A 57,252-nucleotide genomic window follows, 5' to 3' on the forward strand; every position below is an offset into this window, starting at 1 on the left:
CAACGAGTCCGGATGGTGGCGGAAGATCTCGACCGGTTTTTCGGCGCCCCCGGCACGGTCGTTCAGCCCGAACACGTCGACGTCCGAGCCGAGCGTTACCCCGGGCAGGCCGGTCGCCGCCAGCGTGTCGGCGAGTGCGGGCTGGCTCGCGATCCGCACCTCGTGTCCCGCAGTGACGAACGCCCACGCCAACGGCACGAAGTTGTACAGGTGGGCCGACGCCGCCCAGGTGGTGAACAGGACACGCAAGTGCTTCCTCCGGGTGTTTCGTTCCGCGAGTGATCAACCCAGTCCGGCCATGCCGCGCACGCACGCGAGCAGGCTGCGCGCCTGCACGTTCACGTAATGGCTGTGCCGGATGAGAATGCCGAGCTGTTGCAGGGACATCCACCGGTAGTCCTCGTGTTCGGGCAGCGGGTCGTCGTCGCCCACCTCGACGACCAGGTACCGGTTGCGGGCGTGGTAAAAACGCCCGCCTTCTTCGGAATGGATCACGTCGAAGCGGATCCGGTCTTCCGGCACGGACAACAAGAGGTCCATGTACGGCGGTCGTGCCGTAGCCGACAGCCAGGAGTAGTTGTCCGGCGTGCACTGCACGGTCGGGGCCAGTTCGACCACGTCGACGAACCCCGCCTCCACCCTGGCGTGCATGTAGGCGTGCAGTACCCCGTTGATCCGTTTCACCAGCAGGCCGTTGAGGCCGAGCGAAGGCGCTTCGAGCATCGGCTGGGACCAGTGGGCGACCTCCCGGCGTCCCGCCCACACCTCGAACCCGGCGACCCGGAAGAAGCAGCCGGACTCGTGCTCGATCGCGCCGTCCCGCATGGTCCACAGGCTCGCCTCGCGTAACGGGATCAGCCGCGCCTCCACGTCATTGCGGCACCGGACCTCGGTGATCCAGCTCAACACCTCGGCCATCGGCAGCGCGGCCGCCCCTTCCGCGCTCAACGAACGGATCACCGACCGGGCGAGCGCCGTTTCGGCGGTCTCGTGGCCGGACAACGCGGTCGCGGCGTCCGCGGAGAACGGCAGGCAGGCGAGCACACTGCGGGCGGCCCAGTTCATCAGGTCAGGCACCGCGAGGAGCTCGTGCAGCTGCCGGACGGTGAGCCAGCAGAACCCGTCGAGCACCTCGACGGGTTCGGTCACGTGGACGATCTGGTAGCGGTTGTGCTTGCGGTAGCACCACGCGCCTTGTTCCGATTGGCGCACGTCGCAGACAACGCGGCGCCGGGCGCCGGCCTGGAAGTAGGAAACGTAGGGCACCGCGCGGCCGCCGTGCACACCCGTGTAGTTGCTGCGGGTCGCCTGCACGGTGGGGGAAAGCTGCACGCCCCCGAAGTTGCCCGGTTCCACCTTGGCCTGCATCAGGCAGTGCAGGACGCCGTCGAACTCCTTGACCAGCAATCCCTGGATACCCACCTCGGGCTGGTTGATGATGGGCTGTTCCCAGTGCTGGATCGGCCCGTGGTGGTTGTCGACCTCGACGCCCTCGACGGTGAAGAACCGTCCGCTGGCATGGCCGATGGTCCCCGTGTCCGGGTCCACCGACCAGGCCTCCAGTTCGTCCAGCGCGCGACGTTCGACCCGGATGGTCTGGTCCGCTCGACAGGCGTCCAGCCAGTCGTCGAACTCGGGCTGCGACGTCATCCCTTCGCCGCGTGCCAGTGCCGACCGGGCGACCTGGCCTCCGACGAACTCGTCCTCGTTCCCGTTCGACGGGTGGCCGGACAGGGTCCGGACGTCGCCGGTTCCGGAGTGGCTCACGAGACCTCCAAGGGAGTGGGGGATGGTTGGGGGAAGCCGAGGCCGGCCGGCCTCGCCGCCCGCGCCCGGATGGCCTCGAGCAGACGCGCGCCGCGCAACGCGGTCTCGGTCTCCCGCTGGTGGCCGAGCCCGCCGCGGACGGCCGTCGCGAACGCCGTCACGAACGCACCGAACTGGTCCTGCGGCGGCAGGTCGAGGAGTTCGGTTCGGCCACCTCGATCGAGCGTGACCCGCGGAACGAAGTCGGGCGGCGGGGTGAAGGCGCGTTCGACCACCAGCCGGCCCTCGCTGCCCCAGAGTTCGTAGTAGGAACGATACGAGTGCCGGAAACCGAACGTGAGCTGTGCGACCACACCGGCGTCGTCCGTGAGCAGCGCGGCACCACCGATGTCCACACCACCCGGTGCGGGGCCGTGGGACAGGGTGCTGCCCACGACGTCGGTGTGTTCGCGGAGGAACGGCAATGCCCCGTGTACCGCATAGAAGCCGACATCGAGCAGGGCTCCTCCACCCAGCTCGGGGGAGTATCGGAAGTCCCCCGAATCGGGTGGGGGGATCGCCATCGCGCTGTGCACCACCCGCAGTTCGCCGATTGCGCCCTTCGCGACCAGCCGGCGTACCCGGTCGTGCTGTCCGTGATGGGCGAACATGCGGTTCTCCCAGAGCTGCAGCCCGGTGGCCGCGGCGCGTGCGGTGAGCGCCTTGGCGGCGGCGTATTCGGCCGCCATCGGCTTTTCCACCAGGACGTGCCGTCCGGAGTCGAGCGCACGCAGCGACCAGTCGGCGTGCAGTCCGGTCGGCAGACAGATGTACACCGCGTCGAGGTCGGCACGAGCCAGCAGCGCGCCGTAACCTTCGACCGCCGCTGGTGCGGGATCGACCGTCGCGGCCAGGTCCCTGGCCCGGCCGGAGTCCCGGCTGGCGACCGCGACGACCCGGATGGCGGGGTTGGCGACCAGCCGGGGCAGGAACCGCCGGGCGATCGCGCCGCAGCCGAGCACGCCGAGCCGGACCGTGCTGCCGGCCGTCACTACACCGCACCCGGTTCGGTCGTTTCTCCCCGCGTCACCGGCAGCTCGGCCAAGCCGCGGAACACGAAACCACCGGGCAGGTACCGGACGCTGAAACCCGGTGCGAGCGCCAGGTCGGGCAGTTGCTCGGTCAGCGTCTCGAAGGCGATGCGCGCCTCCAGCCGGGCCAGGTGCGACCCGACGCAGAAATGCGGTCCGTGGCCGAAGCCGAAATGCCGTGGACGATCCGTGCGGTCCAGCCGGAAGACGTCCGGGTCGGTCACCGTCGCCGGGTCACGCCCGGCCGCCGCCGTCATCGCGTGCACCTTGGCACCCGCGGGAATCCGCACCCCACCGAGCTGTACTTCCTCGGTGGTGTCCCGCGACGTCCCCTGCACCGAACACTCGTAGCGCAGCCCTTCTTCGATGGCCGCGGGGACAAGGGTGTGGTCCGCGACCAGCCTGTTCCACAGTGGACGGTCGCGCAGCAGCTGGTGTGCGATGTTCGCGATCAGGTTCGTGGTGGTCTCGTGCCCGGCGGCGAGGATCACGCGCAGCGCCGCGACCACTGCGCCGTCGGTGAGTTCGGTCTCGGACTCGACGTCTCCGACACTTGCCTTGGCCAGCAACGACAACAGGTCGTCCTGGGGGTCCTGGCGTCGTTGCGAGAGCAGGTCGAAGTAGTACGCCTCGTAGTCGAGTACTCCCTTGGCGAACTCCAGCTGCTGTGCCGGCTCCAACGGCAGCACCTGCAGCGCGAGCCAGGCGTCGTTCCACGCTTTGACCTTCAGGTGGTCCTCGCGGGGAACGCCGAGGATCTCGCAGATCACCGTCATCGGCAGCGGGTAGGCGAAGTCCTTCAACAGGTCGAACTCCCGGCGCCCACGCAGGTCCCGCACGAGCGATTCGGCCAGTGCGCGGATCGAGTTTTCCCGCAGGCGCAGGGAACGCGGCGAGAAGAACTCGTGGATCAGCGCGCGGAACCGGCTGTGTTCGGGCGGGTCGGCGTTCACCGGCGGCACCTTGGCGAACAGCGAATCGGCCAGCAGGGCCTGGCATTCGCCGGTCAGCGGGAAGTTGCCGTCCAGGATCCGCTTGCTGGTGAAGACGATCGGGTCGCTGAGCATGGCGGAGACCTCGTCGCGTCCGGTCACCACCCACCGGTTGCCGCCGACGTTGACCACCGGGCACGATTGCCGGGCGACGCGGTAGTGCTCGTAGGGCTGCTCGGTGAAGTGCGGTGACTCCACGTCGTACAGCCGCTCCCCGTCGGGGCCGGCAATGTCGGCTGCGCTCTGCGTCATGGGGTTTCTTCTCCTCGATGCGATGACTGGTTCACGACGACCTCACCGTCGCCGCCGCGGCGAGTTCCAGCAGCGCGGTGCGCACGCGCGAGTCGACCGGCATCCGCTCCACCTCTGCCAGGGCTGTCGCGTACCGCTGTTGGATCATCGTCTCGACCGTCTTCAGCGCGCCGGTCGAATGGATGATCCAGCGCAGTGTCGCCGCGCCTTCGTCGTCGAGGTCGCTGCCGTGGAGCTGGTCCATCAGCCGGGCCTGCTCGGTCCCGGCCCGCTTCCTGGCCAGCGCGATCAACGCGGTCGGCTTGCCTTCGCGCAGGTCGTCCACGGTCGGCTTGCCGGTCTCCGCGGCGTCGCCGAAGACGCCGAGCACGTCGTCGCGCAGCTGGAACGCCTCCCCGAGCGGAATGGCGAAGCGGGAGTAGGCCGCCAACAGTTCCGGGCCGCCGCCGGCCAGCGCGGCGCCGATCTGGAGCGGACGTTCGACGGTGTACTTGGCCGCCTTGAGCCGAATGATCCGCAGCGCGCCGGCCAGCGAACCGCCACGGGCCTGGTCGAGCAGTTCCAGGTTCTGGCCGATCATCACTTCCGAGCGCATCTGGTTGATCAGTCGCTGTGCCGCCAGCAGCCGCGCCGCCGGAATGCCGCAGTCCAGCATCAGCTCGTCGGAGTAACACAGACACAGATCACCGCAGAGGATGGCGACGCTGACCCCGAACCGATCGCTGTCCCCGCGCCACGTGTGGCCGTCGTGCAGGTTGGCCAGTGCGCGGTGCATGGCGGGGCGGCCCCGGCGCAGTTCGCTGCCGTCCATGATGTCGTCGTGGATCAGCGCGAACGCCTGGAACAGCTCGAGTGCCGCACTCGGCCGGATGATGTCGTCGCAGTCCTCACCCCCGGCGCCACGCCAGCCCCAGTAGCAGAACAGCGGGCGGAGCCGTTTCCCGCTCGACAGTACGAAGTCGCGCAACAGCTCGAAGACGTGGTGCAGTTCGGGCGGGTCGGTGAAGTCCGCCTCGCTGCGGTCGAAGAACGCGGCCAGCTCGTCGTGCAGCCGCGCGCGGAAGTCGAAGCCGCGCGTGCTCGCGCGGGAGGGCTCATCGGAGATCGCCGGCAGGGACATTCTTGTCACCTCCATCGCGGCCCGGGGCTCGTCGCCCCCGTCGCCGGCTCCGCGGAAGCGCGGGAGCACGGCGGCGAAGACCGCCCGGGTGTGTCAGGTTGTGCGTCCGCGGCAACGACGAACGGCTGTCATCGGGAGAAACCCGGTTCGCTCAGCCGTAGTCGCCGGCCGGTTATCATCCGACCCGGTGGCAGCCAAGCCGCTATTAGTGGTATAGACCTCGACCATGGCGACCAGGTGGTGCGCCGCGCCGAGCTCGACCGGAGCCGGGTTCTGCGCCAGTGCCGAATGTGGCTGGTCCGATGAAATGTCGTGAATTACGTTCGCATTGGCGAAAGTGACATTGTGATCCCCAGGTTTGGTTGTATCCGACCGGCGTGGACATGTGGTTGCGAACGGTCGACGACGCGTCCGGCTCGGTCCGGTCAGGAGCGGCTCGCGGCCGCCTCCAGTGATGTAATCCGACCCGTCGGGCGTATGTCAAGTACTCACCGGTTGGCAAGCAGGGAACGGAATTTTTGACAGCGCCGGGCCGGGTGTCTAGCATGATCCGGAGGTTCAGAACGTCCATGGCTCACCCTGGGGGGTCTGCATGAAAACGACTGTGCTGGGACGGATGCGGACCTTCGAAACGTTTGACTACCCCATGTGTTGAATATTGAACGGCTTTTTCCTGGCCGTTCTCGTGGTACCGCTTGGTGTCGATCCGGAACTGTTGGGCACCAAGCGGTTCGTGCCGTAACGCGGCCGGGAACATCGCAGACGCGCAACTACGCCGAGGAGGCGTCTTTCGTGACCGTCGTGGCAGAGCATCCGACAATCCCCAAGGTGCCCGGCAGTCTGCCGATCGTTGGGCACACCCTTCGCATGGTGCGCAATCCCCTGAAGTTCGCCAGCGAGGCCGCCGCGCTCGGGCCGATCGCGCGGATATACCTCGGGCCGAAAATGGCCTATATGGTCAGCAACCACGAGCTGCTCTACGAGATCCTCGTGCGTCAGGCCAAGAGCTTCGAGAAGGGCAGACACTTCGAGCGGGCCCGCCCGCTGCTGGGCAACGGGATCCTGTTGTCCTCCGGCAGCTTCCACCGCCGGCAGCGGCTGATCATGAACCCGGCGTTCACAAAGGACAACATCGCGTCCTATCTGGACATCATGCGTTCCGCGGCCGACGACATCTTCACCACCTGGGAAGACGGCCAGGTAGTCCAGATGTACCACATGTTCTACGAGCTGGCCGTGCGCATCGTGATCAAGTCGATGTTCACCACCGACATGGCCGAACAGGACATCGCCGAGGTCTACCGCTCGATGCCGACCGTGATCTCCGGGTTCGAGCGCCGGGCCGCGATTCCGCCCGCCTTGCTGGACCTGTTCCCGACCAAGTCGGGCAAGGAGTTCTACGCCGCGGTGGAACGGCTGCGGGTGATCGGCCACCGCATCGTGGCCGACTACCGGGCCCGGGGTGAACTGCCCAAGAACGACCTGATGGCGCTGCTGCTCAACTCGGCCGCCGAGGGCGACAAGCTGATGACGGACAAACAGATCCACGACGAGTTCATGACGCTGCTGACCGCGGGGTCGGAGACCGCGCCCAGTGCGATGGGCTGGAGCTGCTACCTCCTCGGCAAGTACCCCGAGGTTCAGGAGCGCATCCAGGCGGAGGTCGACGAGGTCTTCGACGGCCGCCCGGTCACCGCGAAGGGGCTGGAACGGCTGGAGTACACCCGCCGTGTGGTGAAGGAGTCGTTGCGGCTCTACCCACCGGTGTGGGCGATCAGCCGATGCACCAAGGAGAACGTGACGATCTGCGGGTACGACCTGGCGGCCAACACCCAGGTCTTCTACTCGATCCACTCGGTCCAGCGCGATCCCGGCGTCTACGAGGACCCGGACGAGTTCCACCCGGAGCGGTGGGAAGGCGAGAAGGGCAAGCGGCTGCCCCGATCGGCGTTCGTCCCGTTCGGCGCCGGCAGCCGCAACTGCATCGGGGAGAACTTCGCGTGGACCGAGATCCAGGCGGTGCTCGCCACGCTGTTGCAGCGGTGGACGATCAACCCGGTGGACAACGCTCCGGTCCCACCCGTCGCGATGGGCGCGCTGGTGCCAGGGCCGTTGCCGATGACGGTCACCCGCAGAAAGAAGTGAGTACCGGGGGTTTCGTCCACCGCGCCTCTCGGCCGGTGGACGAACCCTCTCGCCGGCAAGCCGATCTCGAGGAGCCTTACCGATGCCCGCGATACCCGCGCCCTTCACTGCGGGAGACCAGTTCTTCCTTCCCGAATTCCCCTACCTGTTGCCGGCTTACACTCATCCGGCCAGCCAGCGGATCGCGCGTGACTGCGAGAGCTGGATCAGGACGAAGATGCGGTTCGCCCTGCCTGACGACGGCGAAATCGAGCGCCTGATCGAGGAACGCGCCTCGTTGTGGACCTGCTACGTGCTCCCCACGGCGATGGAGGAGCGGCTGTCCACCCTGTGCAAGTACACCGAGTACCTCTCCGTCTTCGACAACGCGATGGTCGACCGGGAGAAGATCGGCAAGGACGTGGAGGCGGCGAAGGAACTGTTCCACCGTGTGGTGAACATCCTCGGTAACAACGCTGCTGGCGCGGACTTCGAGTGGGGACGCACGCTGCACGAGCTGTGGACGGCGATGAGGCCGGATTTCCCGGACCGCCAGTGGGACCGGTTCATGGCCGAGGTACAGCGATTTCTCGCCGGATGCATCCACGAGATCACGTCCCGGTCCGAGGAAAAGGTGTTCGACTACGACACCTATCTTCAGGTGCGGCGGGACAGCGTCGGGATGGGGATGTACTTCGTGCTGGGCGAGTATGGCCTCGGCATCGACCTGACCGACCATCTGAAGAACCACGCCGCGCTGCGCGACATCATCGACATCGCGCTCGAGCACATCATGCTCACCAACGACCTCTTCTCGTTCCGCGCCGAGTGCGTGATGGACGACTATGTCAACGCGTTGAGCGTGCTGCGAGTCAACAACGGCCTCAGTCTGCAGGACGGGGTGGACGAGCTGTTTTCGGTCATCGAGGAAAGGCGGGTCGCGTTCATGCGCGCCCGCCGAGCCATCGAGAAAAGCTCGCTCGGCGAGGATCCGGACGTGCTGTCCTATTTGGATGCGCTGTGGCACATGATGGCCGGGAACCTGCAGTGGTCGTACGAAACCGCGCGGTACAACGGAGTCGGCCACCGGTGGAACGGCCACCGTCGCGGCGTGGTCACATTGCACGCCGACCGCACCGAGTTCGGTGACCGGCCGTACTGGAGTCTGGCGCGGTGAGCGTCGAGCCGATTTGCACCTTCTCCCGCATCCTCCCGGACGTGACAACAGTACGCCGGCGTTGACTACCGACAGGAAGAACACCGATGTCCGAACAGAACGTTACCGTCGCTTCCGCCGTGATCGACCCGCAGAGCGCCGAGTTCGTCGAGAATCCCTACGACGCATACGCGCGGGCGCGGACGGCAACACCGGTGATACGGGTGAGCGACGGCGTCTACGCGGTCATCGGCCGTGAGGAGATGAAGGCCGTCCTGCGCGACCACGCCCGCTTCAGCAGCCGGCGCAACCTTGGCGGAGTTTTCCCGCTGACCGCCGAAACGCAGGAAGTACTGAAGGAGACGCTTTTCTTCCACACCGCACTGTTCAATATGGAGCCGCCGCGCCAGACCGAGTTCCGAAACCTGGTCGGCGAAGCGTTCACCCCGCGCAACCTGCGCAAGCTGGAACCTGCCGTGCGCTCCGTGGCGGAGGAACTGATCCGCGGGTTCGCCACGGACGGCGCGGACCTGCTCACCCAGTACGCCTACCCGCTGCCGATGCGGGTCATCTGCGACATCATCGGTGTGCCGCGCGCGGACCACGCGATGGTCAAGGAGTGGAACAACGCGTGGATGGCGCTGCAGGTGCTCCCGCTCGAACCCGCGCAGCAACTTGCCATGGCACGTACGGTGGTGGACTACGAGAACTACTTCCGCGACCTGATCGCCGAGCGCCGGCGCGACCCGGCCGACGACCTGGTCTCCCACCTGGCGGCCACCGCGCAGGCCGGCGGGCCCTGCACGGTCGAGGACGTCATCGTCGCGATGCGCGTGATGCTGGCGGCCGGCCACGAGACCGCCACCAATCTGATCGGCAACACCGCCGCCCACCTGCTCACCGACCGGTCCCGGTGGGAGGCGATCGTCGGTGATGAGTCGCTGATCCCGGCCGTCGTCGAGGAGGGCCTGCGGTTCGACTCCTCCGTCCAGGGCGTCCCGCGGACCGTCATGGAGGACGTGACCATCGCCGGGGTGGACATCCCGGCGGGCTCCCAGCTGCAGGTCGTGCTCGCCGCCGCCGGCCGGGACCCGGCATGGGTGGACGACCCGGACACCTTCCGCCTCGATCGCGACGGACCGCCCCGCCACCATGGCTTCGGCCACGGCGTCCACTTCTGCATCGGAGCGCCACTGGCCCGGCTGGAGGCGAAGGTGGCGTTCGAAACGCTGGTGCGCGAGCTGCCCGGCCTGGTCATCAAGCCCGGTCACCAACTCGCGCACCTGCCGGGCGGCTTCACCTTCCGCGGCCTGACCGAGCTGCCGGTCACCTGGTCTCCGTAGGGCGCCGGATGGAGTCCGCCCCAGCCCGTCCCGAACATCAACGAGCTCATGGAGACCCGATGACCCAAGACATCGCACCAACGGAAGCCGCACCGATCCGGCTGCCGATCGAACGGGAGACCGTCCTCGACCCGCCCCCGAAACTGGCCGAGCTGCGCGCCGAATGCCCGGTGTCCAGGCTCACCTACGCCGACGGCCACATCGGTTGGCTGGTGACGAGTTTCGAGATGGCCCGCGCCGTTCTGCAGGACGCCCGGTTCAGCTCTCGACCGGACCTCCGTCACTCCGCGGTCCACCAGGTCCTCGGTGATGGCCAGCCGCCGGAGGAGGATGTGCCCGGCATGTTCGTCGGCATGGACCCGCCGGAGCACACCCGATACCGCAAGCTGATCACGGGTGAGCTGAACGTACGGCGAATGCGCCTGCTGGAGCCGAAGATCGAGCAGACGGCATTGAAGCTGATCGAAGAAATGCGTGCCGGTGGCAACACCGCGGATCTGGTCTCGGCGTACGCCTCACCGCTGCCTTCGCTGGTGATCTGCGAGCTGCTCGGGGTGTCCTACCAGGGCTGGCTCAAGATCCGGCCGGTTTCGGAGAAGATGCTGCGCACCGACTCCAGTGCGGAGGAAGTCAAGCAGTGCTTCGCCGACATCTTCGCCTACCTGGCCGAGGTGGTGGCGGCCAAGCACATCGAGCCCGCGGACGACCTGATCTCCGGGCTGGTCGCGCTCGACGAGCTGAGCGATGTGGAGATCACCGCGATCGCGTTCCAGCTTTTCACGGCCGGGCACGAGACCACGATGAACATGTTGTCGCTGGGCACCTATACGCTGCTGACCGACCCCCAACAGCTGGCCGCGCTGCGTGCGGACTTTTCGTTGCTGGACGGCGCGCTGGAGGAACTGCTGCGGTTCCTCACGGTTATCCAGTTCGGTATTTCCCGGGCCGCGCTGGAGGACGTCGACCTGGGTGGCGTCACCGTCCGGGCGGGCGAGTCGGTCACCATCTCGCTGCCGGCGGCCAACCGCGATCCCGCCCGGTTCCCCGATCCGGACCGGCTCGACCTCATGCGGCCTGCCTCCAGCAACGTGGCCTTCGGTTTCGGCGTGCACCAGTGCGTCGCCCAGCAGTTGGCCAGGGCGGAGATGCGGATCGGGTTCCGCACGCTACTGCAGCAGTTTCCCGCGTTGCGGCTGGCAATTCCGCGCGACGAAGTGGAGATGCGCGACGGCGCCATCGTGTACGGCGCCAAGAGTCTGCCCGTGGCCTGGTGAGACATGCGCACCCTGGTGATCGAGGCGGATACCAGCCGATGCGTTGGTGCCGGGATGTGCGCGCTGGTGGCGCCCGGCCTGTTCGACCAGACCGACGAGGACGGGAGCGTGGTCGTGGTCCACCGGGTCGTTTCCGGCGAGGCGGTCGAGCAGGCGTTGGAGTGCGAGTACAACTGTCCCAGTGGTGCGATCCGGACCAGGGTGGCGGAGCGTAGCTCGGGCAACCACACCTGACGTCATGTCGCGACACGGTGTCGCATGGCCCACCACGTCGCTTCCGTCGCCGCGTCGGAGCGCAAGCCGCGGGGCAGTGCGTAACGTGCCGGGCGGGCTTCGCGCCGGCGGGCTTCGTGCCGGTGCGGGCCGACGACCGCCGAGGAGGCGACATGACGGCTGCCGCACGACTGCTCGAGACCTTGGCGGAGTGGGGAATCGGGCACGTCTTCTGCTGCCCCGGTACGAGTGAGATCCCGGTGCTCGACGCCATCGCGGAGGCGGAGGCGCAGCGGCGGTCCGGCCTGCCCGAGTTCGTGCTGACCACGCACGAGGCGATCTCGGTGTCGATGGCCGACGGCTACGCGCGCGCCTCCGGGCGGATCGGCGTGGCGTACCTCCACACGAACGTCGGGGTCGCGAACGGGCTGGCCCACCTCTACGCGGCGCAGGTCGCCCGCAGCAGCGTCGCGATCCTGGCCGGTGTGAAGGGGAGGGCGACACTTCCGCACCGAGCGCTGACGACGTCGCCGCGACTGCTCGAGACGGCTGCGCCCTATGTGGGCCACGCCTGGCAGAACCTGCGAGCCGAAGACCTGCTCGACGACGTGGCTCGTGCCCTGTGGCGCACCACTGTCGTCCCGGAGCAGCCGGCGATCCTCACGATCCCACAGGACCACCTGGCCGCTGACCCGGAAGCACTCTCCGTCCCGGTCGTCCGCCGCGGTGTGCGCCAGGGTCCGGACGCCGAGGCCGTGCGACGGGCGATCGCGCTGCTGCTTGCGGCGCGGCGACCCGTGGTGGTCGCCGGATCGGATGTCGCCCGACGCGGGGCCGAGGCTCCTCTGGAGCGCCTCGCCGAGCGGCTCGGGGCCCCTGTCTTCGTCGAGTCCCGGCGCGACCTCGAGCGGTGGGCCTTCCGCACGGATCATCCCTCCTACGCCGGTCTGTTCGAGCCCGGTGCACCGCTGATGGCGGAATGCGATCTGCTGGTGCTGGCCGGAATGCCGACGCCGCTGGAATTCTCGGCGGAGGTCGCGGCGTTGCCCGCCGGCGTGCCGATCCTCCACCTTTCCGAGGATCCTGCCGAACCCGGGCGCCGGTACATCCCAGTCGGCGCAGTGGTGGGCGACACCGCCGCGATACTGGGCGAACTGGCCGAAGGCGTTATCGAGGACTGCGCCGCCGGCGCGCTCGATGCCCGTCGTGACTGGCTTGCCCGCGTCCGGCAGGACGGGGAGGACCGCCGTGCCCGCTGGTTCGCCGGCGTTACGGCGGACGCGGAGCACGACGAGTTCAGCGCGGCAGTGGCGATGCGGAACGTCGCCGACGTCGTGGGCGGCGATCGCCTGCTGGTCCTTGACGGAGTTACTTCGACGCTCCCCCTGCTGCGGTTCCTGCAGCGCACGCGTGCCGACTCGCTGTTCACCACCGCGAGCGGATCGCTCGGCTGGGGAATGGGCGCCGCCGCGGGTGTCGCCATGGCCCGTCGTGAGCGTGTCCTCGCGATCGTGGGCGATGGCGTGGTCCAGTTCGGGGTGCCCGCGTTGTGGACGGCGGTGCGCTATCGCTTGCCGGTCACGTATCTCGTCGTGAACAACGGGCGGTACCAGGCCGTTGTCGCCGGGCTTTCGAAGAGCAAGGGTGCGGCCTCCGCGCGCGGGCAGTACCCGCTCACCGACATCAGCGGCGTCGATATTTCCACACTGGCAAGGGCTTTCGGCGTGGCGGCCACGACCGTCGACGGATCTGCCGGGCTGCGCGCCGCGCTCGGCGATGACCTCGCGCTCGGTCCGGCGGACGGCCCTCGGCTGATCGAGGCGCGCGTGAACGACCAGCTGTGGCAGTGACCGGCGTTCCGACACGGTGTCCAGTCGCCGGTGCGGGATTTGCGTCGCCGAGGCGATGAAGCGAGGTCCGGCCACGACCTAGCATCGCGGCGATCTTCGCAACCGCAACCGGATTGGCAGGGACGACGATGGCCCGGTGGGACCTGGACGAGGCAGACGGGCACATCTACTCCGGCGGCTGGCTGGCCGGCGGCGGAGGCACGCTGCCGGTCGTGTCGCCTGGAGACGGCGGCCAGGTGGGGCTGGCCGGTATTGCCGACGAGCACGACGTCGAGCGCGCTGGGGCGCACGCCGCGCAGGCGCAGGTCGAGTGGAGCCGGGCGTCGTACCGGACGCGCGCGGACGTCCTCATGCGTGCCGCGGAAACATTGTGCGACATCCGCGCCGACGTCGAGAACGTGCTCGTACGCGAGAGCGGCTCGCTGCCCGCGAAGGCAAAGCACGAGGTCGACAAGGCCATCGACGAACTGATCGCCGCCGCCGGGCTGGTCACGATGTCGCAGGGCGATCTCCTCCCGGTGGAAGACCCGGCGACGCTGGGCATGGCCCGGCGGATCCCGGTCGGTGTCGTCGGCGTGATCGCCCCCTGGAACGCACCCCTGATGCTGGCCATGCGCTCGGTCGCCCCGGCGATCGCGCTCGGCAACGCCGTGCTCGTCAAGCCGGACGTGAAGACCGCCTTCTCCGGCGGCGCGGTGATCGCCCACATCTTCGAGCGCGCCGGCCTGCCCGCGGGCGTGCTGCACGTGCTGCCCGGCGGCGCCGAGACCGGAGAGGCTGTGGTGCGTTCGCCGCACACGAACGCGATCTCGTTCACCGGGTCGTCCGCCGCGGGTAAGCGGGTCGGCGAAGTCGCGGGCGGCCTGCTCAAGCGGGTGGTGCTCGAACTCGGCGGGAACAACGCGTTCATCGTGCTGGCGGACGCCGACCTCGACCGCGCGGTGGCCGGCGGCGTCGGCGGAACTTTTCGGCACCAAGGGCAGATCTGCATGGCTACCGGACGACATCTCGTGCACGAGAGCATCGCCGACGAATACGTCGAGCGACTCCGTGTCGCTGCCGAGGGACTGCGCCTCGGCGATCCTCGGACACCCGGTACGACGCTCGGTCCGTTGATCACGACCGCGCAGGCCGAGCGTGTGCACGGCATTGTCGAGGAAGCGATCGCCGGGGGAGCGCGGGTCGTGCACGGGGCCGCGCACGACGGCGCGTTCTACCAACCGACCGTGCTGGACGGCGTCACCGCCGACAATGCCGCCTTCCGGAACGAGATCTTCGGTCCGGTCGCCCCGGTCACCCGCTTCTCGACGGAAGAGGAAGCGCTCGCGCTGGCCAACGCGACCGAATACGGCCTGTCCGCGGCGATCCACAGCCGCGACATCGCGCGTGCGCTCGGCTTCGCTGCCCGGTTGCGCGCCGGGATGGTCGCGCTCAACGGCCAGACCATTTACGACGCCGCGCACATCCCGATGGGCGGGCTCGGCGCTTCCGGCAACGGCGGCCGCCACGGCGGGCACTGGAACCTGGACGAGTTCACCTATTGGCAGTGGGTGACGGTGCCGACGATCCAGCGCTGAGCCAAGCGTTTCCGACACCGCGTCGCGGCTTCCTACACCGTGTCGGACGAGCGCGGCGGAGATTCCCGCAGCGGACCGATTCCCCGGCGGGATGGTTTCCGTAGCTTCGAATCGTCGCCCGGTGCGGGGCCGTCAAGACAGACGAAGGAGTCGGAGTACATGGACATTTCCGGTGCCACCGGGGCGCTTACCGGCGAGCAGTACAAACGGAGCCTCAACGACGGGCGCGAAGTCTGGCTCGACGGGAAGCGCATCGAGAACGTCGCGGAACACCCGGCGCTGCAACCGACCGTGGACGAATTCGCCCGCTTGCTCGACCTGCGTTTCGCCACCCCCGAAGCGCGGGCGGCGACGCTGTTCAAGTCCGCGGAGACCGGCAACGAGATCAGCTACGCCTTTTCGCTGCCGAAGACCAGGGAGGAACTGCGCGCCAAGTTCGCCGCTTCGGAATGGTGGATGCGCGAAAGCCTCGGGCAGCTCGGCCGTTCCCCCGACTTCATGTCGAACGTGGTCGCGGGGCTCGCCGATTACGCGGACGAACTCGAGCAGAACCGCGAAGGCTTCGGTGAAAATGCGCGGAACTACCGCCGTTTCGCGATGGAGAACGACCTCGTGCTGACGCACGCCCTCGGCGATCCGCAGATCGACCGCAGCGCCAGCCCGCTCGACGACCCGGATCTCGCCCTGCGCGTCGTGGAAGAGCGCGAGGACGGCGTGGTCTTGCGCGGCGCCAAGCAACTCGCCACGCTCGCCCCGTTCTCCCACGAAGTCCTCGTCTACCTCAACGGCGTCACGGCCGCGCGCGGCGCGGAGGACTTCGTGATCTGGTTCGCCCTTCCGATGAACACGCCGGGCTTGAAGATCCTGCTGCGCGAACCCCTCGGCGCACCGCAGAGCGGACACTCGCACCCGCTCGGGAACCGGTACGACGAGCAGGACGCGATGCTCTTCTTCGACGACGTCTTCCTGCCGCGCGAGCGCATCTTCCTCCTCGGCGATTCCCTGCGCGCGCTAAAAGGGCTGAGCCGCATCAACGTCTGGAGCCTGCAGAGCACGCACATCCGTTTCCTCGCGCGGATGAAGTTCTTCACCTCGGTCGCGAAGAAACTCGCCCACTCCATCGGCGTGGACGCGTTCCGGGGAATCCAGGAACAGCTGGGCGAGCTGATCTCCTACGTCCAGACCCTCGAACTGGCGATCAAGGGCGCCGAGGCCGATGCCGTCGTAACGCCGGGCGGCCACCTGGCTCCGACGAACAGCAACGGCGTGGGCTTCTGGTCGGCCGACCTCTCGGCGCGGATGGTGCAGATCCTGCGCCAGATCGCTGCCTCCGGCCTCATCATGCAGCCCACGGAGGCCGACCTCGCCAACCCCGAGCTGCGCCCGTTCCTGGACCTCTACATGCGCGGCCATGAGATCGGCGCCGCCGAGAAGGCCCGGCTGTTCCGGCTCGGCTGGGAACTCGCCGGATCGAGTTTCGGGATGCGTCAGGAACTCTACGAGTACCTGCACCGGGGCGACCCGGGCGCGGGCCGCACGCGGCTGCTGCGGTTCTACGACACATCGGCGACGGACGCGCGCGTCGACGAGCTCATCGGCAAGCCGCTCACCTGAGACATCCGAACGAGACGCGAAGGAGCTCCACGTGATCATCGACGTTCACGGCCACATGTCCGCGCCGGACGCCTACTACGCCTGGAAGGCCTCGCTGCTCTCGCACCGCGGCGCGCACGGCGGCAAACCCCCGGCGATCTCCGACGACGCGCTCGCCGCCTCCTACCAACACCCGCATCCGAGCTTCGGCAACACCTCGCATCTGGCGCATATCGACGACGCCGGGATCGACCTGCAGCTGATCTCGCCCCGCCCGTTCCAGATGATGCACAGCGAGCGGCCGGCCAAGCTCGTGCAGTGGTTCACCGAGGAGACCAACAACCTCATCCACCGCGCGACCGAGCTGTTCCCCGGCCGGTTCAAGGGCGTCGCGGGACTCCCGCAGAGCCCCGACCTGACGCCCCGGGAGTGGACCGGGGAGCTGCGTCGCACGGTGACCGAACTCGGTTTCGTCGGTGCGATGCTCAACACCGATCCGCACGAGGGCACCGAAACCCCGCCGGCGCTCGGCGATCGGTACTGGTACCCGGTGTATGAGACCCTGTGCGAACTCGACGTGCCGGTCCTGCTGCACGCGGCCGGGTGCAAGCCGCCCGCCCGGGAGCCCTACAGCCTGCACTTCATCCAGGAAGAGACCGTGGCGGTGTGGAGCCTGGTGAACTCGGGCGTGCTGAAGGACTTCCCCGATCTGAAGATCATCGTGTCGCACGGCGGTGGTGCGATCCCGTACCAGGTGGGCCGGTTCCTGCCGTCCGTCGTGCGGACCGGAGTGTCCTATCTGGACAAGCTGCGCCGGCTGCACTTCGATTCCTGCCTGTACACGCGGGACAGCCTGGAGCTGCTCATGAAGGTCGTCGGCACCGACCGTGTGCTGTTCGGGTCCGAGAAACCGGGGACCGGTTCCCAGATCGACCCGGAGACCGGCCGCTGGTTCGACGACATCCACCTGCTCATCGACGACATCGAATGGCTCGGCGACGAGCGCCGTGCCGATGTCCTCGAGAACAACGCACGCGCGCTCTTCCGCTTGTGAGCAGCGGGAGGAAGGACCGATCATGACCGAGATCGTCGCCGGGTTCGGCACCTCGCACGGACCGCAGCTCAAGGCGCCGCCGCCGGAGGCCTGGGAGGCCAGGGGGAAGGCCGACCGCGCCGGCTTGGGGCTCAAGTTCCGCGGCGGGACCTACACCTACGAGGAACTGCGCGAGCTGCGCGAGGACTTCTCGCACGAGATCACCCCCGAGGCGATGCGGCGTCGCTGGGACAGCTGCCAGCGATCGATGGACCGGCTTGCGGACTTCATCCGCGCGCAGGATGTCGATGTCCTCGTCATCGTCTCCAGCGACCACAAGGAGACCTACGGCGACGAGTGGCTCGCCCCGTTCTCGGTGTACTGGGGCGACGAGGTCGCGCACGTGCCGTTCACGCAGGCGCAACTCGACGCGATGGCTCCCGGTCTCGCCGAGGCGGCGACGGGCGACGTCCCGGACCGTACGATCATGCGGCCCACGCACCGCGAACTCGGCAAGCACATCATCCAGTCCACGCAGGCCGAGGACTTCGACACGGGTGCCACCGAGGTCATCCCGGCGGGCCGGTACGGCAACCACACGATCCCGCACGGGTTCGGCTTCATCTACCAGCGGTTCCTGGGCCAGGAATCGACGGTGCCGATGGTGCCGATCTTCATCAACACCTTCTGGGAGCCGAACCCGCCGGGGGCCAAGCGCTGCTACGACTTCGGGCGCGCGGTCGGCCGGGCGATCCGGTCCTTCCCTTCGGAGCTGCGCGTGGGTGTCGTCGCTTCGGGCGGGCTCAGCCACTTCGTGCTCGACGAGAAGCTCGACCAGGAGTTCATCCAGGCGATGCGGGACCACGACGCCGGCTACCTCTCGACGGTCCCGGCCGCCGAAATGCGGTCCGGAGCGTCGGAGCTGCGCAACTGGATCGCGGTGGCCGGGATCGCCGAGGAAGCCGGCCTCGCCGTGACGAACGTTGACTACATACCTTGCTACCGCACGGAAGCCGGCACCGGCAACGCAATGTGCTTTCTTACCTGGGAACAGAGGTGACCATGTCTCCCGACGAGATCATCGCCGCATTGCGCGGACTGGACAGCTGCGCGGTTTCCGACGCGCTGGACACCCTGGGGCTGCCCGGCGCGGTCACCGCACTGGCGCCGATGTGGCCCGCGGGCACGGTGCTGGCCGGCCGCGTGCGCACGGTCACCGCCGCGCCCAAGGCGACGGCCGGACCGGCCACCCACATCGCCACGCCGCTCGTGGCCATCGCTGAGCCCGGCGACGTCGTCGTGATCGACAACCACGGACGCACGGACGTCTCCTGCTGGGGCGGTCTGCTCGCCGAGGCGGCGAGAAGGCGCGGCGTGGCCGGTGTCATCGTCGACGGCGCCTGCCGCGACGTGCAGGAGAGCGAAGCGCTCGCGTTACCGGTTTTCGCTCGCGCGGCCGTTCCGGTCAGCGCGCGCGGACGCATTGTGCAGGAAGCCATGGACGAGCGGATCCAGGTGGACGGCGTTTCGGTCGCCGCACACGACTACGTGATCGCCGACGTCAACGGAGTCGTCTTCGTTGCCGCCGGTGACGCCGAACGCGTCGTCGGCCTCGCGCAGCGCATCGCGGACCGCGAAGCCCGCATGGCGGAGGCCGTCCGCGCCGGGCGCGACGTGCAAGAGGTCATGCACGATTCCCAATTCCCCACAGTCACCGCGGAGCAGCGCTGATGTCAGATCAACTCCTCGACCGGTTCGCGGTGCTCGGCACCGCGACGGTTTCCGACGCCCTCGACAAGCTCAAGCGCCCGGGCAGCCTGCTCGGCCTGGCCCCGCTGGCGGACGGGCAGCGCATGGTGGGCCGGGCCTTCACCGTGCGCTACGTGAGCGCCCAGGTCCCGGCCGGCACCGTCGGCGACTTCATCGACCAGGTCGAGCCGGGTCAGGTGGTCGTGCTGGACAACGACGGCCGGCTCGATTGCACCGTGTGGGGCGACATCCTCACGGCCGTGGCGCACCAGCGCGGTATCTCGGGCACGGTGATCGAAGGGGTTTGCCGGGACACGCACCGGGCGCTGTCCATCGGCTACCCGATCTACAGCCGCGGGCGTTTCATGCGCACCGGCAAGGACCGCGTCGAGGTAGCCGAGGAACAGGGACCGGTGACCATCGGCGGCGTGACCGTGCGCCCCGGCGACATCCTGCTCGGCGACTCCGACGGCGTCGTGGCGATCCCGCGCGACTGCGAGGAGCAGGTGCTCGAGATCGCGGAGACGATCCATGCCCGCGAGGAGTCGATCCTCGCGGCCGCCCTCGGCGGCGCGACGATCGCCGAGGCGCGTGCGAAGTACGGCTACCACGACTTGCAGCGAGCAGACGCATGACACCGCTTATGTCAGTCGACGACACGATCGCGGTCGCGCGCAAACTCACGAAGGGGCGAGCATGAGCATTCCGGACCAGGACACGCAAGAGTTGCTGACGCTCGGAACGGCCACGCTGTACGAGGCGTCGGGGCTCGACTGCTTCCTCGATGCCGCCTTCCGCCCGGCGTGGGACGGCGCGCAGGTGGTCGGCCGCGCGGTCCCGGTATCGGCGCAGATCGGCGACAATCTCGCGCTGCACCACGGGATCGAGGCGGCCGGGCCCGGTGATGTGCTCGTCGTCGACGGCGGGGGCGCTCCGTTCGGGTACTGGGGTGAGGTGATGGGGGTCGCGGCGCAGGCGCGCGGCATCCGCGGCCTGGTCATCGACGGCGGCGTCCGGGATACCCAGCAGCTTGCGGCACTCGGCTTCCCGGTGTTCAGCACCGCGATCTCGATCCGCGGCACGATCAAGCAGTGGCCGGGAACGGTGGGCCTGGCGATCACCCTGCGCGGGCGGGTCGTCCGCCGCGGCGACATCGTCGTGGCCGACCGCGACGGGATCGTCGTGCTGCCCGCGGCGGAGTACGACCGCATCCTCGATGCGTCCCGCAGTCGCGCGGAGAAGGAAGAGTCCTTCATGGACCGTCTTCGCTCCGGCGAGACCACACTCGACGTCTACGACTTCCGCCCGCTCGGATCCCCGATCCGCGACCCCGCGAGGTGAAGCCATGAGTAGCGACCACGACCAGCAGCGGATCGACAGCTTCCGGCAGGCCGCCGGGAGGTTCGCCTCGGGCGTCACCGTCGTGACGACCGTGCTGGACGGACACCTCTACGGGATCACGGCGACGTCTTTCGTTTCCCTGTCGCTGAACCCGCTTTTGGTGACGGTCTCCATCAACCTGCACAGCCCGATCCTCGACGAGATCCGGGCGAGCGGGGTCTTCGCGATCAACGTGCTCGGCCGCGACCAGCAGGCGGTGTCCGCGTGCTTCGCCCGCCGGGGACGCGGTCGGAGCAAGGAGCGGTTCGACGAGGTCGAGACGCACGTCGAGACCACCGGGGCGCCCGTCATCACCGGCGTGCTGAGCTGGTTCGACTGCACCGTGCACACGATGCTGGACGGCGGCGACCACGTGATCCTGGTGGGCGAAGTCGTCTCGGCCGGGGGCGGTCCGGGGCAGCCGCTGCTGTACTGGTCCGGCGAGTACCGCCAGCTCAGCGCGGCGGAGGAGAAGGCGGCGGGGGAGCGAGCTGCCGAAGCCGATCTCAGGCGCATCGCCGATTCGCTTTCGGTCCAGTTGCACCTGCACGGCATGCGGCCCGACCAGCTTCTCGAGGCTCAGCACGCGGTCGAACCCGCGGCGGCCGCGCTCGCGGCGCGCGACGCCACCGACGACCAGTTGGCGCACCTGCGGGCTCTCGTCGAGGAGTCGGAGAAGCACGTCCACGACCCCGGCCGGTACAACCCGCTGTCGTTGGATTTCCACGCTCGGCTGGGGATGGTCAGCGGGAACCCGGCGATCGCGGCGTCGGTCGGTGCGCTCAACCGTCCGCGGGAGAGCGCGTACGCCGTGCACACCAACGCCGAGCGCGCGACCCGTGCCGTCCACGCGCATCGACGCATCCTCGAGGCGATCGAGGACCGCGACGAGGACGCGGCACGCCGGTTGATGACCGAACACCTGGGCGTCGTGGCGCAGGGCATGCCGCATTAACCAGTACTGAACCAGCACTGAACCGGCGCACGGGCGATTGTTTCGCAAAGGACTGACATGACGCAGACCATCGACGCAGACACAGACGCAGACGTCCTCATCATCGGTGCCGGCCCGGTCGGCCTCGTCGCCGCGCTGGATCTGAGCAGCCGCGGCATTTCGGCGATCGTCGTCGAGGAACGCGCTTTCCTGGAACCGCCCAACGTGAAGTGCAACCACGTGGCTTCGCGCACCATGGAGAGCTTTCGCCGGCTCGGGATCGCGGGCGAGGTGCGGGCGGCCGGCCTCCCTCGCGATTACCCGCAGGACGTGGCGTTCCGGACTTCCCTGACGGGCCGCGAGTTCTCGCGCATCCCGATCCCGGCGAGCGGGGAGCGGTACACGTCCCGCACCGGCCCCGACACGAGCTGGCGAACCCCGGAACCACCGCACCGGATCAACCAGACGTTCCTCGAGCCGATCCTCACCCGGCACGTGGCTGAAGCGCCTGGCGTTACGCTGCTCAACCGCACCCGGTTCCTTTCGCTGGACCAGGACGCGTCGTCGGTCTCGGCCATCGTGTCCGATGTGGACGGAGCAAACGAGCGCACGGTGCGCGCCCGTTACCTCATCGGGGCCGACGGCGGCCGTTCGGCGGTGCGGAAGCAGATCGGCGCGAAGCTCAGCGGTGATCCGGTGCTCCAGCACGTGCAGTCCACCTGCATCCGCGCGCCGAAGCTGTACTCCCTGATGTCGGCGGAGGAACCGCGGGCGTGGGGCTACTACACGTTCAACGCCCGCCGCGTCGGCCACGTGTACGCGATCGACGGCAGTGAGACGTTCCTCGTGCACACCTACCTGTCGCCCGAGGAGGCGAAGACGGAAGGATCGGTCGACCGGGACACCGCGATCCGCGCGATCCTGGGCGTGGACGAGGCGTTCGAGTACGAGATCGTTTCGAAGGAGGACTGGGTCGCGCGGCGCCTGCTTGCCGACCGCTTCCGCGACCGGCGCGTGTTCATCGCGGGCGACGCCTCCCACCTGTGGGTGCCGTTCGCGGGTTTCGGGATGAACGCGGGCATCGCGGACGTGCTCGACCTGACGTGGCTGCTCGGCGCGCACCTGGGCGGCTGGGCCGAGGAGGGGATACTGGCGGCCTACGAGGCCGAGCGGCGGCCGATCACCGAACAGGTGTCGCATTTCGCGATGAACCACCAGCGGAAGCTCGCCCGGCCGGGACTTCCCGCCGCGCTCGAGGACGACACCCCCGAGGGCGAGGAGGCCCGGCGAACCTTCGGCGCCGCGGTGCACCAGTTGAACGAGCCGCAGTTCGCCGCGGCCGGCCTGAACTACGGCTACGCCTACCACGGTTCGCCGATCATCGTCTACGACGGCGAGGAGGCGCCCGGCTACACGATGGGCACTTACGTCCCCTCCACCGTGCCCGGCTGCCGGGCTCCGCACTTCACGCTGGCGGACGGATCCTCGCTCTACGACCACTTCTCGCCCGGCTACACGGCCGTCGTCGCACGCGGCAGCGTCGTCGCCGTGCTGACCGTGGAAGCGGAGCGCCGGGGCATCCCGTTCCGTGTGGTCGAAGTGGACGCGGATGCGCTGCCGAAGGAGTACCGGTGCCCGATCACCCTGGTCCGCCAGGATCAGACGGTGGTCTGGCGAGGCGGGACGCCGGATCGGGAAACGGCCGCGCAGTTATGGGAAACGTTGCGCGGCAACCGGATCGAGGCCGCGGCGCACGAGTGATCGGCAACAGCGAAAAGGCGGGGCCGCCGGACGGCCCCGCCTTTTCGCCGTGTCGGAGAGGTCAGCGGCGGATGACTTTGGTGGCAGCCATGGCTTTCAGGCCTTCGACGCCGAATTCGAGACCGTAGCCCGAGGCCTTCGTCCCGCCGAAGGGGATCGCGGGATCGACCCCGCCGTGCTGGTTGATCCACACGGTGCCGGCTTCCAGCCGCTGCGCCACCGCGGCCGCCTCGTCGGGGTCGGCACTCCACACCGAGGCGCCCAGTCCCTGCTCGGTGTTGTTGGCCCGGCGCACCGCGTCGTCCACGTCGGTGTACCGGAGCACCGGCAGCACCGGGCCGAATTGCTCTTCGTCGACCACGGCGGCACCGTCGTCGACGTCGGCGATGATGGTCGGCCGGTAGAACAGCGGGCCCAGTTCGGCTGCCGCCGCGCCACCGGTGACGATGCGGGCGCCACGCTCGCGGGCGTCCTCCACCAGCCGGGAGACGATCTCGAACTGGGCGGGGTTCTGCACGGGTCCGAGCCGGTTGGCCTTGTCCCGCCCGGGGCCCATGGGTGCCTTTTCGGCACGTTCGGCGAGCGCCTCGACGACGTCGGGGTAGATCGACTCGTGCACGTAGAGACGCTTGAGCGCGGCGCACACCTGCCCGGTGTTCATGAAGGCCGCCCAGAAAAGCTTGTCCGCAATGGCGTCCACGTCGGTGCCGGGTAACACGATGCCGGCGTCGTTCCCGCCGAGTTCCAGGGTGAGGCGGGCGAGGTTGCTCGCCGAACTCTCCACGATGCGGCGGCCGGTGGCCGTCGATCCGGTGAACACGATCTTGGCGACGCCCGGGTGCGCGGCCAGCGCCGCGCCCACCTCGCGATCCCCGGATACCGCGGTCAGTACCCCTTCGGGGAGGTGGCGGCGGAAGATCTCGGCGAGCGCCAGAACGCTCAGCGGTGTGTTCTCCGACGGCTTGAGCACCACCGTGTTGCCCATCCGCAGCGCCGGCGCGACGTGCCACACGGCGATCATCACGGGGAAGTTCCACGGGCCGATCGACGCGACCACACCCAGGGGGACGTGGTGCAACTCCGCGCGCGACGTGCCGTCGTCGTGCAGCACCTGCGGTTCGAGCACCGTGTCGGCCGCGGCCCGCAGCCAGTGCGCGGCGCCATGGGCTTCGCCCTCTCCGCCGGCCTTGCCTTGCTCGTGCGTGATGATCTCGCCGAGCTCCGCGGCGTGCGCGTCGATGTCGTCCGCGATGGCGTGCAGGAGCCGCGAGCGCTCGGCGTGCCCCAGCGCTGCCCAGTTCGGCTGTGCGGCGGCCGCGGCGGCGATCGCGGTGTTCAGTTGGTCCACCGTGTGCACCGGTGCGTGGCCGACGACCTCTCGCGTTGCGGCGTCCAGGACCGGACGGCCGCGGTCCTCGGCCACCGAGACCTTGCTCAGCAGTGTGTTCATGGTGTGGGCCCTTCTCGTTCCCCCGGGGCGGCGTCGTCATCGCGCTCATAAAGTTAACATTCAATATAGACATTTAGGTGCGACGCGGCCAGTGCCGTGTTCGTGGGCTCGGACGGGGGTCTGGGGCCTTGCCCCCGGGTGGGCCTGGGGTTGCACCCCCAGACAACTCAGCGCAGGCCGGCGAGGGTCGCCACGCGCAGCCCGGTGTGCAGCTCCCGCCGCACTCCTCCGTCGGAGAGATCGGCGCCGGTGATCGCGCGCACGCGATCCAGTCGGTAGTAGAGGGTGCTGCGGTGGACGTGCAGCTCCTGCGCGGTGCGCTGGGCGTCGCAACCACAGTCGAGGTACTTCTCGAGGGTCTGCGCGAGGTCGGGTCCGGACTGGGTCTCGAGCAGGCGCTGCACGGCACCGGGCAGATCGGAGACACCGAGGTCCCCGAGGGGCAACTGCAGCAGCAGCCGATCCAGTCCCAGTTCCGACCAGTGCACCACTCTTCCGCGGGCCGGGTCGGTGCCGCTGCCGCGCAGGGCGATGCGGGCTTCGCGCCGCGAGGCGTGCACGTCGGAAAGCGGCGCGTGCGCCGCGCCGACCCCGGCGTGCAGCCCGGAGAAAGCGGGCTGGCCGAGGAGGGCCGACAGTCGTTCGGCGTCGATCTCGTACGGCACGAGCAGCACGGCTTCGCTGCCGATCACCGCGCCGACCGCCTTCAGGGTGGGGAAGACGGGAATGCTCGACAGTGCGCGGTCCAGCACCAGGCGGAGTGTTGCCGAGCTGGGCTCGGACCGGGGCGGGGTGGCGATCGCGATCACGGTGTAGTGCGGGACTGGGGAGACCAGTCCGCTCGCGAGCAGTTCGTCGGCCGCCCCGGCACGCTGGCTGCCGTTTCCCTCCAGGAGCGCGGTGAGCAGGCGCAGTGCGCGATCCTCGTGTTCGCGGTTGCCGAGTGCCATGGCGGCGAGGATCAGGCCGATCTGCGCCCGGCGTTCGCGGAGCCGGTCGTCGTCCTCGAGCGCGAGTCCGCCGTCCTCGGGGATCGTCGAGGAGAGATAGCCGACGAGCCGCCGCTCGTGCCGGACCGGGGCGACCAGCCGGGGCTGGCCGCCGTCGAGCGGCGGGATCCGCACCGGTCCGTCGGCCTGGCCCACGCGGTATTCCCGGATCGAGTCCCGGGCGCGGGAAGAACCCTTGTGCGACAGGATGATCGCCAGTCGCGCGTGGTCGACGTCCTGGTCGTGCACGCTGAACGCGATGACGTTGAAGTCCACGTCGAACACGATGATGGGCCGACCGAGCTGGTCGGCGTAGGCCTGGACATGTCCTTCGAGATTCATCGCCTGCCTTCTCGGGTGCCCGCGGGTGTTCGCGCGGCCGAGTCTAGGTCGGCGGTGCCGCGGAACCCGGAATCCGCCCGGCTGCCGGCGTTGGCAGACCCTGGGAGATTGACCTATATTCATTATAGACAATTAAGTGAGAGGGATCCGGATGGCGAAAATGACAGGCGGTGACGCGCTCACCCAGGCGCTCATCAGCGAGGGCGTCGACACGGTCTTCGGCATTCCCGGGGTGCAGCTGGACGGGCTGACCGACGGCATGTACCGCCGGCGGGAGGAACTGGAGCTGGTGGTGCCGCGGCACGAACAGGCCACCAGCTACATGGCGGACGGCTATCACCGCGCGTCGGGGCGGCCGGGGGTGGCGATGGTCGTGCCGGGGCCCGGCGTCCTGAACGCGGGCTCGGGGATGGCCACGGCCTACGCGTGCTCCTCGCAGGTGATGCTGCTTGCGGGCACGATCCCGTCGCCGCTCGTCGGCTCGGGATTGGGCGCACTGCACGAGATTCCCCGGCAGACCGAGACCATCGAGGGCCTGACCAAGTGGACCGCCCGCCCGCGGCGGGTCGAGGAGATCCCCGACCTCGTGCACGAGGGATTCCGGCAGATGCGCACGGGACGCCCGCGTCCGGTGGCGCTCGAACTGGGGCCGGACCTCCTCCACGCGGTGGCGGATCTCGAGCCGGGGAAGCCGTTCGCGGTCGAGACACCGGAAGTCCCGGACGGTGCGGTCGCCGAGCTCGCGCGTCTGCTCGCCGCGAGCACCCGGCCGGTGATCCACGCCGGCGGCGGGATGCGGGATCCCCGCGCCTTCAAGCTCCTGGCGCGGCTGGCCGATCTGCTGGACGGTCCCGTGGTCATGAGCGAGAACGGGCGCGGCGCGATCGACGCGCGGGATCCGCATGCCCTGCCCGCGTTCGCGTTGTGGGAGCTGCGCGCCACCGCGGATCTGGTGGTTTCGTTCGGCAGCCGGTTTCTCACCCCGTTCGGGAAGCAGCTGAACATCGGCGACGCCCGGCTGGCGCTGGTAAACATCGACGCGGCCGATCTCCGCCCGCCGCGGCGTCCGGACCTCGCGGTCAACGCCGACGCCGTGGCCGTGTTGGAGGCCCTGGTCGAACGGCTCGCGCCGCGCTCGACGTGGGGAGAGGAACTGCACCGGCTCCGTGCGGATTGTGAAGCGCGCATCCGGCAGCAGGCCGCTCCGCAGATGGAATTCGTCGACGCGATCCGCGCGGCACTGCCGGAGGACGGGATCTTCGTCAACGAGCTCACGCAGATCGGATACGTGTCCACGTACGGCTTTCCGGTGCAGGCGCCGCGGTCCTACGTGTGGCCCGGTTACCAGGGCACGCTCGGCTACGCGATGCCGACCGCACTCGGTGCCGCCGTGGGCGCGGGCGGGCGGCCGGTCGTGGCCGTGACCGGGGACGGCGGCATCGGCTGGTCGCTGCAGGAGTTCGCGACGGCGAAGAAGTACGGCATTCCGCTGGTGACCGTGCTGTTCGAGGACGCGCGTTTCGGCAACGTCTGGCGCATCCAGCGCGACACCTACGGCGGGCGGTTCATCGGGTCCGACCTGACCAACCCCGATTTCGGTATGCTCGCGCAGGCGTTCGGACTGGATTTCGCGCTCGCCGAAGACGCCGGCGCGGTGCGGAAGCACGTGGCCGCGGCGATCGCCGCCCGCCGCCCGGCGATCGTCAAGGTCCCGGTCGACGTGTTTCCGTCCCCGTGGCCGCTGATCCACGAACCGCGCCACTGAGAGACTGTTTCATGAACCGTCCACTTCGGATCGTATGCCTGTTGTTCCCGCAGGTGACCCAGCTCGACCTGACCGGACCGGCGCAGGTGTTCGCGCGCATGCCGGACACCGAGGTGGTCTACGTGTGGCACCGGATCGAACCGGTGCCGACGGACGCGGGGTTCGCCATGCTGCCCACCGCCGCCTTCGCCGGCGCCGGGCAGGCCGACGTGCTCTTCGTTCCCGGCGGGAAAGGCTCGTTCGATCTGTTCGACGACGAGGTCGCGCTGGGCTTCGTCCGCACGCAGGCGGAGAACGCGCGCTACGTGACGAGCGTGTGCACCGGTTCCTTCGCGCTCGGCGCCGCCGGCCTGCTCACCGGCCGGCGGGCGACCAGCCATTGGGGCTCGCTGCACCTGCTGGCCGAGTTCGGCGCGATCCCCACGTCCGAGCGCGTGGTCCGCGACGGGGACGTCATCACCGGCGCGGGGGTGTCCAGCGGGATCGATTTCGCGCTCACGCTCACCGCCGAGTTGTTCGGCGACAACGTGGCCAAGCGCATCCAGTTGGGAATCGAATACGACCCCGCGCCGCCGTTCGACGCGGGGTCGCCCGCGCGGCCTGATGCCGATCCCGGGGAAGTGGCCCGATGGATCGCAGGCGTCGACGCGGCACGCGGGCCGCTCGTCAGGCGGGCCGCGGCTCGGCTCGGCCGCTGACCGCTGGCCGGCGAAAGGACTCCTTGGGGGAAGTGCGTTCCCCCAAGGAGTCCTTCGCGCCGTCAGGCTCCGTCAGCCTGAGGCGCCGATGTGGCACCGACGTGGCTTAATGCGAGCGCTGCCAGTGCCGCAGCCTGGTCGCCGAGCACGCTGTCGTCGAAGACGGCTCGCGGGGAGTGGTTCATCTCCGCCGCGTCGGGCTCGGTTCCTTCCGGGGTCGTGCCCAGGAAGACAAACGCGCCGGGAACCTCGCTCAGCACATAGGAAAAGCTCTCGGACGCCATCACCGGATCCTCGAGTGCGATCGCCCGGTCCGCGCCGAACAAGTCGCCGAGGACGTTCAACGTGTGCGTCGCCGCCTTCGCATCGTTCACGGTGACCGGGTAGACCGCCTGGAACTCCGACTCGGCGCGGCAGCCGTAGGCCGAGGCGATCCCGTCGGCGAGCGCCGGCAGTTCTCGCGAGAGGATCTCCACGCTTTCCTTGGAAAGCGCGCGAATCGTCACCCCGAGCGTCGCCTCGTCGGGGATGGCGTTGATGATCTCGCTCGCCTGCATCTTGGTCACCGACAGCACAACCGGGTCGAACACCGGGAACCGCCGCGTCACGAAGGTGTGCAACGCCGAGATGATCTGCGCCGCGGCGGGCACCGGGTCCACCGCCTGGTGCGGGCGCGAGCCGTGGCCGCTTCGCCCGATCACGCGCACGGTCAGGCTGCTGGCGCCCGCCATGACCGCTCCGGCCCGGGTCGAGAACACGCCCGCGCGACCGGGCAGGACGTGGATGCCGTACGCCGCTTCGACGCGTTCGCCCGCCGCCGAGAGGAGTCCTTCCTCGATCATCCGCTGTGCGCCCCCACCGGCTTCTTCGCCCGGTTCGAACATGAACACCACGGAGCCTTCGAGCTCCGAACGGCGGGCGTTGAGCAGCTTCGCCGCGCCGACCAGGGCTGAAGTGTGCAGGTCGTGTCCGCAGGCGTGCATCACGCCTCGCTCCTGCGACGCGAACGGCAGCCCGGTCTCCTCTGTGACACGCAGGGCGTCCATGTCCGCCCGTAGCACGACAGACGGTCCGGGACGCGTGCCACGGAGCACGGCGACGATCGACGTGAAGTCGTGCGGGCCGGGCGTCACCTCGAGGTCGAGCCCGGCGAGCGCCGTCAGGACGGCGCGCTGGGTGCGGGGGAGCGCGAACCCGGCTTCGGGGTGGGTGTGCAGCGACCGCCGGAGGGCGACCAGTTCGGGCAGCAGCGCGGAGGAGTCGGAAAGGATCGGGGCGGATTCCGGCATCGGGGCTCCTTCTGCTCGGTGCGTGCCGCGCTGGTGACGCACCTGGGCTAATGACTACAATCAATATAGATGATGTTGGATGTGCAGGACTCCGGTGCGCCTCTACGCTGTCACCACCCGTGACCCGTGTCGGCGCCGCCGCCGGGCTCGAGCACTTCGGAGGACTCCTTGCCGCAGATCACGAACACCGCCGCCGCCGTCCAGGTCGCCCGTGCCCTGGAGGAGGAGATCGTCTCGGAGGGCTGGAGTGCCGGGCACTTCGTCGGGCGCCGGCAGGAACTCGCGGCGCGGTTCGGGGTCGCACCGGCCACGCTGAGCGAGGCGATCCAGCTGTTGCGCGCCCGCGGGATCGTCGACGCCAAACCGGGTCCGGGTGGCGGGATCTTCGTCGCGACGCGCTCGCCGTTCACGCACCTCAGCGATCAGCTTCTCCAGTTGCGCGAGGGGAAGGCGACCGTCGAGAACTGCCTCCGCGTCCTTGACGCGCTCGACGGGCCGGTGCTGCACGACGCGGTCGAGCACGCGAGCGACGAGGACGTCGCCGAGATCTCCGCCTGCGCGGAAAAGCTGCGGGCGGCCTGGAATTCCGCCGACGCGCCCACCGCGATCTGGGCGCTGCACGCGCGCATCGCCCGGGTGTCGCCGAACGAGCTCCTGCGGAGCCTGTACACGAACCTCGTCGACTACATCATCGCCGCGCGGCTCGAGGGTGTCACCGCCCCGGCCACGCAGGCGCGGCTGCGGACCCACCTCGACTTCGCCAAGGCGGTCGTCCGCCGGGATCACGAGCTCGCCGAGTCGGCGATCTCGAGGCACCGCCGCCCGGCGGTGGCCGCCCGGCCTTCCTGACTTTCCGCGAGGACAACGCAGATGGGTGTACGCGGCCGGAAAAATGTGTATATTCATTACAGTTAATAGCTCGGCTTGAGGAGGATGCATGCTGCTGGAGCTCCGCAGTGTGGTCGACCGCGTGCTCGCCGCCCCGGATCGCTCGGCGCGCGGTGCGCTGCCGCCGATCCGCCTGTCGCAGAACGAAATGCCCTGGGCGCCCGCGGACGTGATCGTCTCGGCCATGACCGAAGCGGTCCGGAATGTCCATCGCTACCCCGATTACCACCGCTCCGCCGCGCGTGCCGCGGTCGCCGGGGCGATGGGTCTGGACCCCGGGCGGATCGCGATCGACAACGGCTCCGGCTCCCTGCTGCACGCGCTCGCCCGGCTCGTGTGCGAACCGGGAGTGCACGGGGTCCGCCCCGCGCCGTCTTTCGAGGCGTATGCGGCCGCGCTCTCGCTCGCCGGTGCGGAGTCCACAGAGGTCGGTCTCGACGAGAACGGCGCGATGGATCTCGACGCGATGCTCGCCGCCGTCGGCTCGGATACTCGCATTGTCTACCTCTGCAATCCCAACAACCCGACCGGCGGGATGCGGAGCGTCGAGGATATCCGGAATTTCCTGCAGCGCGTCCCGGCGAGCGTGCTGGTTGTTGTCGACGAGGCATACCGCGAGTTCGTGTCTGTCGAACCGGTGGACGCCACGGTGGGATTGCTCGACGAGTTCGAGAATCTCGTGCTGCTGCGGACACTGTCCAAAGCGCACGGTTTGGCCGGAATCCGCGTCGGCTACGCGGCGGCCGCACCGCGCATCGCTGAAGCGCTGCGTCGCACCTCTGTCGGGTTCGCGCTCAACAGCGTGGCCGAAGCCGCGGTCATCGCGGCGTTCGGACCGGCCGGGCTGGCCGTGGCGCAAGAGCGGGTCTCGGTCATCGTCTCGGAGCGCGCCCGCGTCGAGGCCGCGCTGAAGGCGGGGAACGTCTCGTATGTGCCCAGCCAAGCGAATTTCCTCTTCCTGCACGGAGAAGCGGCGGATCTGCTGTCCCGGCTCGAAGCACGCGGCGTGCTCGCCCGGCCGTTCCCGCGCGCCGGCGGGGTGCGGGTGACGATCGGGCTGCCCGAGGAGAACGACGCAGTGCTGGGCGCCCTGCTCTGATCCGGCGCTGCTCCTCCGGCGGTGTTCATGCTCGCGCGGCCGGGCCGGGGCCGCCGCGTTCGACGCGGCCGGCGGTTTCCTCCGACACCGTGTCGGAGGAAACCAGAAGGACTTCGGAGAGCGGCTCGATGAGCCGCCGCCGCCGAGTTCTTACGCTCACAGGCATGACAGACGCCAGCGGTCTGTCCCCGCGGCGGGATTCCGATCGCTCGCAGGAAGGGATGTGGCAGTGACGGAGAGCCGATTCGAGCTTGACCGGCGGGCGTCGATGCGCCGCTCGGTCACCGGCGGTGTACTCAGGACAACCCTTCTCGCCGGGCTCACGCTGATCTTTGTCTATCCCGTGTCGATGATCGTGCTCGGAGCGTTCCGCGACGGGCTGCCGTCGGAGAACCTGCCGTTCACGATCGACGGCCTGCTCGCCGCGTTCACGGTTCCGGAAACCTGGAAGACGCTGTCGAATTCGGTCGTGCTAGTCGTCGTGTGCGGCACCATTTCGGTCGCCGGGGGCGGGCTGTTCGCCTGGATCGCGGCCAACACGAACGTTCCCGGCCGTCGGCTGCTCACGCCGATCATGGTGATCAACCTCTTCGTCCCGCCGCTGTTCCACACGCTGGGCTGGATCATGCTCGGCAACGCGCAGAACGGCCTGCTCAACCAGCTCGGCCGGGCGCTCGGCACGCACGGACCATTGATCAACATCCAGGGCTGGGGCGGGCTGATCCTGCTGACGTCGCTGGGGTACATGCCGTTCGCGTACCTGCTGCTGCTCGGCGCGTTCAAGAACCGGGACTCCTCCCTCGACGAGGCCGCCGCGATCAGCGGGGCGGGAACGGTGCGCACGTTCTTCACCGTCACGGTGCCGTCGGTCGGCCCGGCGATCACCGGCGCGGCGCTGCTCATCGCGGTGCTGGTGTTCCAGTCGTTCGACGGGCCGCAGCTGATCGGCCGCCAGGCGGGCATTTACGTCTTCTCGACGCAGATCTACCGGTATGTCCGGGACGAAGCGCCCGCCGAGTACACCAAGGCGTTCGCGCTTTCCCTCGTGCTGATCGTGCTGGTGCTGCTGTTGTTCCTCGCCCAGCGCTGGCTGCTGCGCGGCCGCACCTTCACCACGCTCACCGGGAAGACCTCGCGGCGCGACCCGCAGGAGCTGGGACGCCTCCGGTGGGTCCTGTCGGCGCTCATCGTCGTGGTCGTGCTGCTCAACTTCATCCTCCCGCTGTTCGCGATGGCGCTCGGCAGCCTCCAGCCGATCTTCGGCGTCACCAGCACCGGGCTCACCCTCGACAACTACGTCACGATGCTCACCGATCCGCAGTTCAGCTCGAGCCTGGCGCTCACCGCATGGCTCGCGGTCATCGGCGGCTTCGGCTCGATCTCGATCGCGTTGCTCACGACCTACGTCACCGCGCGCCGCCGGGGTTTCCTCCGGGGCTACACCTCCTTCGCCGTGTGGATTCCCTGGGCGCTGCCCGGCGTCGTGCTCGGGCTGGCCTACATGTTCGCGGTGCTCTACATCCCCGCGTTCCGCGGGCTTTACGGCTCGGCGTTCCTGATGACGCTCGTGCTCATCGTCGCCACGATCCCGGTCTCCAGCCGCATCGCCGAGGGCGCACTCGCCCAGCTGTCGCCCGAACTGGAGGAAGCCGGCCGGATGTCCGGCGCGAGCGCGGGGCGCGTGCTGGTGACCATCGTGCTGCGCCTGGTCATTCCGAGCTTCCTGGCCGGGTGGTTCCTTTCCGCCCTGTTCATCTCGGGGAACCTCGCCGTGCCGATGCTGCTGGCCCCGCCCGGCCTCGAACCCGTTTCGCTGACCGCGTTCCAGCAGTTCCTCACCGGCGAGATGTCCCGGGGCGCGGCGCTCTTCATGATCATCCTGATCGCCGCGTTCGCCGTCCTCGCGCTCGCCGCGCTTTCCGTCAAGCTCGGCGGCCGGCTCCTCGGCCGCACCGACCGTCCCGCCAACCCGCTGTCCCAAATCACCCACTGACCCAAGCCACCCCCAGTCACCCACTGACCCGAGAGGAAGAACGATGAGGTTCTCCCGGACAAAACTGCGCACGTCCGCACTGGCGGCCTCCGCCGGACTGCTCGCCGCGCTCACCGCGTGCTCGCCCGCCGCCTCGTCCAAGGCGAGCTCGCCGGTCGAGGTCCCCGGTGCGTCGGCCGCCGCCAACCAGTACATGAACGAGCTGTACGACAAGGCGTTCGCCGCCGGACACACCCAGCTCGTGCTGTACGGGCCCGGGGTGACCGCGAACCAGGCCCTGAACGACGTGTTCACCAAGCGCTTCCCCGGGATCAAGCTGCTCCCGCAGGACCAGGCCGACGCCCAGATCCTCACCAAGCTCGACACCGAGGCGCAGAGCGGCAACCGCATCGCGGACATCTACGTCGGCGGCGAGTCGCCCCAGGCCGCCGCGAAGCCCGACATCTGCACGCCCGCGGACGTGCGCACCGCCGACCCCGGTTTCGAGATCCCGACCGACAACGACGGCCGGCTCACCTACTTCGCGTTGCGCTACTTCGGGTTCGTGTACAACACCGACCAGGTGCAGAAGCAGGACGCGCCGAAGAACTGGCACGATCTGCTCGACCCGAAGTGGAAGGGCAAGATCGCGGTCGGCGACATGACCGTCCCCGGCGGGATTCGCTACATCCTGGAGTCGCTGATGCTGCCCGAGAACGAGCAGAAGTGGGGACGCTCCTACATCCAGCAGCTGGCGGCCCAGGACCTGCAGATCTCGCAGTCCGAGCCGATGGTGCCCACCGACGTGGCCAGCGGCCGGTTCCCGATCGGCATCGCCGTGTACCAGGGCTACTACGAGGCCCAGAAGCGGAAGGGGGCGCCGATCGACATGGTGTTCCCGCTCGAGGACGGCGGGAACTACATGGCGCGGTCGGCCTTGTGCCTCATCAAAAACGCGCCGGATGCCGAGGTCGCGCAGCTGTACGTCAACTGGCTTTACTCGCCCGAGGGTCAGCAGGCGCTCGCGGAGAAGGACAACTCCTACGGACGGACGCCGACCGCGCCCGGCCCGGCCGGCCTGCCGTCGCTGGACAAGCTGCCGCGGCTGCCGTTCTCCAACCCCGATCCCGCGTTCAACAAGCCCTACTTCGAGTTCCTCACCCAGGAGTTCACGAAGTAGGACCACACCGGACGCCGAGGGCGGCGCCGTTGGAGTAGCGACCGAAGAGAAAGCGCAGATCACGATGACCGAGGTCCAGGTTTCCGGACTCACCAAGAAGTACGGCGCGAAGTCGGCGCTGCACGAACTGGATCTGACGATCGAGTCCGGGCAGTTCGTGACGCTGCTCGGCCCCTCGGGCTGCGGCAAGACGACCACGTTGCGCTGCCTGGCCGGGCTGGAGCGGCCGAGTGCGGGACGAATCGTCATGGGCGACCGGGTCGTGGTCGACACCGCCCGGCGCACGTTCGTGCCCGCCGACAAGCGCCGGGTCGGCATGGTGTTCCAGAGCTACGCGCTCTGGCCGCACCTGAACGTCACGGAGAACGTCGCCTACCCGCTCAAGGTCGCCCGGATGCCCAGCCGGGAGCGCGCGCAGCGGGTGCAGGAGATGCTCGACGCCGTCGGCCTGTCGGACCTCGGGAAGCGTCCGGTCACCGCCCTGTCGGGCGGCCAGCAGCAGCGCGTGGCACTGGCCCGCGCGCTGGCCGCCCGGCCGGGCATCATCTTCTACGACGAACCGCTGTCCAATCTGGACAGCAAGCTGCGGTACCAGATGGGGCAGCAGGTGCGGTCCCTGCACAACCGGTTCGAGACGACGTCGGTCTACGTGACGCACGACCAGGAGGAAGCGATCACGCTGTCGGACCGGATCATCGTGATGAGCGAGGGCGTCATCGTCCAATCCGGAACGCCCAGCGACCTGTATGACCGGCCGAACTCCGCGTACGTGGCGGATTTCATGGGCTTCCAGAACATCCTTCCCGGCACTGTCGCCGGTGTACACGGCAAGACCGCCGAAGTGCGCGTCGACGACACCTCGCTCGTCTTCTCCGGGACCACGACGGGCGACGTGGCGGTGGGGGACCGGGCGGACATCGCGTTCCGCGCCGCGCATGCCCGGCTGTGCCACGAGGCGGGGCCGGATTCCGGCGGGCCGGGGAAGTTCCGGGGGACGGTCGAGCGGACGACCTACCTCGGCAGTGCCGTCAACCTCCTCGTCCGCGCGGACGGGCTTCCGATGCGCGTGCGCACCGAGACGGCGGAGCTGTCCGCGGACGCCGTTCCGGCGGCCGGCGAAGAGCACACTTTCGCCGTGAACCCGGACCGGGCCGTCGTCATCCCGCACGAGGGCGCGACGGCCGCGGACGATGACTACCTGACCACGATGACCGATGCCGTCGTCGCGCCCCGCTGACGCTGGACGAAGGGAAGAATCCGTGCTCGACCTTTCCATGCCCCGCTCCGACGGGCCGCGGATCCGGGAGCTCGCCGAGATCGGCGGGCGCACCGACACCCGCGACGTCCTCGCCCACGCGACCAAGCAGGCGGAGCGGGAGTACGACGACTACTTCATCGTCGACATCGACGCGCACGTCTCGGAGGACCACTTCTGGGGCGAGGTCCTCGAACTCATAGACAACGACGTGTGGCGTCAGATCGGCATGGACCAGCTCGGCAAGTTCGCCGGTAACAACGCGTTGCTGAACATCCAGCCCGGCATGTCGCACCAGAGCGTCGGTGGCCGGATCGGGCACCAGGGGCGCAAGGAACCGATGGACGGCGAGTCCGGGCATCCGTTCGTCACCGCGGCCCGCCGCGGCATGGATGCGATGGGGCTCGACTACCAGGTCGTGTTCCCGAGCGCGATGCTGCTGCTGGGCATGCATCCGCAGGACGAGATCGAGGTCGTGCTGGGGCGGGCGTTCAACCGCTGGCTGACCGAAGTCGTGCTCCCGCAGGACGATCGGCTCAAGGGCATGCTGTACCTGCCGTACAACACGCCGGAGGTCTGCGAGGAACTGGTCGAGAAACACGCCGGCGACGACGGGATCATCGGGTACACGGTGTGCTCGACGCGCAACAACCCGGTCCACTCGGACGTCTACACGCGACTGTACAAGCTCATCGAGGAGAGCGGAAAGCCACTCGCCTTCCACTCCGGCTACCACTGGGGCGACCCGTCCTTCGCCCAGCTCAACAGGTTCCTGTCGATGCACGCGCTGTCTTTCACGCACTACAACCAGATCCACGTGACCAACTGGATCATCAACGCCATGCCCGAGCGCTTCCCGGACCTCAAGATGGTGTGGGTGGAGAGCGGGCTGGCGTGGATCCCGTTCCTCATGCAGCGGCTCGACCACGAGGTGCTCATGCGCCCGAGCGAGGCGCCGGGCCTGACCCGTCTGCCGAGCGAGTACATGAAGGAAATGTGGTACACGAGCCAGCCGATGGAGCGGACCAACATGGAGCTGCTCGAGTCGGGGATGAAGGCGTTCAACGCCGAGACGCAACTGCTGTACTCCTCGGACTGGCCGCACTGGGACTGGGACGCGCCGTCGACGATCACGCGCCTGCCCTTCCTCTCCGAACAGGCCAAGCGCAACATCCTCGGCCTCAACGCCGCCCGCGTGTTCAACCTCCCCACCGACCGCCGGAAGCCCGCCGCCCAGAGCGTGCTCCTCCGAACGCCCCGGGACTCCTGACATGACCGATACCCCCACTCCCGAACTGGCCGAGCTGACCACGCTGGTCGACCGGCTCGGCGAGCTGACCCGCCACGTCACCGAGCACGACCTCGCCTCCGAGGTCGCCGACGAGCAGATCGCCGACGTCCTCTGCGCGGCGGCCCGCCTGTTCTCGGCGAAGACCGACCGGGTCGGCAAGATCGCCTGGCCGATCCGGGAGGACGCGCTGACGGCGACCGAGACCGTCGTCCTCGTGACAGCCTTGCTCGACGCCGCGGACGTGAACCTGTTCGACATGGCGATCTGGTACCGGAGGGCCCAATGAGCGCCGAGACCGTGCGCCGCGACGTCGTCGTCGCTGGTTTGTCAGATCTCCGGGAGCGTGAACGCATCGTGGTCGATGTGGACGGTCTGGAACTCGGCGTCTACTTCCACGCCGGCGAAGTGCGGGCGTGGCACAACGTGTGCCCGCATCAGGGCGGCCCGGTCTGCCAGGGCAAGATCATGCCGCGGACCGTCCAGCTCGTGCGTGAAGGCCGCAAAAGCGGTGGACCCGGCTTTCACCCGACCGACCGCAACATCGTCTGTCCCTGGCACGGCTTCGAGTTCGACATCCTGACCGGACGGCACCCTGCCGACTCCCGCGTCGGGCTGCGTCCGATCCCGGTGCGGGTGGAAGGCGACGACGTCATCGTCACGATCTAGAGACTGTTGTGAAGTGGTTTGAAACACCACCTAGAGAAGGCCACGCATGAGCACAGCCCGTACGACTAGCGTTCTTCCTGTCACGCCCGGAAAGATCATCGCTGTTCACCTCAGCTACTCCTCCCGTGCTGCCGAACGAGGGCGGCGTCCTTCCTCCCCCTCCTACTTCTTCAAGCCGTCAAGCTCGCTGTCCGCGTCCGGCGAGGTCGTCGAGCGTCCCGAGGGCACCGAGCTTCTCGCGTTCGAGGGCGAGATCGCGCTCGTGATCGGTACGGCGGCCAGAAGAGTCACCCGCGAAGACGCGTGGGACCACGTCGCGTGGGTGACCGCGTCGAACGATTGGGGCCTGTATGACCTCCGCGGGAACGACAAGGGGTCGAACGTGCGCAACAAGGGCCGCGATGGGTACACCCCCCTCGGCCCTCAGCTGATCGACGCTCGTTCGGTCGACCCGGCGGCGCTGCGCGTGCGCACCTGGCTGAACGGCGAACTGGTGCAGCAAGGCGAGACCGCGGGCCTCATCTTCCCGTTCGCGCAGATCGTCGCTGACCTGTCGCAGCACCTCACGCTCGAGCCTGGCGACGTCATCCTTACGGGCACGCCGGCGGGCGCCTCGGTCGCCAAACCTGGCGACGTCGTCGAAGTGGAAGTGGATGCGCCTGACGCGGCGGGGACGTTGACTTCGGGCAAACTCACGAGCCACGTGGTCGCGGGTCATGGTGGCTTCGACCCGGAAATCGGTTCCCTTCCTTCCGTCGACGACCGTCAGCGCGAGGAGGCGTGGGGTTCGCGCGAGGCGGCCGGGCTCCCCGCCGCGGCTCCGGCTCTCTCTCCCGAACTGCGTGCCAAACTCGTCGAGGCCCCTGTCGCCGCCCTCTCGCAGCAGCTGCGTAAGCGCGGTCTCGACAATGTCTCGATCGATGGGGTACGCCCGACCCGTCCGGGCACGAAGCTGGTGGGAGTGGCGAAGACACTGCGCTTCGTTCCAAACCGGGAGGACCTCTTCCGCAGCCACGCCGGTGGCTACAACGCGCAGAAGCGCGCGTTCGACGAGGTGTGCGAGGGCGAGGTCATCGTCATCGAGGCGCGCGGCGAAGCGGGCTCCGGCACTCTCGGGGACGTGCTCGCGCTGCGGGCCCTCGCGCGTCGCGCCGCGGGCGTCGTCACCGACGGCGGTGTGCGCGATTACGCGGCCGTCGCTGGTATCGACCTCCCCGTGTTCAGCAAGGGTCCTCATCCCGCCGTCCTGGGGCGCAGGCACGTGCCGTGGGACACCGATCTCACCATCGCGTGCGGCGGCGCGACAGTGCAGCCCGGCGACTTCATCGTCGGCGATGACGACGGCGTGATCGTCATTCCGCCCTCGCTCGCGGAGGAGGTCGCGAACGCGGCGCTCGCGCAGGAGGCCGAGGACGTCTGGATCGCCGAGCAGGTCGCCGCGGGTCACCCCGTCGAGGGCCTGTTCCCCATGAACGCACAGTGGCGTGAGAAGTACGACGCAGCCAAGGAAGCAGGCGATTCGAATGACCGGGAAACCTAGCGCGCAAGCCCGGCCGTTCAGGGCCGGGTTAGCGCATCAATTTCGGTCGACCGAGTGCGCGAGGTGGTCGTTGTTGCTGCTCGATGTACTGAGTGATGATCGACAGCGGTGCGCCGCCGCAGGACGCGGCGAAGTAGGACGGCGCCCACAGGTGTCCGTTCATCGAGTGTTGCCTCGACCTCGGACTCACCACGTTCGCGGTGCTGTCGAACGGCAAGACGATCAGCTCGCCGAAGTTTCTGCGCCGTGCCGAGCGCAAGCTCCGCAAAGTGCAGCAGAATCTTTCCCGCAAGGCGAAAGGTTCGAACAACCGCGCCAAAGCGCGCCTGCGGGTAGCGAAGGTGCACGCCAAAGTCAGGGACGCACGGACCGATTGGGCGCACAAACAATCCACGACGATCATCCGCGACAACCAAGCGGTGTACGTCGAGGACTTGTGCATCGTCGGGTTGGCGCGGACCCGGTTGGCGAGGTCCGTCCGCGACGCCGGCTGGGGGTTGTTTCTTCGCATGTTGGAGGACAAGGCCACCCGGTACGGGCGGACGTTTCACAGGATGGACCGCTTCTTTCCGTCGAGCCAGACGTGCTCGGCATGTGGTGCTGTCGATGGTCCGAAACCGCTATCGGTTCGGGAGTGGACCTGCGCGTGTGGCGCTGTCCACGACCGCGACCTGAACGCGGCAAAGAACATCCTCGCGGCCGGACGGGCCGAGAGGCTAAACGCCTGCGGAGGGACCATAAGTCCTGCCGCTTAGCGGAAGGCGAGTCCCGTTGAAACAGGAACCCACCAAGACGCCGCGTAGCGGCGTGGCAGGAATCCCGGCCGTTCAGGGCCCGGAGGACGTCAATGACTCAGCAGCCAAGAGGCACGTCCCCGCAGACCTGCCCGACCGCATCCGCCACTACATCGACGGCGAGTTCGTCGACTCGCTCGACGGCGGCACGTTCGACGTGCTCGACCCGGTGTCGAACGAGACGTACGTGCGGGCTGCGGCCGGCCAGAAGGCCGACATCGACCGGGCCGTGGCCGCCGCCCGCCGTGCGTTCGCGGAAGGCCCGTGGCCGCGCATGCTGCCGCGCGAGCGCTCGCGTGTGTTGCACCGCATCGCCGACATCGTCGAATCGCGTGACGCGCGCCTCGCGGAGCTGGAGTCGTTCGACTCGGGCCTGCCCATCACGCAGGCTCTCGGGCAGGCGCGCCGCGCCGCGGAGAACTTCCGGTTCTTCGCGGATCTGATCGTCGCGCAGGCCGACGACACCTTCAAGGTGCCGGGGCGGCAGATCAACTACGTCAACCGCAAACCTATCGGCGTCGCGGGCCTGATCACACCGTGGAACACGCCGTTCATGCTCGAGAGCTGGAAGCTCGGCCCCGCGCTCGCGACCGGAAACACTGTCGTGCTCAAGCCCGCCGAGTTCACGCCGCTGTCGGCGTCGTTGTGGGCGGGGATCTTCGAGGAGGCGGGCTTGCCTCAGGGCGTGTTCAACCTCGTCAACGGCCTCGGCGAGGACGCCGGCGACGCGCTCGTGAAGCACCCCGACGTGCCGCTTATCTCGTTTACGGGGGAGAGCCGCACGGGGCAGATCATCTTCGGCAACGCCGCCCCCTGTCTCAAGGGGCTTTCGATGGAACTCGGCGGCAAGTCGCCCGCGATCGTCTTCGCCGACGCGGACCTCGACGCCGCGATCGACGCCACGATCTTCGGTGTCTTCTCGCTCAACGGCGAACGTTGCACGGCCGGAAGCCGCATCCTCGTCCAGCGCGAGGTGTACGACGAGTTCGTCGAGCGCTACGCGGAGCAGGCGAAGCGTGTGAAGGTCGGCTACCCGCACGACCCCGCCACCGAGGTCGGCGCGCTCGTGCACCCCGAGCACTTCGAGAAGGTCATGAGCTACGTCAAGCTGGGCAAGAGCGAAGGCCGCCTCGTCGCGGGCGGCGGCCGCCCCGAGGGCTTCGAGACGGGTAACTTCGTCGCGCCCACCGTCTTCGCTGATGTCGCCCCCGATGCGCGCATCTTCCAGGAGGAGATCTTCGGCCCCGTCGTGGCCATCACCCCGTTCGACACCGAAGAGGAGGCCCTCGCCCTTGCGAACAACACGAAGTACGGCCTCGCCGCGTACGTGTGGACGAACGATCTCAGGCGCGCCCACAACTTCGCCCAGGCGATCGAAGCCGGCATGGTCTGGCTCAACTCCAACAACGTTCGCGACCTTCGCACACCCTTCGGCGGCGTCAAGGCCTCAGGCCTCGGACACGAGGGCGGCTATCGCTCGATCGACTTCTACACCGACCAACAGGCCGTGCACATCACGCTCGGCAAGGTCCACAACCCCACGTTCGGGAAGAACTGACCGCCGCGGCTCACGCAAGGACGCATGACATGACGCACATCGACGACCGCACTCTCACTTCTTCCGGCTTCTACCTGAGCCAGGAGGCACCCATCCAATCCGACAACCCGATCCCCACCCCATCCTCGCCGGCACCGGACATCCTCCGGTGCGCGTACATGGAACTCGTCGTGACCGACCTCGCTGCCTCGCGCGAGTTCTACGTCGACGTGCTGGGCCTCACGGTCACCGAGGAGGACGACGAGGTTGTCTACCTGCGCAGTCTCGAAGAGTTCATCCACCACAACCTCGTCCTGCGCAAGGGATCCGTTGCGGCCGTCGCTGCATTCTCCTACCGCGTGCGGACGCCTGCGGACCTCGACCGGGCCGCTGCCTTCTACACCGAGCTCGGATGCCGCGTGGAGCGCCGTAAAGAGGGTTTCGTCAAGGGCATCGGCGACTCGGTGCGGGTGGAAGACCCGCTTGGGTTCCCGTACGAGTTCTTCTACGAGGTCGACCACGTCGAGCGCCTCGCGTGGCGGTACGACCTCTACACGCCGGGCGCGCTCGTGCGTCTCGACCACTTCAACCAGGTCACTCCCGACGTGCCGCGCGCCGTGCGCCACTACCAGGACCTCGGCTTCCGCGTCACGGAGGACATCCAGGACTCCGACGGCGTGGTCTACGCCGCTTGGATGCGCCGCAAGCCGACCGTCCACGACACCGCCATGACGGGTGGCGACGGCCCTCGCATGCACCACGTCGCCTTCGCCACGCACGAGAAGCACAACATTCTCGCGATCTGCGACAAGCTCGGCGCCCTGCGTCGCTCCGACGTCATCGAGCGCGGGCCCGGCCGCCACGGCGTCTCCAACGCGTTCTACCTCTACCTGCGCGATCCCGACGGCCACCGGGTGGAGATCTACACGCAGGACTACTACACGGGCGACCCCGACAACCCGGTCGTCACCTGGGATGTGCACGACAACCAGCGCCGCGACTGGTGGGGCACGCCCGTGGTCCCGAGCTGGTACACCGAGGCCTCGCTAGTGCTCGACCTCGACGGCAATCCGCAACCCGTCGTCGCCCGCACCGACGCGAGCGAAATGGCCGTCACGATCGGCGCCGACGGCTTCTCCTACACGCGCCGCGACAACGAGGACACGCCGGAGCGGAAGCAAGGCGAGTACAAGCTCGGCCACCAGCTCTAGAGACTGTTTTGAAGTGGTTTGCATGGCGGTGCGGGTAGCGGAACCTCCAGGCGGTCCCTGGCCCCGGGATCTCCTCCTCATGAATGCCAATTCACCACGTCGGAGCTGTCCTCGCCAGGAACCACCTCAGAACCCGCGGCGGTGCAAGGTGACGGCCCACCGCAAGCGGCTCCGCCGCTTTGAAACACCACCTAAGCCCGCCAAATGATGCTTCCGGCTGCCGCGGCCCAGGCCTCGCCGCCGGAAGCGCCCCCTCCCGATTCACGGAAGGCCATCATGCTTGCCGAAGACACCATCACATCGCTCGCTGACGAGCTTGCGGAGGCAGAGCGGACACATGGTGTGATCCCACGCATCACCGCCCGATACCCTCAGGCGGCCGTCGAAGACTCGTACGCCATCCAAGATGTCTGGAAGAGGAAGAACCTCGCCGCAGGCCGCCGCCTCGTCGGCCACAAAATCGGGCTGACCTCCCACGCGATGCAAGCGGCGACCGGCATCTCCGAACCCGACTACGGCGTCATGTTCGACGACACCGTGTGGGAGAACGGCGCACACATTCCCCACGACCGATTCTCGAACGTGCGCATCGAGGTGGAGCTCGCGTTCGTCCTGAAGGACTCGCTTGAAGGGCCGCACTGCACGATCTTCGACGTGCTGCGCGCGACGGAGTATGTCACGCCCGCGCTCGAGGTACTCAACTCCCACATCGAGCTCGAAGGCCGCACCATCGTCGACACGATCGCCGACAACGCCGCCTACGGAGGCCTCGTCCTGGGTGGCAACCCGACACGGCCCGACGCCGTCGATCTCCGGTGGGTGTCGGCGCTTCTCTACCGGAACGAGACGATCGAGGAGACGGGCGTCGCCGCCGCCGTCCTCAACCATCCCGCGACCGGTGTGGCCTGGCTTGCGAACAAGTTGGGCCAGCACGGTGATCGGCTGGAGGCCGGAGAGGTGATCCTCGCCGGCTCGTTCACCCGCCCCATGTGGGTCGAGAAGGGCGACACGGTGCTGGCCGACTACGGACAGATGGGGACCATCTCATGCCGCTTCGTCTGAACCCCACCCTCCGTCACCGGCTCCGGGACGCCGACCGCACCCTCTTCGGCGGATGGGTGTGCTCAGGATCCCCGGTCATGGCCGAGATCATGGCCGGCTCGGGCCTCGACTGGGTGCTCATCGACATGGAGCACGCGCCCAACGGCCTCGAATCCACCCTCGCCCAGCTGTACGCCGTCTCCGGGTATCCCACGACGCCAGTCGTGCGCGTGCCGTCCCCCGACACCGTCATGATCAAGCAGGTGCTCGACCTCGGCGCGCAGACCATCCTCGTCCCCATGGTCTCGACCGCCGACGAGGCCCGAACAGTCGCCGAGGCCGCGCAGTACCCGCCCGCTGGCAGGCGTGGTGTCGGTAGCGCCCTTGCTCGTTCCGCTCGTTGGAACCGCGTCGGCGAGTACCTCCAGAACTCCGCCGAGCACGTCTCCGTCTTCGTGCAGATCGAGACGGCCGAAGGCGTCGGCAATGCCGAGGCCATCGCCGCCACCAGGGGCGTCGACGGTGTCTTCGTCGGCCCGAGCGACCTCGCCGCATCCATGGGTGTCCTCGGAAAGCAGACGCATCCCGACGTCGTCGCCGCCGTCCACCGAGCATTTGAAGGCGTCACCGCAGCGGGGAAACCCGTCGGCGTCAACGCCTTCGACCCGCAGACCGCCCACGCGTACGAGGAGGCCGGTGCCCGGTTCATCCTCGTCGGCGCCGATGTCGCGCTCGTCGCCCGAGCGTCGGAGGCACTCGCCGCATCTTTCATCCCGGACCCGGAAACCGGGCACGCCCAACGCCCCTCGTACTGATCACGAAAGAGCGCAAGCAACGACCGATCGACGGTCTGAGCAAACCCACCGAGGACCGTCCAAGATCCTTGACACACCTGGATTTCAGCTGGCTGATAGCGTTCGTTCGAGCGCAACATCGGTGACTATGTGGTGAGGAGCGGTCTTGACGAACGAGGGGGTAGAGGCCGTGCGGCGCGTGCGTGTGTCTCAGGCGGGCCGGCTGACCACGGCAGTGGTAGCCCTGGCGCTGGGGCTGACCGCGTGCGGGTCGAAGGACACGGGGACCACCGGTACCGGCACGTCGCCCGTGTCGGTACCCGCCGCATCGGCGCCGTCCGGTTCCGCGTCGGCGTCGTCGAACAACACGGACTCCGCCGGTGGCGCCAGGACGCCCGGCGAAGCGGTGTCAGCCTGGGTTACCCAGATTCTGCAGGAGGAGTACACCAAGGCGTGCCAGTCGAGCGCGGTGGTGGCGGCTGAGGCCGGCCAGGATCCCGCGACGATGTGTGAGAGCGGCGGCGGTGCGGTTTCTTCGATGAAGCACCTTCACGATGCGTGGGCGAAGCCGGGCATCACGCTGCCGCCCGCTGCGAAGGTGAAGGTGGACGACGTCGACCCGAAGGGCGACACCGCGACAGTGCCGGACACCTCGATCAAGCTCGGCGACAAGTCGCTCCGTGACCTCGAACTGATCGGTTCCTCGGGCGACACGAGTTCGTTCCGGCTGGACCTGCAGGTGGTGAAGAAGGACGGCGCCTGGTATGTCGGCGGCATGGACATAAGTGCGTGACTCCGGCCACCGGAGTGTCCACAGCGGACGTCTGGGCGCGGTAGCTGCTTGAACAGGCGTCCGGTGCGGACGAGTCGAAGTGCCGGCCACCGCGGTCAATCGAGGCGGCGCTTGCTGGTCTCGGGAACCCGGAAAGCGACCGCGAGCACTGCGAGGGCCACCACGGTCAGGTAGACACCGGGGGCGCGAGGGCTGCCTGTCTCGGCCACGAGCCAGGCACCGAAGAGCGGTGCGGTGCCACCGAAGAGGGCGTAGGCCAGGTTGTAGGCCATTGCTGCCCCGGTGAAGCGGGTCGCGGTGGGGAACATCTCGATGTAGACGGTGTAGGCGGCGCCACCGAAGACGGAGATGCCCAGGACGAGCAGGAGTTGCGCGGCCAGCGCGGCGACAAGGCCGCCGCCGGAGGCCAGCACGAAGATCAGATAGCCGACGACCGCGAGCAGGGCGGAGCCGGTGACGAGCATCGGCCGGCGGCCGACGCGGTCGGAGATCCGCCCGCCGACCGGCAGCAGCACGGAGAGTACGACAAGCGCCGCGGCGTTGGTCCACATCGCTTGGGCCTTCGTCAGGCCGACGGTGACCGTCAGATAGGTGACCAGGTAGCCGACGATGAGGTAGAACGCGAGCGCGGCCAGTGCGGCAAAGCAAAAGACGTAGCCGAGCGCGGCGCGGTTGCTGCGCAGTGCCTCGCGCAGCGGCTGCTTCGACAGCTGCCCGGTTTCCCTGGCCTGCTTGAAAACCGGTGACTCTTCGGTCTTGAGCCGGATGAACAGCCCGACCAGGGCCAGCGGTAACGCCACCAGGAACGGGATCCGCCAACCCCACGATTCATACGCTCCGGGAGTGAGGTTCGCGCTCAGGGTGCCGACGAACACGGTCGCGACCAGCGGCGGGACGACCGACATCGCGGTGACGAGGTTTACCCAGGTGGCGCGCCTGTTGCCGGGCGCGTGCTCGACCGCGAACGACGACGCGCCGATCGCCTCGCCGCCGGCCGAGAAGCCCTGCAGCAGACGGCACACGAGCAGGAGCAGGGGTGCGAAGACGCCGATGGAGGCGTAGGTGGGCAGAACGCCGATGGCCGCGGTCGACACACCGGCCAAGCCCAGCACCGCGGCCAGTACGACCTGGCGGCCCAGCCGGTCGCCGAGCCGGCCGAAGACGATCCCGCCGAGCGGCCGCATCACGAACGCGACGCCGTAGATCGCCAGCGACGACAGCAGGGCCGCGGCGCTGCTGGATTCGGGGAAGAACAGGTGGGCGATGGTGGGCACGGCGTAGCCGTAGAGGGCGAAGTCGTACCACTCGATCAACTGGCCGACGCTGGCCGCGGAGAGCACCCGCCGGCGCAGCTGTTTGTCGCCTCCGCTGGTGTGGGTCCTGCCCGGTGAGGTGGTGGGGGTGAGGTCAGGCATGGTGCTCCGATCAGAGGCGCAGGGACAACAGCGACGACGGGTTCCCGACGGTGATCGTTTCGATGTCCGCGGCGGACAAGCCCTTGCGGCGCATCATCGGTACGACGTTCTCCAGGATGTGTGCGTATCCCTCGCCGCCGTACTTGCGCAGGTGGGTGCGGTGGCAGATGTCCTGGGCGATGACGAGTCGATCGAGCCGGCCGAGGTCCCGCAGGGCGATGAGGTAGTCGATGCGGGTCGCGTCGTTGGGCATGTCGATGTCGGCGTACTCGTAGTGGCTGGATTCCTGGCCGAACAGATCGAACTCGACCACGCACCCGGTGCTCGCCACCTCGGCGAGCTCGGCGACGCTGAACAGGGTCCGGTCGACGTGGCTCATGATCGTGCGGCTCAGGTCGCCGCCGGCCTTCTCGACGCGGCGGATGAGGTCGATCGGTGCCCGGCGGTCGCGGCCGGGGTGCAGCAAGAGCGACGCGCCGGTCTCCCGCTGGGCCTTGACGGCTGCGTCGAGAACCTTGGCCTCCTGCGGGTGCATGGGCCAGCTCGCGCCGATCTCGCCGATGATCCCCGCGCGCACTCCGTCAACGCCGATGGTGAGGTCGTCGACGATCTCCCGGGTGATCTCCGCGGAGCTTTTTGCCGCGACCTCCGGCGGCTGGTGGGCGGCGATGTAGTAGCCCGATCCCATGACGACGTGGACGCCGGAGGCCTCGGACACCTCGCGCAGCGCGCGTGGATCACGTCCCAGCCCACGCGGGGTAGCGTCGACGATCGTGCCGCCGCCGGCCGCACGGTAGAACGCGATCTCCTCCTTCGCATCCACGACACTGTCCAATCGGGAGTGTCGGGAGATGCGGTGGCGACGGGCGTAGTAATAGTTGTCCAACCGGATGTCTTCCTGGTCGCGCCGGAGGAACTCCGGTGATGCGCCCGGGGGAGGTGGTTTCCGGACGTCGATGAAGAGGTGTTCGTGCGTCTGGGTGTGGCCGAGGTCCTGCGGACCCACCGGGCCCAGGACCGTCTGCACAACAGGATCGCCCATGGCAGCTCTTTCGTGTCGTCGTGGTCCTTCAGATTCCGGCCGCGGCGGAGGTGAAGAGTTGGTCGATGTCCACAGTGGCCGGTTCGCCGCCCGGTGGTAGCAGGGTGATGGTGCGGCCGGTCAGGTCGACGACCGTGGTGCACAAGGTGGTGAGGGGGTCCTCCGCCGAGACCGGCCGGAACACTCCGGACGGCACCGGCGTCCGGCCCAGCGCCTCCAGCAGCCGCTCGGGGCTGGGGCCGTCGATTCCGTACTCCTGGGCCAGCGCCGCCAGCACGTCGCCGCGCACGCGGCTCTCCGCTGATCCACTCGCTGCGGGCTCGAGGTAGCGCGCGTGGTTGGTGTGCCACGTCATGCGCTCGTGGGGGAGGACCTCGTGGAGCACGTGTCCATCCGCGACGGTCTCCACGACGACGATCCGGCCTGTCTCGACGTCGCCGATGGTGTAAGCGAACCCGCCGGCCGAGGGGGTGGTGGCCAAGTAGCGGATCGCGGATTCGAGATCCGGCTGTCGTTGCAGGTCGCGTGCCACGAAGTGCCGTCCACCACCAGGTCCGGGCCGCTCGGGGGGAAGGTGGTCGACTCCGACGACCAGCCCGTTCCCGGTGACAGTGTGCGCGTTGCCGGGCAGGAAGCCGGGATACCACTGGAAAAAGACCGGAATTTCCCCGTCGGCCAGCAGGGTGACCAAGATCAGCCGACCGGCGAGAACCGGAGCCCCGTCTTCGTTGTGCCCGAGGAGCGAGCGGTGGCCGCGGTGCGCGACATCGGAGCATCCCGTGCCGTCGAACCCGGCGAGGTCTCCCCGCAGGTTCGCCAGCAGCAGGTCGTCTGCTCCGGACTCGGCACCTTCGGCCAGACAAGTGAGTTCGCGGAAGGCCTCGGGGTGATTCGCCTCGCTGGCCGCGACGACCCGCTCGAAAGCACCACGTCCTCCCGCTGTCGCGGAGTACTCCTGAAGCTTCACGACTTCCGGTAGCTCGGCGAGAACCGCGTGGACTTCGGCGCGAGCCGCCCGGCCGAGCGCCCGGAAGCAGTCGTCGCGCGCGCCCTCGACCACCAGCCAGCGCATCGGGCCGAAGGTGCGCTCAGTGAGAGTGGCAGCCATGGGACAACCTTTCACCACGTTGTGATGTGCGCAACCGAAGTTGCACTAAATCATGATCATGCAACTGCGTGCTCGTCAAGTCTTCGGGTGGAACCGAAGTGCGAGAAGGACGTCGGCTCAACGTCTCCGGAGGAGCAGGACCGTGCCGTTGTCGATGACCGGGGTGTAGCCGTGTTCGACGAGATCGGCCAGGAGCCGCTGCTGTGCGGGTACCGGGCTGGGCCAGCCCACGAGGGGTTTGCTGGTGATGACCCAGTCGGGTTCGGTGGTTCCGTCGGGTTGCTCGGGGAAGAACAGGACACGGCAGCGTCGGGTCAAGTGAGGTGCGAGTCGGCTTCCCGCGGCCACGGTGGCGCCGTCGGGGATCCGGGCCAGTGCGGCTTGCAGCGCCGCGCGTTCCGAGGGAGCAGGAGGCGGGCCGGGCAGCAGCGCGGCGATGACGGCGAGCGAGGTGAGTGCGGCTCCCGCGGTTGAGAGCGAGCGGATCCGGCCGGATGTCCGGCGCAGCCCGTCCACCGCGGCGAGGAAGGCGATCGGCATGAGCACGGCGTTGTAGTGGTAGCCCGGCCCCCAGTAGTTCGGATACGACGAGAGGAACCGCCAGGCCAGCGTGGGCACCAGCAGGATGGACAGCGGTGACCGCAACCCGGCGAATGCCGTCGGAACGAACAGCAGCGCCAGGGTGGCCGACTTCATGCCCAGCCCGTCGAGCGGCTGGAGTGCGGCCGCGCGGCCGGCGAAGGCATAGTGCCCCGCGGGATTGAGCGCGGGCAGCACGATTACCACCAGCACAACGGTCGTGGCCATCCCGGCGACGGCGACTGCCCAGCCCCAGCGCCGCTGCCCCTGCCAGACGACATAGGCGCCGACGGCGGCCAGCGTCAGCGGCAGGTCCTCCTTGACCAGCACGAGTGGCGCGGCGAAGGCGACTGCGGCGCCCCACTCGCGCCGCAGCAGCCTTTCGGCAGAGAACGCCACGAGCGGTACCGCGAAGCAGATCTCGTGGAAGTCGAACGTGACGGCGTTGAGCAGCCCCGAGGAGAACAGGTATCCGGCGCCGGCCAGGGTGCCGCGCTTCGTGCCCAATGTGGACAGTGCGCAGCGGGTGACCGGAACCGCGGACAAGGCCAGCAGCGCGGCCTGGGCGATCAGCAGTGTCTCCGGCGCGGGGTGCAATGCGTACAGCGGGGCGAGTACCAGCAGCACGGGATGGAAATGGTCGCCCAGCAACGGAAATCCGGGGCCCTTGAGGTCCGCGACGGGCCAGCGCCCGTGCGTGTAGGACCGCACCGCCTGCTCGAAGATGCCGAGGTCGTATCCGGTGGCCAGATACACGCGGTGCAGGCATACCGACCAGATCGCGTAGACGGCGAAGCCCAGGGACGCGAGCGCGAGCGGAATACGGGTCCGTGAAAGCGCAGGTGGCGCGGCGAGCATGGCGAGCAGCGTGACCGGTCCATGCTGAACCCGAGCTGAAGGAACCTGAAGCGCGCTTCAGGTGATCAGCGGCAGGCGCACGACGAACCGCGCCCCGGGCGCGCTGTCCTCCACCGTGATACGGCCGTGGTGGGCCGCCACGATCTCCGCGGCGATCGCCAGCCCCAGCCCCGCGCCCCCGTCGTCGCGGTCGCGATCCTCGTCGAGCCGCACGAACCGGTCGAACACCCGATCCCGGTCTCGAGCGGGGATGCCCGGCCCGTCGTCGCTCACCGCGAGCAGGCACTCGCCGTCGTCGGCGGAAAGAGTGACCATCACCGCCGATCGGGCGTGTCGCTCGGCGTTGTCCAGCAGGTTGCCCACCAGCCGCTCCAGTTGCGCCGGGTGGCCGCGCACGACCACGTCGGCCAGCTCCGCCTGGACCTCCCGGCCCCGAAGGCAATCCCGCACCACGTCGTCCATCGCCACCGGCCCGTGTGCCGCGCGACGGTCGCCATCCTCGGAGCGCGCCAGCACCAGCAGGTCCGCCACCAAGTCCTGCAGGCGCGCCACGTCGGCGACGGTTCCCATCACGGTCTCACGCCAGTCGATCCGGTCGGGATAGGTCAGCAGCACCTCCAGTTGGGTACGCATCGAGGCGAGCGGAGTGCGCAGCTCGTGCGAGGCGTCGGCGACGAACCTCCGCTGGCGGTCGGCGGAGTCCCGTAGCCGCGCGAGCATGTCGTTCATCGTCACGGCCAGCACGGTCAGCTCGTCCCCGGTGCCGGGCACCGGAACCCGCCGGGACAGGTCTCGCGCGGTGATCTCCGCGACCTCGGCGCGGACCCGCTCGACCGGACGCAACGCCCGGCGCACAGCCAGCCACGCGGTCGCGGCGATCAGTGCCGAAATGACCGGCAGCGCGACCCACACTTGGGTACGAATGGCGGGTAACTGCCCATAGGGATCCACCCGGGCGGCAACATAAATGCGGTAGCCCGCCGCTGAGGCGCTGCCCACGCTGGCCCGGATCGCGCCGGACAGATACCCGTCGAAGCCGCTGTTGCAGCGTTCCCAGGACAAGTCGAGCGTGATGATCGACGGGCTGTCCGCGCCTTCTCCGCCGACGCGATACAGCGTGCCCGCCGCGAGATTGTCGGGACAGGCGGCGACCTGCTCGTTCCCGGCGTTCACGATCTCGAACAGCGGGACCGAGGCCGCGCGTAGCTCCGCGGTCAGGTTCTCGGGGGCGATACCCCGCTCCAGCAATGCTCCGATCGATGCCGCCTCTGCGTTGGCCAGCATCGTCGCGCCGGTTTCGAATCGCTCCGACAGTGTGTCCAGAAACCACAGCGCCCCCGCGGACAGTGCCAGCAGCGCGGTCACCGCCGCGGCCGCGGCCACCCGGACCCGGGTCGAGCTACGCATCGCCGGCCGCGAGGTAGCCGGCGCCGCGCACCGTTCGGATCACGTCTGCGCCGAGCTTGCGGCGCAGTGCGCTCACGTGCACCTCCACCAGATTCGCCGTGGCGGGCGCGGCGAAGTCCCACAGATTCTCCAGCAGCTCCGCCTTGCTCACCACGACGCCGGGCCGCTCCGCGAGGTAGGCCAGCAGCGCGAACTCCTTGCCCGTGAGCGCGACCTCGAGGTCGTTGCGGTGGCATCGCCGCGAGCCGAGGTCCAGGCGTACGGCTCCGACCCGCAACATGCTCGGCCGGGACGATCCGCCTCGCCGGATCAGAGCGCGCAACCGGGACAGCAGGACCGGATAGGAGAACGGCTTTGTCAAGAAGTCGTCGGCCCCGGTGTCCAGCGCCTCGATCTCGTCGTCCTCACCGTCCTTCGCGGTCAGCATCAGGATCGGCGTCGCATCGCCCACCGCCCGCAGCCGCTGGCAGACCCGGTAGCCGTTGAGGCCCGGGAGCATCACGTCCAGGATCACGGCGGCGTAGCGATGCTCCGACGCCAGCCACAACCCGTCCCGGCCGTTGTGTGCGGCGTCGACGGCATACCCCTCCGCCATCAGCCCCGCCCGCAACGAAGCCGCTAGCCGACGTTCGTCCTCCACCAGCAGGATTCGCACGCCGGTCAGCATCTCACGTCCTCACACCGGATCCGTGTGGTGAGCGTGGAGTCCCCTTCGGACACCGAAAATCCGTCTCAGTCCGAGCAAGGCAACTTACCTGGTCGCTCTCGTCCGCGCAGGAGTTCGTTTCCACCACGGCGTCCTGGTCGAACGCCCGGACGAACGCGCAGCTTGATCCACCCCCAACGCCAGACCCATCGACGACGATAGGACGATGAACACCACCATCGACAAGGTCGCCTGGATCCACCTCGAACACGGCAAGATCCTCAGCACCCGCTCACACGGCAAGGACGTCTACTACCTCCCGGGCGGGAAACGCGAACCCGGCGAGACCGACCTCGACACCCTCATCCGAGAGATCAACGAAGAACTTGCTGTCACCATCATCCCCGCCACCGCCGCCCACCTGGGCACCTTCCACGCCCCAGCCCACGGACACCCCAACGGCGTCACTGTTCAGATGAGCTGCTATACCGCCGACCACCACGGAACACCCACGCCCAGCAGCGAAATCGACGAAGTCGTCTGGCTCACCTACACCGACCGCGCCCGCGTCTCACCGGTCGACCAACTCATCTTCGACCACCTCCACCAAACCGGCCGGCTTCACTGATCAAACCCCACCCACAGGTCTCGACCATTACTCCGTTCGCCCGCGTGCCATCACGGTATCGACGAGATCCAGGCCGAGCTCGCAGCACGCCCGTCTCTCTTGACGTAACCATCGCCCACAAGAGACCCCGGCACCGCGAAAGGATTCACCCCGCTCCCCGGCACGATATTTCAGGTACGGAGCCGACAGGAGTGGTCACAGTTGATCGCTGGTCTTGGGTGGCGGTTGCCGGGGCGGGGGCTGCTGCGCGCGACCGGCTCCAGCGGGACGGGCGCACGGGGGAGAACCTCTTGTGCCTGTAGTAGACGTGTTGTATACATCTTGCCTATGAGCAGTCTACGAGAAGGCGGGCGCACCCCCTCGGCTCAGGACGTCACCTACCGGTTCTTGAAGCAGCGGATCGCCGAGTTGCCGAGAGACGGCGGTACGTTCCTGACCGAATCGGAGGTGGCCGAGGCCGCCGGTACTTCCCGGACGCCGGTGCGCGAGGCGCTTCTCCGCTTGGAGGCCGAGGGCTTCCTGCAGATCGTGCCCAAGAAGGGGGCGTTCGTCCCGCCCATCTCCGATGCCGAGGTCCGGGCGGTGATGGAGGCCCGCGAAATCGTTGAGCACTGGTGTGTCCGGAAAGTGGTTCCGCCCGCGGCGGAGTTCCTGTCCGAATTGGACCGTCTCGTCGCCGAGCAGCGGGAGCTCATCAACGATCCGGTGGGTTTCATCGAGTGCGACCGCGCCTTCCACCGCGCCATCGTGCGGCGTGCGGGCAATCCCGTTCTGGCCGAGTTCTACGAGTCGCTGCGGGAGCGTCAGGTACGCATGGGGCTGCGGGCCGTTGTCAACAACGAGAGTCGCGCCCGCACGGTTCTCGCCGAGCACACCGCGATCGTCGAAGCGCTCCGGTCCGGAACGACTGACGAGGCTGGAGACGCGCTCGCGAGCCACCTGTCGAGCACCATGGCCGCCCTGCGCCTGCCGGAGCAGCTGTGAAGATCGCGATGGTGCAGCTCGCCAGCCCGCCGGAGGAGACACCGGCCGAGCGGCGGGTGCGAGCCGGCAAGCTGGTGGAGCGCGCGGCCGGCGCGGATCTGGTCGTGCTGCCCGAGCTCTGGGCGGTCGGTTACTTCGCCTTCGACGACTACGAGCGTGCGGCCGAACCCCTCGACGGTCCCACCGTGGCCGCGGGCAGGACGTGGGCACGGCGTCTCGGCGCTCATGTTCACGTCGGCAGCCTGCTGGAGCGGGACGAACACGGCCGGTTGTTCAACACGGCGGTGCTACTCGCCCCGGACGGCTCGATCGTGCACACGTACCGGAAGGTGCACGTCTTCGGCTACGCCTCGCGGGAGGCCGAGTTGCTGACCCCGGGAGACACGCTGGAGGTGGCGACGACCGCGCTCGGCAGGATCGGCGCCACCACCTGCTACGACCTCCGTTTTCCGGAACTGTGGCGCGCTCTCGTCGACCGGGGCGCTCGGACCGTGGTGGTACCCGCGGCCTGGCCCGCGGCTCGCCGGGAGCACTGGCGCCTGTTCACGTCGTGCCGTGCGGTGGAGGAGCAGTTGCTGGTCATCGCGGTGAACGCCGTGGGGCAGCAAGGCGCGGTGGAACTGGGCGGCACCAGCCGGGTCGTGGATCCGTGGGGCACGGTGCTCGCCGAGGCCGGCACCGGAGAGGAAGTCCTCCGCTGCGAAGTGGACGAGTCGATTGTGGACATCGTGCGCGCGGAGTTTCCGGTGCTCGCCGACCGGCGCTGGCCGGTGACGGGTGACCGACAACGAAGCTGCGTTCCGGACAACACCGAGGAGATCATGGGAGCGGGATCATGAGCGCGGGCCAGCCGCTGACACTGCACGTCGTGGGCACCGGGGAAAGGCTGGAACTTTCACCGCGGCGCCTGGTGATCGCGGGCTATACCGGCCGGGACGAAGCCTCGGTGGAGGCACACATCTCCGAGCTCGCGGCCATCGGGGTGCCCCGGCCGGCCACCGTGCCGGCGTTCTACGACCTCGACCCGGCGCTGCTGACCACAGCGGCGGTCGTCGAGGTGGCGAGCGAGAGTACCTCCGGTGAGGTCGAGCCGGTTCTCCTCCGCCACGGTGGGCGCTACTTCCTCGCGGTCGGCTCCGACCACACCGACCGCGACCTGGAGCGCAGCGACATCGGGGCGTCCAAGGCGGCGTGCCCGAAGCCGATCGGCAACCTGGTAACCGAGATCGGCGCCGACCCGGCCGCGCTGGATTGGGACAACGTGCGGGCGGACTCCAGTGTGGACGGTTGGCCCTACCAGAAGGGCACCCTGTCGGAGTTGCGGCGGCCGGCCGATCTGCTCGGCCGGCTGGGCGCCGTCGAGGGCGACTTCGTGCTGTTCTGCGGAACTTTCGGCCTGCTCGGCGGCGAATTCGTCCACGGCACGTATTGGCGTCTGCACCTGGAACTGCCCGGGGGGCTGACCTTGACCCACGCGTACGAGAGCAAGCAGAGGAGCGTGTGATGCGCAGCGGAGCTGATTACCTGGCCGCCCTGAAGGGGCCACGCCGGATCTATGTCGACGGGGCGCCGGTCGAGGACGTCGCCCACCACCCGGCTTTCGCGCCGATCGCCAAGACCATCGCCGAGTTGTTCGACATCGCGGCGGATCCGGCCGCCGGGATGACGGTCACCGACCCGGCCACCGGCAGCACGGTCAACCGCTTGTTCACCCCGCCACGCAGCCGGGAAGACCTCGCGGCCTACCGTGCCGCCGTCACCACCTGGGCACGTCACACCCACGGCTGGGTCGGGCGCAGCCCCGATCACGTCGGTGCGTTCGTCGCCGCGTTCTCCGCGCATCCCGAGGCGTTCGCCGGCGGTGACCATGATTTCGCCGTCAACGTGACGTCCTTTCACCGCCGGGTGCTGAGGGAGAACCTCTACGTCTCGTACGCCATCATCCCGCCGCAGGTGTCGCGGGCGACCAGCGCGCACGCCTGGGAGGGGGACCTGATCCAGGCCGGGGTCGCCGAGGAACGGCCCGACGGGATCGTGATCCGCGGCGCGCAGATGCTCGCCACCGGCGGTGCGGTCGCCGACGAGATCTTCGTCTCCTGCATCAAACCGCTCAGTCCGGAGGACGCGGATTTCGCGCTGGGCTTCGCCGTACCCGTCGATGCTGAAGGGCTCAAGCTGTACTGCCGGCGTCCCTACGCCCCGGCTGCCACAAGTTCGTACGACTACCCCCTCACCACCCGCTACGACGAGACCGACGCACTGGTCGTGTTCGACGACGTTTTCATCCCGTGGGAGCGCGTGTTCGTGTACCGGGACGTCGCCGGCCTGCGCCGGCAGTTCTTCGACACCGGCGCCCACGTCTTCGGTAACTGGCAGGCGCAGATCCGGTTCATGGTCAAGACGCAGTTCATCGCCGGGCTCGCGCGGAAGGTCGCGGCGGTCAACGGCGTCGACAAGTTCCCCGGTGTGGTGGAGAAACTCGGTGAGTTGGCCAGCCTGGCCGCCGTCGTCGAATCCTCCGTGCTGGCCGCCGAGTACGCCGCGGAAGCGGACGAGCAGGGCCTGTGGCGGCCCCACGGCAGAGCGGTCTACGGCGCGATGGGGCTGCAGGCCGAGCTGTACCCGCGGATGCTGGCGATCCTGCGTGACCTGGTCGGCGGCGGCGTGCTCCAGGTGCCGTCGAGCGTGTCCGAGCTGATCAACCCCGAGACCCGGGCGGACATCGACCGATACGTGCACAGCCCGTCGGCGCCGGCAGAAGAGCGGGTGAAGCTGTTCAAACTGGCGTGGGACGTGGTCGGCA

At 68.6% G+C, this 57,252-nt stretch carries 51 protein-coding genes and 1 pseudogene (2 of these 52 running past the window's edge); 37 read left to right on the forward strand and 15 right to left on the reverse strand.

Annotation, left to right across the window (positions count from 1 at the left end; all coding sequences use genetic code 11):
• The 5 genes in view from A3CU_RS0117220 to A3CU_RS45120 are tightly spaced (at most 33 nt apart) and all read right to left on the reverse strand, a layout consistent with a single transcriptional unit that may run on beyond the window.
• Window positions 1-249: the 5' portion of an activator-dependent family glycosyltransferase gene (locus tag A3CU_RS0117220; RefSeq protein WP_027943375.1), read on the reverse strand. 984 nt of this gene lie to the left of the window's left edge; only the first 249 of its 1,233 coding nucleotides appear in the window; its start codon is at window positions 247-249; its stop codon lies beyond the left edge, outside the window.
• A 33-nt stretch (window positions 250-282) separates the two neighbouring features.
• Window positions 283-1,767 (reverse strand): NDP-hexose 2,3-dehydratase family protein, encoded by a 1,485-nt coding sequence (locus A3CU_RS0117225; RefSeq protein WP_211246445.1) that lies wholly within the window; start codon window positions 1,765-1,767, stop codon window positions 283-285.
• On the reverse strand, window positions 1,764-2,798 hold the full coding sequence (locus A3CU_RS45110) for a Gfo/Idh/MocA family protein (RefSeq protein WP_052371802.1): 1,035 nt from the start codon (window positions 2,796-2,798) through the stop codon (window positions 1,764-1,766). Before A3CU_RS45110 ends, A3CU_RS0117225 begins: the two co-directional genes overlap by 4 nt.
• The gene (locus A3CU_RS45115; protein WP_052371803.1) at window positions 2,798-4,081 is read right to left on the reverse strand and encodes a cytochrome P450; all 1,284 of its coding nucleotides are present in this window, start codon (window positions 4,079-4,081) and stop codon (window positions 2,798-2,800) included. Before A3CU_RS45115 ends, A3CU_RS45110 begins: the two co-directional genes overlap by 1 nt.
• A 31-nt stretch (window positions 4,082-4,112) precedes the next feature.
• Window positions 4,113-5,201 carry a polyprenyl synthetase family protein gene (locus A3CU_RS45120; protein WP_052371804.1) on the reverse strand — a complete coding sequence of 363 codons (1,089 nt, stop codon included), beginning with the start codon at window positions 5,199-5,201 and terminating at the stop codon, window positions 4,113-4,115.
• A 792-nt stretch (window positions 5,202-5,993) separates the two neighbouring features.
• Here A3CU_RS45120 and A3CU_RS45125 point away from each other — a divergent pair.
• The 15 genes from A3CU_RS45125 (at window position 5,994) to A3CU_RS45135 (ending at window position 23,188) form a co-directional block, all read left to right on the forward strand.
• Window positions 5,994-7,346, forward strand: coding sequence for a cytochrome P450 (locus A3CU_RS45125; protein ID WP_052371805.1), 1,353 nt, complete (start codon window positions 5,994-5,996; stop codon window positions 7,344-7,346).
• A gap of 82 nt (window positions 7,347-7,428) precedes the next feature.
• A complete protein-coding gene (locus A3CU_RS0117255) occupies window positions 7,429-8,502 on the forward strand; it encodes a terpene synthase family protein (RefSeq protein ID WP_027943377.1) in 1,074 nt (357 codons plus the stop codon).
• Window positions 8,503-8,588: 86 nt separating this feature from the next.
• Entirely contained in the window at window positions 8,589-9,824 is a 1,236-nt protein-coding gene (locus A3CU_RS45130; RefSeq protein WP_052371806.1) for a cytochrome P450, read from the forward strand.
• A 59-nt stretch (window positions 9,825-9,883) separates the two neighbouring features.
• Window positions 9,884-11,098 (forward strand): cytochrome P450, encoded by a 1,215-nt coding sequence (locus tag A3CU_RS0117265; protein ID WP_027943378.1) that lies wholly within the window; start codon window positions 9,884-9,886, stop codon window positions 11,096-11,098.
• A 3-nt stretch (window positions 11,099-11,101) separates the two neighbouring features.
• Window positions 11,102-11,332 (forward strand): ferredoxin, encoded by a 231-nt coding sequence (locus A3CU_RS0117270; RefSeq protein WP_169739646.1) that lies wholly within the window; start codon window positions 11,102-11,104, stop codon window positions 11,330-11,332.
• 152 nt (window positions 11,333-11,484) lie between these two features.
• Entirely contained in the window at window positions 11,485-13,161 is a 1,677-nt protein-coding gene (locus A3CU_RS0117275) for a thiamine pyrophosphate-binding protein (RefSeq protein WP_027943380.1), read from the forward strand.
• 128 nt (window positions 13,162-13,289) lie between these two features.
• Entirely contained in the window at window positions 13,290-14,738 is a 1,449-nt protein-coding gene (locus A3CU_RS0117280) for an aldehyde dehydrogenase family protein (protein ID WP_027943381.1), read from the forward strand.
• 159 nt (window positions 14,739-14,897) lie between these two features.
• On the forward strand, window positions 14,898-16,352 hold the full coding sequence (locus A3CU_RS0117285) for a 4-hydroxyphenylacetate 3-hydroxylase family protein (RefSeq protein WP_027943382.1): 1,455 nt from the start codon (window positions 14,898-14,900) through the stop codon (window positions 16,350-16,352).
• A 31-nt stretch (window positions 16,353-16,383) separates the two neighbouring features.
• Complete coding sequence (locus A3CU_RS0117290) at window positions 16,384-17,385, forward strand: amidohydrolase family protein (protein WP_027943383.1); 1,002 nt, start codon at window positions 16,384-16,386, stop codon at window positions 17,383-17,385.
• A gap of 22 nt (window positions 17,386-17,407) precedes the next feature.
• Complete coding sequence (locus A3CU_RS0117295) at window positions 17,408-18,424, forward strand: DODA-type extradiol aromatic ring-opening family dioxygenase (RefSeq protein ID WP_027943384.1); 1,017 nt, start codon at window positions 17,408-17,410, stop codon at window positions 18,422-18,424.
• Window positions 18,425-18,426: 2 nt separating this feature from the next.
• Window positions 18,427-19,095 (forward strand): RraA family protein, encoded by a 669-nt coding sequence (locus A3CU_RS0117300; protein WP_043841403.1) that lies wholly within the window; start codon window positions 18,427-18,429, stop codon window positions 19,093-19,095.
• Window positions 19,095-19,748: an RraA family protein gene (locus A3CU_RS0117305; RefSeq protein WP_027943386.1), complete on the forward strand. Its 654-nt coding sequence runs from the start codon at window positions 19,095-19,097 to the stop codon at window positions 19,746-19,748. The genes A3CU_RS0117300 and A3CU_RS0117305 overlap by 1 nt, the downstream gene beginning before the upstream one ends.
• A gap of 61 nt (window positions 19,749-19,809) precedes the next feature.
• Window positions 19,810-20,454, forward strand: a complete 645-nt coding sequence (locus A3CU_RS0117310; RefSeq protein WP_027943387.1) for a 4-carboxy-4-hydroxy-2-oxoadipate aldolase/oxaloacetate decarboxylase — start codon at window positions 19,810-19,812, stop codon at window positions 20,452-20,454.
• Between the two features lie 4 nt (window positions 20,455-20,458).
• Window positions 20,459-21,448, forward strand: a complete 990-nt coding sequence (locus A3CU_RS0117315) for a flavin reductase (protein ID WP_027943388.1) — start codon at window positions 20,459-20,461, stop codon at window positions 21,446-21,448.
• Window positions 21,449-21,505: 57 nt separating this feature from the next.
• The gene (locus tag A3CU_RS45135) at window positions 21,506-23,188 is read left to right on the forward strand and encodes an FAD-dependent monooxygenase (RefSeq protein WP_043841404.1); all 1,683 of its coding nucleotides are present in this window, start codon (window positions 21,506-21,508) and stop codon (window positions 23,186-23,188) included.
• Window positions 23,189-23,249: 61 nt separating this feature from the next.
• Here the strand turns inward: A3CU_RS45135 and A3CU_RS0117325 are convergent, their stop codons facing one another.
• Both A3CU_RS0117325 and A3CU_RS0117330 read right to left on the reverse strand, forming a co-directional pair.
• Window positions 23,250-24,638 carry an aldehyde dehydrogenase family protein gene (locus A3CU_RS0117325; protein WP_027943389.1) on the reverse strand — a complete coding sequence of 463 codons (1,389 nt, stop codon included), beginning with the start codon at window positions 24,636-24,638 and terminating at the stop codon, window positions 23,250-23,252.
• A 167-nt stretch (window positions 24,639-24,805) separates the two neighbouring features.
• Window positions 24,806-25,969, reverse strand: a complete 1,164-nt coding sequence (locus tag A3CU_RS0117330) for a PucR family transcriptional regulator (RefSeq protein WP_027943390.1) — start codon at window positions 25,967-25,969, stop codon at window positions 24,806-24,808.
• Window positions 25,970-26,120: 151 nt separating this feature from the next.
• On the opposite strand from A3CU_RS0117330, the gene A3CU_RS0117335 reads away from it, so the two are divergent.
• Both A3CU_RS0117335 and A3CU_RS0117340 read left to right on the forward strand, forming a co-directional pair.
• Window positions 26,121-27,734: a thiamine pyrophosphate-binding protein gene (locus A3CU_RS0117335; protein ID WP_027943391.1), complete on the forward strand. Its 1,614-nt coding sequence runs from the start codon at window positions 26,121-26,123 to the stop codon at window positions 27,732-27,734.
• An 11-nt stretch (window positions 27,735-27,745) separates the two neighbouring features.
• A complete protein-coding gene (locus tag A3CU_RS0117340; protein WP_027943392.1) occupies window positions 27,746-28,432 on the forward strand; it encodes a DJ-1/PfpI family protein in 687 nt (228 codons plus the stop codon).
• 62 nt (window positions 28,433-28,494) lie between these two features.
• Here A3CU_RS0117340 and A3CU_RS0117345 read toward each other — a convergent pair whose 3' ends face one another.
• Complete coding sequence (locus tag A3CU_RS0117345) at window positions 28,495-29,721, reverse strand: M20 metallopeptidase family protein (protein ID WP_027943393.1); 1,227 nt, start codon at window positions 29,719-29,721, stop codon at window positions 28,495-28,497.
• A gap of 168 nt (window positions 29,722-29,889) precedes the next feature.
• Between A3CU_RS0117345 and A3CU_RS0117350 the strand changes: the two genes are divergently transcribed.
• From A3CU_RS0117350 to A3CU_RS0117390, 9 genes are all read left to right on the forward strand, one after another.
• The gene (locus A3CU_RS0117350) at window positions 29,890-30,570 is read left to right on the forward strand and encodes a FadR/GntR family transcriptional regulator (RefSeq protein ID WP_027943394.1); all 681 of its coding nucleotides are present in this window, start codon (window positions 29,890-29,892) and stop codon (window positions 30,568-30,570) included.
• Between the two features lie 88 nt (window positions 30,571-30,658).
• Entirely contained in the window at window positions 30,659-31,708 is a 1,050-nt protein-coding gene (locus tag A3CU_RS0117355) for a pyridoxal phosphate-dependent aminotransferase (RefSeq protein ID WP_027943395.1), read from the forward strand.
• A gap of 229 nt (window positions 31,709-31,937) precedes the next feature.
• On the forward strand, window positions 31,938-33,701 hold the full coding sequence (locus A3CU_RS0117360) for an ABC transporter permease (protein WP_043841407.1): 1,764 nt from the start codon (window positions 31,938-31,940) through the stop codon (window positions 33,699-33,701).
• Between the two features lie 43 nt (window positions 33,702-33,744).
• Window positions 33,745-34,860: an ABC transporter substrate-binding protein gene (locus A3CU_RS0117365; RefSeq protein WP_027943397.1), complete on the forward strand. Its 1,116-nt coding sequence runs from the start codon at window positions 33,745-33,747 to the stop codon at window positions 34,858-34,860.
• A 64-nt stretch (window positions 34,861-34,924) separates the two neighbouring features.
• Window positions 34,925-36,097, forward strand: a complete 1,173-nt coding sequence (locus A3CU_RS0117370; protein WP_027943398.1) for an ABC transporter ATP-binding protein — start codon at window positions 34,925-34,927, stop codon at window positions 36,095-36,097.
• 22 nt (window positions 36,098-36,119) lie between these two features.
• Window positions 36,120-37,385 (forward strand): amidohydrolase family protein, encoded by a 1,266-nt coding sequence (locus A3CU_RS0117375; RefSeq protein WP_245617137.1) that lies wholly within the window; start codon window positions 36,120-36,122, stop codon window positions 37,383-37,385.
• A 1-nt stretch (window position 37,386) separates the two neighbouring features.
• Window positions 37,387-37,692 carry a hypothetical protein gene (locus tag A3CU_RS0117380; protein WP_027943400.1) on the forward strand — a complete coding sequence of 102 codons (306 nt, stop codon included), beginning with the start codon at window positions 37,387-37,389 and terminating at the stop codon, window positions 37,690-37,692.
• Window positions 37,689-38,072 carry a Rieske (2Fe-2S) protein gene (locus tag A3CU_RS0117385; RefSeq protein WP_027943401.1) on the forward strand — a complete coding sequence of 128 codons (384 nt, stop codon included), beginning with the start codon at window positions 37,689-37,691 and terminating at the stop codon, window positions 38,070-38,072. The genes A3CU_RS0117380 and A3CU_RS0117385 overlap by 4 nt, the downstream gene beginning before the upstream one ends.
• Before the next feature lie 46 nt (window positions 38,073-38,118).
• Complete coding sequence (locus A3CU_RS0117390) at window positions 38,119-39,612, forward strand: fumarylacetoacetate hydrolase family protein (RefSeq protein WP_027943402.1); 1,494 nt, start codon at window positions 38,119-38,121, stop codon at window positions 39,610-39,612.
• A gap of 28 nt (window positions 39,613-39,640) precedes the next feature.
• Here the strand turns inward: A3CU_RS0117390 and A3CU_RS45140 are convergent.
• Window positions 39,641-39,769 (reverse strand): annotated as a pseudogene (locus tag A3CU_RS45140) (transposase); the annotation flags it as partial.
• A gap of 4 nt (window positions 39,770-39,773) precedes the next feature.
• Here A3CU_RS45140 and A3CU_RS45145 point away from each other — a divergent pair.
• The 6 genes from A3CU_RS45145 (at window position 39,774) to A3CU_RS54490 (ending at window position 45,782) form a co-directional block, all read left to right on the forward strand.
• Window positions 39,774-40,367, forward strand: coding sequence for an RNA-guided endonuclease InsQ/TnpB family protein (locus A3CU_RS45145; RefSeq protein WP_281174124.1), 594 nt, complete (start codon window positions 39,774-39,776; stop codon window positions 40,365-40,367).
• A gap of 127 nt (window positions 40,368-40,494) precedes the next feature.
• Window positions 40,495-41,964, forward strand: a complete 1,470-nt coding sequence (gene hpaE, locus A3CU_RS0117405; protein WP_425388259.1) for a 5-carboxymethyl-2-hydroxymuconate semialdehyde dehydrogenase — start codon at window positions 40,495-40,497, stop codon at window positions 41,962-41,964.
• Between the two features lie 29 nt (window positions 41,965-41,993).
• The gene (gene hpaD / locus A3CU_RS0117410) at window positions 41,994-43,154 is read left to right on the forward strand and encodes a 3,4-dihydroxyphenylacetate 2,3-dioxygenase (RefSeq protein ID WP_027943404.1); all 1,161 of its coding nucleotides are present in this window, start codon (window positions 41,994-41,996) and stop codon (window positions 43,152-43,154) included.
• Window positions 43,155-43,361: 207 nt separating this feature from the next.
• Window positions 43,362-44,216, forward strand: a complete 855-nt coding sequence (gene hpaH / locus A3CU_RS0117415; RefSeq protein WP_245617139.1) for a 2-oxo-hept-4-ene-1,7-dioate hydratase — start codon at window positions 43,362-43,364, stop codon at window positions 44,214-44,216.
• Entirely contained in the window at window positions 44,201-45,010 is an 810-nt protein-coding gene (locus A3CU_RS0117420) for an HpcH/HpaI aldolase family protein (protein ID WP_027943406.1), read from the forward strand. Before hpaH ends, A3CU_RS0117420 begins: the two co-directional genes overlap by 16 nt.
• Before the next feature lie 145 nt (window positions 45,011-45,155).
• Window positions 45,156-45,782, forward strand: a complete 627-nt coding sequence (locus tag A3CU_RS54490) for a hypothetical protein (RefSeq protein WP_245617141.1) — start codon at window positions 45,156-45,158, stop codon at window positions 45,780-45,782.
• A 95-nt stretch (window positions 45,783-45,877) separates the two neighbouring features.
• On the opposite strand, the gene A3CU_RS45155 is transcribed toward A3CU_RS54490, so the two are convergent.
• The 6 genes from A3CU_RS45155 to A3CU_RS0117455 all read right to left on the reverse strand — a co-directional run bounded on the left by A3CU_RS45155 (window position 45,878) and on the right by A3CU_RS0117455 (window position 52,846).
• Complete coding sequence (locus tag A3CU_RS45155) at window positions 45,878-47,197, reverse strand: MFS transporter (RefSeq protein ID WP_043841410.1); 1,320 nt, start codon at window positions 47,195-47,197, stop codon at window positions 45,878-45,880.
• A 10-nt stretch (window positions 47,198-47,207) separates the two neighbouring features.
• Window positions 47,208-48,239: a phosphotriesterase family protein gene (locus tag A3CU_RS0117435; protein ID WP_027943408.1), complete on the reverse strand. Its 1,032-nt coding sequence runs from the start codon at window positions 48,237-48,239 to the stop codon at window positions 47,208-47,210.
• Window positions 48,240-48,267: 28 nt separating this feature from the next.
• Entirely contained in the window at window positions 48,268-49,347 is a 1,080-nt protein-coding gene (locus A3CU_RS45160) for a C45 family autoproteolytic acyltransferase/hydrolase (protein ID WP_052371807.1), read from the reverse strand.
• A gap of 117 nt (window positions 49,348-49,464) precedes the next feature.
• Window positions 49,465-50,784, reverse strand: coding sequence for a DUF2079 domain-containing protein (locus A3CU_RS0117445; RefSeq protein WP_043841412.1), 1,320 nt, complete (start codon window positions 50,782-50,784; stop codon window positions 49,465-49,467).
• A 57-nt stretch (window positions 50,785-50,841) separates the two neighbouring features.
• Complete coding sequence (locus A3CU_RS55145) at window positions 50,842-52,191, reverse strand: sensor histidine kinase (RefSeq protein WP_027943410.1); 1,350 nt, start codon at window positions 52,189-52,191, stop codon at window positions 50,842-50,844.
• Entirely contained in the window at window positions 52,184-52,846 is a 663-nt protein-coding gene (locus A3CU_RS0117455; protein ID WP_027943411.1) for a response regulator transcription factor, read from the reverse strand. Before A3CU_RS0117455 ends, A3CU_RS55145 begins: the two co-directional genes overlap by 8 nt.
• 217 nt (window positions 52,847-53,063) lie before the next feature.
• On the opposite strand from A3CU_RS0117455, the gene A3CU_RS0117460 reads away from it, so the two are divergent.
• The 5 genes from A3CU_RS0117460 to A3CU_RS0117480 all read left to right on the forward strand — a co-directional run.
• Window positions 53,064-53,465, forward strand: a complete 402-nt coding sequence (locus tag A3CU_RS0117460; protein ID WP_043841413.1) for an NUDIX hydrolase — start codon at window positions 53,064-53,066, stop codon at window positions 53,463-53,465.
• Window positions 53,466-53,792: 327 nt separating this feature from the next.
• On the forward strand, window positions 53,793-54,449 hold the full coding sequence (locus tag A3CU_RS0117465) for a GntR family transcriptional regulator (protein ID WP_027943413.1): 657 nt from the start codon (window positions 53,793-53,795) through the stop codon (window positions 54,447-54,449).
• On the forward strand, window positions 54,446-55,288 hold the full coding sequence (locus tag A3CU_RS45165) for a carbon-nitrogen family hydrolase (RefSeq protein ID WP_084143317.1): 843 nt from the start codon (window positions 54,446-54,448) through the stop codon (window positions 55,286-55,288). The genes A3CU_RS0117465 and A3CU_RS45165 overlap by 4 nt, the downstream gene beginning before the upstream one ends.
• A complete protein-coding gene (locus A3CU_RS0117475; protein ID WP_027943414.1) occupies window positions 55,285-55,953 on the forward strand; it encodes a DUF2848 family protein in 669 nt (222 codons plus the stop codon). The genes A3CU_RS45165 and A3CU_RS0117475 overlap by 4 nt, the downstream gene beginning before the upstream one ends.
• Window positions 55,953-57,252: the 5' portion of a 4-hydroxyphenylacetate 3-hydroxylase family protein gene (locus A3CU_RS0117480; RefSeq protein ID WP_043841416.1), read on the forward strand. Its footprint extends 161 nt past the window's final position; 1,300 of the gene's 1,461 nt are visible here — the first part of the coding sequence; it begins with the start codon at window positions 55,953-55,955; its stop codon lies beyond the right edge, outside the window. The genes A3CU_RS0117475 and A3CU_RS0117480 overlap by 1 nt, the downstream gene beginning before the upstream one ends.

It is taken from the genome of Amycolatopsis taiwanensis DSM 45107 (assembly GCF_000519205.1).
Taxonomy (GTDB): domain Bacteria; phylum Actinomycetota; class Actinomycetes; order Mycobacteriales; family Pseudonocardiaceae; genus Amycolatopsis_E; species Amycolatopsis_E taiwanensis.

Bases quoted from the DNA above. Each gene is read 5' to 3' on its own strand.
- A3CU_RS0117355 (WP_027943395.1), top strand. From the start codon at position 30,659: ATGCTGCTGGAGCTCCGCAGTGTGGTCGACCGCGTGCTCGCCGCCCCG.
- A3CU_RS45120 (WP_052371804.1), bottom strand. From the start codon at position 5,201: ATGTCCCTGCCGGCGATCTCCGATGAGCCCTCCCGCGCGAGCACGCGC.
- A3CU_RS0117255 (WP_027943377.1), top strand. From the start codon at position 7,429: ATGCCCGCGATACCCGCGCCCTTCACTGCGGGAGACCAGTTCTTCCTT.
- A3CU_RS0117315 (WP_027943388.1), top strand. From the start codon at position 20,459: ATGAGTAGCGACCACGACCAGCAGCGGATCGACAGCTTCCGGCAGGCC.
- A3CU_RS0117265 (WP_027943378.1), top strand. From the start codon at position 9,884: ATGACCCAAGACATCGCACCAACGGAAGCCGCACCGATCCGGCTGCCG.
- A3CU_RS0117460 (WP_043841413.1), top strand. From the start codon at position 53,064: ATGAACACCACCATCGACAAGGTCGCCTGGATCCACCTCGAACACGGC.
- A3CU_RS0117445 (WP_043841412.1), bottom strand. From the start codon at position 50,784: ATGCTCGCCGCGCCACCTGCGCTTTCACGGACCCGTATTCCGCTCGCG.
- A3CU_RS0117300 (WP_043841403.1), top strand. From the start codon at position 18,427: ATGTCTCCCGACGAGATCATCGCCGCATTGCGCGGACTGGACAGCTGC.
- A3CU_RS0117385 (WP_027943401.1), top strand. From the start codon at position 37,689: ATGAGCGCCGAGACCGTGCGCCGCGACGTCGTCGTCGCTGGTTTGTCA.
- hpaH (WP_245617139.1), top strand. From the start codon at position 43,362: ATGCTTCCGGCTGCCGCGGCCCAGGCCTCGCCGCCGGAAGCGCCCCCT.
- A3CU_RS45160 (WP_052371807.1), bottom strand. From the start codon at position 49,347: ATGGCTGCCACTCTCACTGAGCGCACCTTCGGCCCGATGCGCTGGCTG.
- A3CU_RS0117330 (WP_027943390.1), bottom strand. From the start codon at position 25,969: ATGAATCTCGAAGGACATGTCCAGGCCTACGCCGACCAGCTCGGTCGG.
- A3CU_RS0117335 (WP_027943391.1), top strand. From the start codon at position 26,121: ATGGCGAAAATGACAGGCGGTGACGCGCTCACCCAGGCGCTCATCAGC.
- hpaD (WP_027943404.1), top strand. From the start codon at position 41,994: ATGACGCACATCGACGACCGCACTCTCACTTCTTCCGGCTTCTACCTG.
- A3CU_RS0117340 (WP_027943392.1), top strand. From the start codon at position 27,746: ATGAACCGTCCACTTCGGATCGTATGCCTGTTGTTCCCGCAGGTGACC.
- A3CU_RS55145 (WP_027943410.1), bottom strand. From the start codon at position 52,191: ATGCGTAGCTCGACCCGGGTCCGGGTGGCCGCGGCCGCGGCGGTGACC.
- A3CU_RS0117465 (WP_027943413.1), top strand. From the start codon at position 53,793: ATGAGCAGTCTACGAGAAGGCGGGCGCACCCCCTCGGCTCAGGACGTC.
- A3CU_RS0117285 (WP_027943382.1), top strand. From the start codon at position 14,898: ATGGACATTTCCGGTGCCACCGGGGCGCTTACCGGCGAGCAGTACAAA.
- A3CU_RS0117475 (WP_027943414.1), top strand. From the start codon at position 55,285: ATGAGCGCGGGCCAGCCGCTGACACTGCACGTCGTGGGCACCGGGGAA.
- A3CU_RS45155 (WP_043841410.1), bottom strand. From the start codon at position 47,197: ATGCCTGACCTCACCCCCACCACCTCACCGGGCAGGACCCACACCAGC.
- A3CU_RS0117390 (WP_027943402.1), top strand. From the start codon at position 38,119: ATGAGCACAGCCCGTACGACTAGCGTTCTTCCTGTCACGCCCGGAAAG.
- A3CU_RS0117310 (WP_027943387.1), top strand. From the start codon at position 19,810: ATGAGCATTCCGGACCAGGACACGCAAGAGTTGCTGACGCTCGGAACG.
- A3CU_RS0117295 (WP_027943384.1), top strand. From the start codon at position 17,408: ATGACCGAGATCGTCGCCGGGTTCGGCACCTCGCACGGACCGCAGCTC.
- A3CU_RS0117380 (WP_027943400.1), top strand. From the start codon at position 37,387: ATGACCGATACCCCCACTCCCGAACTGGCCGAGCTGACCACGCTGGTC.
- A3CU_RS0117275 (WP_027943380.1), top strand. From the start codon at position 11,485: ATGACGGCTGCCGCACGACTGCTCGAGACCTTGGCGGAGTGGGGAATC.
- A3CU_RS0117420 (WP_027943406.1), top strand. From the start codon at position 44,201: ATGCCGCTTCGTCTGAACCCCACCCTCCGTCACCGGCTCCGGGACGCC.
- A3CU_RS45115 (WP_052371803.1), bottom strand. From the start codon at position 4,081: ATGACGCAGAGCGCAGCCGACATTGCCGGCCCCGACGGGGAGCGGCTG.
- A3CU_RS0117370 (WP_027943398.1), top strand. From the start codon at position 34,925: ATGACCGAGGTCCAGGTTTCCGGACTCACCAAGAAGTACGGCGCGAAG.
- A3CU_RS45130 (WP_052371806.1), top strand. From the start codon at position 8,589: ATGTCCGAACAGAACGTTACCGTCGCTTCCGCCGTGATCGACCCGCAG.
- A3CU_RS0117365 (WP_027943397.1), top strand. From the start codon at position 33,745: ATGAGGTTCTCCCGGACAAAACTGCGCACGTCCGCACTGGCGGCCTCC.
- A3CU_RS0117325 (WP_027943389.1), bottom strand. From the start codon at position 24,638: ATGAACACACTGCTGAGCAAGGTCTCGGTGGCCGAGGACCGCGGCCGT.
- A3CU_RS0117435 (WP_027943408.1), bottom strand. From the start codon at position 48,239: ATGGGCGATCCTGTTGTGCAGACGGTCCTGGGCCCGGTGGGTCCGCAG.
- A3CU_RS0117270 (WP_169739646.1), top strand. From the start codon at position 11,102: ATGCGCACCCTGGTGATCGAGGCGGATACCAGCCGATGCGTTGGTGCC.
- A3CU_RS0117280 (WP_027943381.1), top strand. From the start codon at position 13,290: ATGGCCCGGTGGGACCTGGACGAGGCAGACGGGCACATCTACTCCGGC.
- A3CU_RS0117305 (WP_027943386.1), top strand. From the start codon at position 19,095: ATGTCAGATCAACTCCTCGACCGGTTCGCGGTGCTCGGCACCGCGACG.
- A3CU_RS0117345 (WP_027943393.1), bottom strand. From the start codon at position 29,721: ATGCCGGAATCCGCCCCGATCCTTTCCGACTCCTCCGCGCTGCTGCCC.
- A3CU_RS45135 (WP_043841404.1), top strand. From the start codon at position 21,506: ATGACGCAGACCATCGACGCAGACACAGACGCAGACGTCCTCATCATC.